Origin of the sequence: Pantoea sp. B9002 (assembly GCF_013385945.1) — a bacterium.
Classification (GTDB): domain Bacteria; phylum Pseudomonadota; class Gammaproteobacteria; order Enterobacterales; family Enterobacteriaceae; genus Pantoea.
In genome coordinates this window covers 115343-173013 of sequence record NZ_JACAPA010000010.1, presented here as the reverse complement: position 1 = coordinate 173013, position 57671 = coordinate 115343, and the positions used below count along the sequence as shown (strand labels likewise).

Annotated in this window: 55 protein-coding genes (2 of these 55 running past the window's edge); 23 read left to right on the top strand and 32 right to left on the bottom strand. The window is 56.7% G+C overall.

Annotated features, from left to right (window positions below; all coding sequences use genetic code 11):
• The 3 genes from HX773_RS07940 to HX773_RS07930 all read right to left on the bottom strand — a co-directional run.
• A protein-coding gene (locus tag HX773_RS07940) for an RpoE-regulated lipoprotein (protein WP_176971113.1) crosses the window boundary here: on the bottom strand, window positions 1–46 show its 5' portion. Its footprint begins 575 nt before the window's first position; 46 of the gene's 621 nt are visible here — the first part of the coding sequence; the start codon lies at window positions 44–46; the stop codon falls past the left edge of the window.
• 63 nt (window positions 47–109) lie between these two features.
• Complete coding sequence (locus HX773_RS07935) at window positions 110–571, bottom strand: DUF2919 domain-containing protein (RefSeq protein ID WP_176971112.1); 462 nt, start codon at window positions 569–571, stop codon at window positions 110–112.
• Entirely contained in the window at window positions 571–996 is a 426-nt protein-coding gene (locus HX773_RS07930) for a GNAT family acetyltransferase (RefSeq protein WP_061717913.1), read from the bottom strand. The genes HX773_RS07935 and HX773_RS07930 overlap by 1 nt, the downstream gene beginning before the upstream one ends.
• Window positions 997–1207: 211 nt before the next feature.
• Here HX773_RS07930 and amiA point away from each other — a divergent pair, with 211 nt between their 5' ends.
• Entirely contained in the window at window positions 1208–2065 is an 858-nt protein-coding gene (gene amiA / locus HX773_RS07925) for an N-acetylmuramoyl-L-alanine amidase AmiA (protein ID WP_008107837.1), read from the top strand.
• A 48-nt stretch (window positions 2066–2113) separates the two neighbouring features.
• The gene (gene hemF / locus HX773_RS07920) at window positions 2114–3034 is read left to right on the top strand and encodes an oxygen-dependent coproporphyrinogen oxidase (RefSeq protein WP_176971111.1); all 921 of its coding nucleotides are present in this window, start codon (window positions 2114–2116) and stop codon (window positions 3032–3034) included.
• Between the two features lie 105 nt (window positions 3035–3139).
• Here the strand turns inward: hemF and maeB are convergent, their stop codons facing one another.
• Window positions 3140–5419, bottom strand: a complete 2280-nt coding sequence (gene maeB / locus HX773_RS07915; protein WP_176971110.1) for an NADP-dependent oxaloacetate-decarboxylating malate dehydrogenase — start codon at window positions 5417–5419, stop codon at window positions 3140–3142.
• 341 nt (window positions 5420–5760) lie between these two features.
• Here maeB and tal point away from each other — a divergent pair, with 341 nt between their 5' ends.
• The 3 genes from tal (at window position 5761) to ampH (ending at window position 10106) form a co-directional block, all read left to right on the top strand.
• Window positions 5761–6711, top strand: a complete 951-nt coding sequence (tal, locus tag HX773_RS07910; RefSeq protein WP_176971109.1) for a transaldolase — start codon at window positions 5761–5763, stop codon at window positions 6709–6711.
• Window positions 6712–6780: 69 nt separating this feature from the next.
• Window positions 6781–8790 (top strand): transketolase, encoded by a 2010-nt coding sequence (gene tkt, locus HX773_RS07905; protein ID WP_176971108.1) that lies wholly within the window; start codon window positions 6781–6783, stop codon window positions 8788–8790.
• A 146-nt stretch (window positions 8791–8936) separates the two neighbouring features.
• Window positions 8937–10106, top strand: coding sequence for a D-alanyl-D-alanine-carboxypeptidase/endopeptidase AmpH (gene ampH / locus HX773_RS07900; protein WP_008107847.1), 1170 nt, complete (start codon window positions 8937–8939; stop codon window positions 10104–10106).
• Window positions 10107–10193: 87 nt separating this feature from the next.
• On the opposite strand, the gene HX773_RS07895 is transcribed toward ampH, so the two are convergent.
• Window positions 10194–11267, bottom strand: a complete 1074-nt coding sequence (locus tag HX773_RS07895) for a DUF1176 domain-containing protein (protein WP_176971107.1) — start codon at window positions 11265–11267, stop codon at window positions 10194–10196.
• 490 nt (window positions 11268–11757) lie between these two features.
• Between HX773_RS07895 and HX773_RS07890 the strand changes: the two genes are divergently transcribed.
• The 8 genes from HX773_RS07890 to HX773_RS07855 are packed head-to-tail and all read left to right on the top strand — an operon-like array spanning window position 11758 to window position 19684.
• Window positions 11758–12588 (top strand): DeoR/GlpR family DNA-binding transcription regulator, encoded by an 831-nt coding sequence (locus HX773_RS07890; RefSeq protein ID WP_176971106.1) that lies wholly within the window; start codon window positions 11758–11760, stop codon window positions 12586–12588.
• A 12-nt stretch (window positions 12589–12600) separates the two neighbouring features.
• A complete protein-coding gene (locus HX773_RS07885) occupies window positions 12601–13584 on the top strand; it encodes a substrate-binding domain-containing protein (RefSeq protein WP_176971105.1) in 984 nt (327 codons plus the stop codon).
• Window positions 13585–13586: 2 nt separating this feature from the next.
• Window positions 13587–15092: a sugar ABC transporter ATP-binding protein gene (locus HX773_RS07880; protein ID WP_176971200.1), complete on the top strand. Its 1506-nt coding sequence runs from the start codon at window positions 13587–13589 to the stop codon at window positions 15090–15092.
• On the top strand, window positions 15085–16074 hold the full coding sequence (locus tag HX773_RS07875) for an ABC transporter permease (protein WP_176971104.1): 990 nt from the start codon (window positions 15085–15087) through the stop codon (window positions 16072–16074). The genes HX773_RS07880 and HX773_RS07875 overlap by 8 nt, the downstream gene beginning before the upstream one ends.
• Window positions 16075–16090: 16 nt before the next feature.
• On the top strand, window positions 16091–17140 hold the full coding sequence (locus HX773_RS07870) for an ABC transporter permease (protein ID WP_176971103.1): 1050 nt from the start codon (window positions 16091–16093) through the stop codon (window positions 17138–17140).
• Entirely contained in the window at window positions 17140–17832 is a 693-nt protein-coding gene (gene alsE / locus HX773_RS07865) for a D-allulose 6-phosphate 3-epimerase (protein WP_061717928.1), read from the top strand. The genes HX773_RS07870 and alsE overlap by 1 nt, the downstream gene beginning before the upstream one ends.
• A complete protein-coding gene (alsK, locus tag HX773_RS07860) occupies window positions 17829–18722 on the top strand; it encodes an allose kinase (protein ID WP_176971102.1) in 894 nt (297 codons plus the stop codon). The genes alsE and alsK overlap by 4 nt, the downstream gene beginning before the upstream one ends.
• Window positions 18722–19684 carry a ribokinase gene (locus HX773_RS07855; protein ID WP_176971101.1) on the top strand — a complete coding sequence of 321 codons (963 nt, stop codon included), beginning with the start codon at window positions 18722–18724 and terminating at the stop codon, window positions 19682–19684. Before alsK ends, HX773_RS07855 begins: the two co-directional genes overlap by 1 nt.
• A 102-nt stretch (window positions 19685–19786) precedes the next feature.
• Here the strand turns inward: HX773_RS07855 and nudK are convergent, their stop codons facing one another.
• The 8 genes from nudK to HX773_RS07815 all read right to left on the bottom strand — a co-directional run bounded on the left by nudK (window position 19787) and on the right by HX773_RS07815 (window position 27036).
• Entirely contained in the window at window positions 19787–20365 is a 579-nt protein-coding gene (nudK, locus tag HX773_RS07850) for a GDP-mannose pyrophosphatase NudK (protein ID WP_176971100.1), read from the bottom strand.
• A 190-nt stretch (window positions 20366–20555) separates the two neighbouring features.
• Window positions 20556–21140, bottom strand: a complete 585-nt coding sequence (napC, locus tag HX773_RS07845) for a cytochrome c-type protein NapC (RefSeq protein ID WP_176971099.1) — start codon at window positions 21138–21140, stop codon at window positions 20556–20558.
• Window positions 21141–21147: 7 nt separating this feature from the next.
• Window positions 21148–21579 (bottom strand): nitrate reductase cytochrome c-type subunit, encoded by a 432-nt coding sequence (gene napB, locus HX773_RS07840; protein WP_007890846.1) that lies wholly within the window; start codon window positions 21577–21579, stop codon window positions 21148–21150.
• An 11-nt stretch (window positions 21580–21590) separates the two neighbouring features.
• Entirely contained in the window at window positions 21591–24077 is a 2487-nt protein-coding gene (gene napA / locus HX773_RS07835; RefSeq protein WP_176971098.1) for a nitrate reductase catalytic subunit NapA, read from the bottom strand.
• Window positions 24074–24352: a chaperone NapD gene (locus tag HX773_RS07830; protein WP_176971097.1), complete on the bottom strand. Its 279-nt coding sequence runs from the start codon at window positions 24350–24352 to the stop codon at window positions 24074–24076. The genes napA and HX773_RS07830 overlap by 4 nt, the downstream gene beginning before the upstream one ends.
• The gene (napF, locus tag HX773_RS07825; RefSeq protein ID WP_176971096.1) at window positions 24342–24812 is read right to left on the bottom strand and encodes a ferredoxin-type protein NapF; all 471 of its coding nucleotides are present in this window, start codon (window positions 24810–24812) and stop codon (window positions 24342–24344) included. The genes HX773_RS07830 and napF overlap by 11 nt, the downstream gene beginning before the upstream one ends.
• 163 nt (window positions 24813–24975) lie before the next feature.
• Window positions 24976–26466, bottom strand: coding sequence for an L-asparagine permease (ansP, locus tag HX773_RS07820; protein ID WP_176971095.1), 1491 nt, complete (start codon window positions 26464–26466; stop codon window positions 24976–24978).
• A 297-nt stretch (window positions 26467–26763) separates the two neighbouring features.
• On the bottom strand, window positions 26764–27036 hold the full coding sequence (locus tag HX773_RS07815) for a YdgH/BhsA/McbA-like domain containing protein (protein WP_008107875.1): 273 nt from the start codon (window positions 27034–27036) through the stop codon (window positions 26764–26766).
• A gap of 237 nt (window positions 27037–27273) precedes the next feature.
• Here HX773_RS07815 and narQ point away from each other — a divergent pair, with 237 nt between their 5' ends.
• The 3 genes from narQ to acrD all read left to right on the top strand — a co-directional run bounded on the left by narQ (window position 27274) and on the right by acrD (window position 33014).
• The gene (narQ, locus tag HX773_RS07810; RefSeq protein ID WP_176971094.1) at window positions 27274–28962 is read left to right on the top strand and encodes a nitrate/nitrite two-component system sensor histidine kinase NarQ; all 1689 of its coding nucleotides are present in this window, start codon (window positions 27274–27276) and stop codon (window positions 28960–28962) included.
• A gap of 109 nt (window positions 28963–29071) precedes the next feature.
• Window positions 29072–29704, top strand: a complete 633-nt coding sequence (locus HX773_RS07805) for a response regulator (RefSeq protein ID WP_176971093.1) — start codon at window positions 29072–29074, stop codon at window positions 29702–29704.
• Window positions 29705–29897: 193 nt separating this feature from the next.
• Complete coding sequence (gene acrD, locus HX773_RS07800; RefSeq protein WP_176971092.1) at window positions 29898–33014, top strand: multidrug efflux RND transporter permease AcrD; 3117 nt, start codon at window positions 29898–29900, stop codon at window positions 33012–33014.
• Window positions 33015–33223: 209 nt separating this feature from the next.
• Here the strand turns inward: acrD and ypfM are convergent, their stop codons facing one another.
• On the bottom strand, window positions 33224–33283 hold the full coding sequence (gene ypfM / locus HX773_RS26135; RefSeq protein ID WP_137386901.1) for a protein YpfM: 60 nt from the start codon (window positions 33281–33283) through the stop codon (window positions 33224–33226).
• 404 nt (window positions 33284–33687) lie between these two features.
• On the opposite strand from ypfM, the gene HX773_RS07790 reads away from it, so the two are divergent.
• Genes HX773_RS07790 through HX773_RS07780 form a run of 3 tightly spaced genes read left to right on the top strand, consistent with a single transcriptional unit; the run spans window position 33688 to window position 35395 of the window.
• The gene (locus HX773_RS07790) at window positions 33688–34056 is read left to right on the top strand and encodes an ArsC family reductase (protein WP_176971091.1); all 369 of its coding nucleotides are present in this window, start codon (window positions 33688–33690) and stop codon (window positions 34054–34056) included.
• 1 nt (window position 34057) lies between these two features.
• Entirely contained in the window at window positions 34058–35185 is a 1128-nt protein-coding gene (dapE, locus tag HX773_RS07785; RefSeq protein ID WP_064739513.1) for a succinyl-diaminopimelate desuccinylase, read from the top strand.
• A gap of 21 nt (window positions 35186–35206) precedes the next feature.
• Window positions 35207–35395, top strand: coding sequence for a YpfN family protein (locus tag HX773_RS07780; RefSeq protein ID WP_008108368.1), 189 nt, complete (start codon window positions 35207–35209; stop codon window positions 35393–35395).
• A 47-nt stretch (window positions 35396–35442) separates the two neighbouring features.
• Here HX773_RS07780 and ypfH read toward each other — a convergent pair whose 3' ends face one another.
• From ypfH to dapA, 6 genes are all read right to left on the bottom strand, one after another.
• A complete protein-coding gene (gene ypfH, locus HX773_RS07775) occupies window positions 35443–36138 on the bottom strand; it encodes an esterase (protein WP_176971090.1) in 696 nt (231 codons plus the stop codon).
• 73 nt (window positions 36139–36211) lie between these two features.
• Complete coding sequence (locus HX773_RS07770) at window positions 36212–38170, bottom strand: tRNA(Met) cytidine acetyltransferase TmcA (RefSeq protein ID WP_370463591.1); 1959 nt, start codon at window positions 38168–38170, stop codon at window positions 36212–36214.
• Window positions 38170–39042 (bottom strand): neutral zinc metallopeptidase, encoded by an 873-nt coding sequence (locus tag HX773_RS07765; protein WP_176971089.1) that lies wholly within the window; start codon window positions 39040–39042, stop codon window positions 38170–38172. Before HX773_RS07765 ends, HX773_RS07770 begins: the two co-directional genes overlap by 1 nt.
• A gap of 166 nt (window positions 39043–39208) precedes the next feature.
• Window positions 39209–39922 carry a phosphoribosylaminoimidazolesuccinocarboxamide synthase gene (gene purC, locus HX773_RS07760; RefSeq protein WP_176971088.1) on the bottom strand — a complete coding sequence of 238 codons (714 nt, stop codon included), beginning with the start codon at window positions 39920–39922 and terminating at the stop codon, window positions 39209–39211.
• A 168-nt stretch (window positions 39923–40090) separates the two neighbouring features.
• On the bottom strand, window positions 40091–41119 hold the full coding sequence (gene bamC / locus HX773_RS07755) for an outer membrane protein assembly factor BamC (protein ID WP_176971087.1): 1029 nt from the start codon (window positions 41117–41119) through the stop codon (window positions 40091–40093).
• Between the two features lie 14 nt (window positions 41120–41133).
• On the bottom strand, window positions 41134–42012 hold the full coding sequence (gene dapA, locus HX773_RS07750; RefSeq protein WP_101763525.1) for a 4-hydroxy-tetrahydrodipicolinate synthase: 879 nt from the start codon (window positions 42010–42012) through the stop codon (window positions 41134–41136).
• A 143-nt stretch (window positions 42013–42155) separates the two neighbouring features.
• Here dapA and HX773_RS07745 point away from each other — a divergent pair, with 143 nt between their 5' ends.
• Both HX773_RS07745 and bcp read left to right on the top strand, forming a co-directional pair.
• Complete coding sequence (locus HX773_RS07745; protein WP_218168177.1) at window positions 42156–42722, top strand: glycine cleavage system transcriptional repressor; 567 nt, start codon at window positions 42156–42158, stop codon at window positions 42720–42722.
• 141 nt (window positions 42723–42863) lie between these two features.
• Window positions 42864–43331 carry a thioredoxin-dependent thiol peroxidase gene (gene bcp / locus HX773_RS07740; RefSeq protein WP_176971085.1) on the top strand — a complete coding sequence of 156 codons (468 nt, stop codon included), beginning with the start codon at window positions 42864–42866 and terminating at the stop codon, window positions 43329–43331.
• Between the two features lie 34 nt (window positions 43332–43365).
• Here bcp and HX773_RS07735 read toward each other — a convergent pair whose 3' ends face one another.
• The 10 genes from HX773_RS07735 to HX773_RS07690 all read right to left on the bottom strand — a co-directional run bounded on the left by HX773_RS07735 (window position 43366) and on the right by HX773_RS07690 (window position 53334).
• Window positions 43366–44439: an AI-2E family transporter gene (locus HX773_RS07735; protein ID WP_176971084.1), complete on the bottom strand. Its 1074-nt coding sequence runs from the start codon at window positions 44437–44439 to the stop codon at window positions 43366–43368.
• 101 nt (window positions 44440–44540) lie between these two features.
• Window positions 44541–46133 (bottom strand): sensor domain-containing diguanylate cyclase, encoded by a 1593-nt coding sequence (locus HX773_RS07730; RefSeq protein WP_176971083.1) that lies wholly within the window; start codon window positions 46131–46133, stop codon window positions 44541–44543.
• Between the two features lie 165 nt (window positions 46134–46298).
• Entirely contained in the window at window positions 46299–47117 is an 819-nt protein-coding gene (locus tag HX773_RS07725) for a phosphodiesterase (RefSeq protein WP_218168185.1), read from the bottom strand.
• A gap of 165 nt (window positions 47118–47282) precedes the next feature.
• Window positions 47283–48266, bottom strand: a complete 984-nt coding sequence (locus HX773_RS07720) for an ABC transporter ATP-binding protein (protein ID WP_176971081.1) — start codon at window positions 48264–48266, stop codon at window positions 47283–47285.
• On the bottom strand, window positions 48263–49075 hold the full coding sequence (locus HX773_RS07715; RefSeq protein WP_101763519.1) for an ABC transporter permease: 813 nt from the start codon (window positions 49073–49075) through the stop codon (window positions 48263–48265). The genes HX773_RS07720 and HX773_RS07715 overlap by 4 nt, the downstream gene beginning before the upstream one ends.
• Window positions 49072–49935, bottom strand: a complete 864-nt coding sequence (locus tag HX773_RS07710) for an ABC transporter permease (RefSeq protein WP_176971080.1) — start codon at window positions 49933–49935, stop codon at window positions 49072–49074. Before HX773_RS07710 ends, HX773_RS07715 begins: the two co-directional genes overlap by 4 nt.
• The gene (locus HX773_RS07705; protein ID WP_176971079.1) at window positions 49935–50948 is read right to left on the bottom strand and encodes an ABC transporter substrate-binding protein; all 1014 of its coding nucleotides are present in this window, start codon (window positions 50946–50948) and stop codon (window positions 49935–49937) included. The genes HX773_RS07710 and HX773_RS07705 overlap by 1 nt, the downstream gene beginning before the upstream one ends.
• Window positions 50945–51970, bottom strand: coding sequence for a substrate-binding domain-containing protein (locus HX773_RS07700; protein WP_176971078.1), 1026 nt, complete (start codon window positions 51968–51970; stop codon window positions 50945–50947). Before HX773_RS07700 ends, HX773_RS07705 begins: the two co-directional genes overlap by 4 nt.
• Window positions 51971–52096: 126 nt before the next feature.
• Window positions 52097–52705: a DsrE family protein gene (locus tag HX773_RS07695; RefSeq protein ID WP_176971077.1), complete on the bottom strand. Its 609-nt coding sequence runs from the start codon at window positions 52703–52705 to the stop codon at window positions 52097–52099.
• Between the two features lie 23 nt (window positions 52706–52728).
• Window positions 52729–53334 carry a DsrE family protein gene (locus HX773_RS07690; RefSeq protein WP_176971076.1) on the bottom strand — a complete coding sequence of 202 codons (606 nt, stop codon included), beginning with the start codon at window positions 53332–53334 and terminating at the stop codon, window positions 52729–52731.
• Between the two features lie 640 nt (window positions 53335–53974).
• On the opposite strand from HX773_RS07690, the gene HX773_RS07685 reads away from it, so the two are divergent.
• A complete protein-coding gene (locus HX773_RS07685) occupies window positions 53975–55438 on the top strand; it encodes a M48 family metallopeptidase (protein ID WP_176971075.1) in 1464 nt (487 codons plus the stop codon).
• Between the two features lie 211 nt (window positions 55439–55649).
• Window positions 55650–55997 (top strand): arsenate reductase (glutaredoxin), encoded by a 348-nt coding sequence (gene arsC / locus HX773_RS07680; protein ID WP_176971074.1) that lies wholly within the window; start codon window positions 55650–55652, stop codon window positions 55995–55997.
• Here arsC and hda read toward each other — a convergent pair.
• The gene (hda, locus tag HX773_RS07675) at window positions 55994–56695 is read right to left on the bottom strand and encodes a DnaA inactivator Hda (RefSeq protein ID WP_036619769.1); all 702 of its coding nucleotides are present in this window, start codon (window positions 56693–56695) and stop codon (window positions 55994–55996) included. The genes arsC and hda overlap by 4 nt on opposite strands.
• A gap of 93 nt (window positions 56696–56788) precedes the next feature.
• Window positions 56789–57671 carry the 3' portion of a uracil permease gene (uraA, locus tag HX773_RS07670; RefSeq protein WP_110866483.1) on the bottom strand. 401 nt of this gene lie beyond the right edge of the window, so 883 of the gene's 1284 nt are visible here — the last part of the coding sequence; its start codon lies off the right edge, out of view; its stop codon occupies window positions 56789–56791.

The following is a 57671-nucleotide window of genomic DNA, read 5'->3' as shown; positions in this document are numbered from 1 at the left end:
CCAGAACCATGCTGCTAACCAGCAGTGCGTGACGAACAACTTTCATGAAAACTCCTTGATCTGCTAAGCCGATTGGCGTGCCTGTTGGAGTCGCAAACCGGCAAAAAGTTTATTCGACCTGCTGATGTTCCGGCAGAAAGCAGTCGCGCAGGCGAGGTTGCGTTTGCAGCCAGAACAACGCCAGCAGGTCAAACAGCGTCAGTAATAGCGGCAGCGGCGAGTCGGGAAAGGCGCCTTGCAGCAGGATGGAACCTTGCCACAGCAGGCTGATAAGTAGCGATGCGCTCAATACATGACGCCAGCTTTGCCACAGGCGCGGCCAGCGCTGGCGATAGCCGGTCAGCAACAGGCCGATAGCCGACGGAATGCCTAACGCCAGTCCCAGCCAGAAGCTTTGGCGATCGGGATAGAACAGCGCCAGCAAATCATTGCCCTGCTGACGCGATGCGCCCGCCATCACCAGCAGCAGCCAGGTGCGCGCCTGCAACAACAGGATCAGCCAGAAAAGAAACGGCAGCCGCAGCTGCCCTTTCGCATCGTACTCTTCGGGAAGGTATTTCAAAGCGACCATTAATACTCGCGATCTTCAATCAAACGCTTGCCCAGCAGCAGCGAATCCACCGGCTCGTATTCAAGCTTTTCATAGAACGCCACCACCTGATCGTTCTCTTCGCGCACCATCAAATTAATTTTTGGGCAACCGCGCGCAATCAGCTTCTTCTCAAGACGATTCATCAATGCATTGGCAAAGCCGCGGCCCTGATAATCAGGATGTACCGCCAGATAGTAGACGGAGCCGCGATGGCCATCGTAGCCGCCCATCACCGTACCCACCACTTCGCCACCGACTTCCGCGACCAGAAACAGTTCCGCGTCGTGGTTCATTTTGCGTTCAATGTCCAGCTCCGGATCGTTCCATGGGCGTAACAAATCGCAACGCTCCCAGAGCGTGATCACTTCTTCAAAATCTTCCTGGCGGAAAGAACGGATTTCCATCGACGTTACCCTGCGGTTAGGCACAATTCGCTGATTATCACGCATTCTTTGCCAGGCGCAACCCTCACGCGTGACAACGGGGCAAAAAAAGCGCGACATGGCTATTAGTCTGTTGCAATAGAAAGTAAACACTTGAAATAGTTACGAGGTCGCCGCCTGGCAATTGTTACGCTATAACACTGGGCAGGATTTACCTGCCATGGACCCGTAAATGAAGAAGATTTCACTGCTTAAGCGCCTTACCAATCGTCGCCAACTGATACTTTCCGGTTTAGCGCTGGCGGTGTTGTCACCGCGCGCGGTGCAGGCCAAAGAACAGAACAGCGATTTGCGCGTCAGTCCGCGTCATACGCCACCGAAACCCGCCAGCAACGGCAAACGCATCGTGATGATCGATCCCGGCCACGGCGGCATCGATTCCGGCGCAGTTGGCGAAGAGGGTTCGGAAGAGAAACACATCGTGCTGGCGATCGCTAACACCGTGAAGACGCTGCTGCAGTCGCATCCGCGCATCGAAGTGCGCCTGACGCGCGACAGCGACCACTTTATTCCGCTCTATCAGCGCGTCGAAATCGCCCACCAGCACGGCGCTAACCTGTTTATGTCGATTCACGCCGACGGCTACACCAGCCCGGACGCGAACGGCGCATCGGTATTTGCCCTTTCGAATCGTGGTGCCAGCAGCGCGATGGCGCGTTACCTGTCGCAGCGTGAAAACGATGCCGACAAAGTGGGCGGCGCTGAGGTGCAGGATAAAGATCATTACCTCAACCAGATTCTGTTCGATCTGGTGCAGACCGATACCATCCGCAACAGCCTGACGCTGGGTAAGCACGTCCTCGATCAGATTCGCCCGGTGCATCATCTGCACAGCCAGCACACCGAACAGGCCGCGTTTGCGGTGCTGAAATCGCCGTCGATTCCTTCGGTGCTGGTGGAAACCTCCTTCATTACCAATCCGCGTGAGGAGCAGCTGCTCGGCACGCAGGCGTTCCGCCAGAAAATTGCCAGCGCCATTGCCGACGGCATCGCCCGCTACTTCGATGAGGTCGATCGTCGCGAAGCATAGCCTTTATCCTGTGGTAGAATCGCGGCAAATTTCTGGAACGAGTGACTGATGAGCAATCCCGATATTTCCCGCGTCAAAGCCTTTTTGCTGGCGCTGCAAGATGATATTTGCGCCCAATTAGCGGCGGAAGATGGCAAGGCGAGCTTTGCCGAAGATGAGTGGCAACGTCCCGGCGGCGGCGGCGGACGCAGTCGCGTATTGCGTGATGGCGCGGTATTTGAACAGGCCGGCGTAAACTTCTCGCACGTGCACGGCGATCAAATGCCCGCATCCGCCACCGCGCATCGTCCCGAACTGGCTGGCCGCAGCTTTGAAGCGATGGGCGTGTCGCTGGTGGTACATCCATCCAATCCTTACGTGCCAACCAGCCACGCCAACGTGCGCTTCTTTATTGCGGAAAAACCGGGCGCCGATCCGGTGTGGTGGTTTGGCGGTGGTTTCGATCTCACGCCCTATTACGGCTTCGAAGAGGATGCGCTGCACTGGCATCAAACCGCACACGATCTGTGCCAGCCGTTTGGTGAGGATGTTTATCCGCGCTATAAAAAGTGGTGCGACGATTACTTCTACCTCAAGCATCGCGACGAGCAACGCGGCATCGGCGGCCTGTTTTATGACGACCTGAACACGCCCGATTTCGATTACTGCTTCGATTTCATGCAGGCGGTCGGCAACGGTTTCGCCAACGCCTATCTGCCGATTGTGGCCAGGCGCAAAGCGCTGCCGTGGGGCGATAGCGAGCGCCAGTTCCAGCTTTATCGTCGTGGTCGCTACGTCGAGTTCAATCTGGTGTGGGATCGCGGCACGCTGTTTGGCCTGCAAACCGGCGGCCGCACCGAATCCATTTTGATGTCGATGCCACCGCTGGTGCGCTGGGAATACGATTATCAGCCACAAGCCGATTCCCCCGAAGCCGCCTTGTACCGCGATTTCCTGCCAGTCAAAGATTGGTTGAAGCTAAATAATTAACAAACCGCACACTCCTGTAGCGGCGCGATTTATCGCGCAATGAATTGCGCCGCTACAATGTGTTCAGAATTTCATTGCGGCGCAACACATTCGCCAATCAAGTCGTTACAACGGCTCTGTCTGCGCCTCCACCACCGCTAACGCCACCATATTCACAATGCGCCGCACCGATGCGATGCGCGTCAACACATGCACCGGCTTGCTGATCCCCATCAACACCGGTCCCACCGTGACACCTTCGGAGCAGGAGACGCGCAGCAGGTTATAGCTGATACGCGCCGCTTCGACGTTCGGCATAATCAGCAAATTTGCGGTGCCTTTTAGCGGGCTATCCGGCATCAGTTCACGGCGAATGCTCTCAACCAGCGCCGCATCGCCGTGCATCTCACCGTCAATCTCCAGATCCGGTGCGCGTTGCTGAATCAGCGCCAGCACTTCGCGCATTTTGCGCGCGCCCGGCGCATTTGAGGTGCCAAAGCTGGAGTGTGACAGCAGCGCCACGCGCGGTTCAATGCCGAAACGTCGCACCGTTTCCGCCGCCAGCAGCGTGATATCCGCCAACTGTTGCGCACTGGGATCTTCATTGACGTATGTATCAGCAATAAAGGTATTGCCGCTCGGCAGCAGCAGCGCATTCATCGCGCCCGCCACCTTGACGTCCTCTCGCAGCCCAAACACTTTCTCCACCACATCATAATGTTCCTGATAATCGCCGATGGTGCCGCAGATCAGCGCGTCGGCTTCACCGCGATGCACCATGATCGCGCCAATCAACGTGGGATTGCCGATCACCGCGCGCTGGGCGGTTTCCGGCGTCACGCCGCGCCGTTTCATGATCTGGTAATACTCGTTCCAGTACGCTTTGAAGCGCGGATCGGACTCGTTATTGACGATCTCAAAATCTTTGCCGGCCTCGATCTTTAAACCCTGCTTTTGCAGACGCATGGCGATGACATTTGGACGGCCAATCAGAATCGGCTTCGCCAGCCCCAACGTCACCAACTCCTGCGTGGCGTGCAGCACGCGCACCTCTTCGCCTTCGGCCAGCACCACGCGTTTGGGATCTTTGCGCGCCTGCGAGAAGATCGGTTTCATAAACAGGTTGGTTTTGTAGACGAACTCGGTGAGCTGCTCACGATAAGCATCAAAATCCTCAATTGGTCGCGTGGCGACGCCCGATTCCATCGCCGCTTTCGCCACTGCGGGCGCGATCTGCACGATTAAACGCGGATCGAACGGTTTGGGGATCAGGTATTCCGGGCCGAAACTCAGATCCTGATCGTCATACGCCGACGCCACCACATCGCTCTGTTCTGCCTGCGCCAGCGCCGCAATCGCGTGGACCGCCGCCAGTTTCATCTCTTCATTGATCGCCGTGGCACCCACATCCAGCGCGCCGCGAAAGATAAACGGGAAGCACAGCACGTTGTTCACCTGATTGGGGAAATCAGAGCGCCCGGTGCAGATAATCGCGTCGGGCCGCACCTGTTTGGCCAGCGGCGGCATGATTTCTGGTTCGGGATTGGCCAGCGCCAGAATCAGTGGATCCTGCGCCATCTTCTGCACCATCTCCGGTGTCAGCGCTTTGGGGCCGGAACAGCCGAGGAAGATATCCGCGCCGCCAATCACCTCGTCCAGCGTGCGTGCGCCGCTGTCGGCCACCGCGTAGGCGGCTTTGGTCGGCGTCATATTCGGCTCGCGATCGCGATAGATCACGCCTTTCGAATCGCACACCACAATGTTGTGCTGCTGCATGCCGAGCGCCACCAGCAGATTCAGACAGGCAATCGCCGAAGCGCCCGCGCCAGAAACCACCAGCCGCACATCGCTGATGGCTTTTTTGACGATGGTTAAGCCGTTGAGCACCGCTGCGGTACAGATGATCGCCGTGCCGTGCTGATCGTCGTGGAACACCGGAATCTGCATGCGCTCACGCAGCTGTTGCTCAATATAGAAACACTCGGGCGCTTTGATATCTTCCAGGTTGATGCCACCAAAAGTGGGTTCCAGCGCGGCAATCACCTCAATCAACTTATCGGGATCGCGCTCATCGATTTCGATATCAAACACGTCAATGCCGGCGAACTTTTTAAACAGCACGCCCTTGCCTTCCATCACCGGCTTACTCGCCAGCGCGCCAATATTGCCCAATCCCAGCACCGCCGTGCCGTTAGAGATCACCGCCACCAGATTGCCGCGCGCGGTGTATTTGCGCGCCGCCAGCGGATCGGCGGCAATTTCCAGACAAGGCGCAGCGACGCCGGGCGAATAGGCCAACGCCAGATCGCGCTGCGTGGCTAAGGGTTTAGTGGGTGAAACCTGAATTTTTCCGGGCGTGGGGAATTGATGAAAATCGAGAGCGCTTTGCTTGAGTTGATCGTCCATTAGGCATCCTTTGGCATCGCTAAATAGGCGTTCAGTATAGGAATGTGCGGCATAAAAGAGGGTGAAGGCGCTCAAAGAATGCACAGTCGGAAAGGCACGGATTGCCACCGCTTCGCCTGCGGGATCGGCACAGCCTGCTATCCTTATTGATGGCAAAAAGCGTAGCTGAACCGTTTAGGCAAGTCCTCCTTTCACTATCGCACCTCTTAAACGCCACGATGCCACAATCAGAGAAAACGCATTTTCTTCGTGTAACGTCTGTAGCACTGTGTTGGACCAATACTTAACAGGAATGGGTGCAACACCTTTGCCCACATTATTGCTAATCAAGGAGTTAAGTGATGAACCAGCTAGATGCATTGAAACAATACACCACCGTGGTGGCGGACAGCGGCGATATCGAATCCATTCGCCATTACAATCCAGAAGACGCGACCACTAACCCATCATTGATTCTGAAAGCCGCCGGACTTGAGGGTTATAAACATCTGATTGATGACGCCATCGACTACGCGAAAAAACAGGGCGGTAGCAAAGAGACGCAAATCATCAACGCCAGCGACAAAGTGGCGATCAACCTCGGTATGGAAATTCTGAAAAGCATACCGGGCCGTGTTTCGACCGAAGTGGATGCGCGCCTCTCCTTCGATCGTGGCATGTGTGTCACCAAAGCCGAGAAGCTGGTACGTCTGTACGAAGAGTACGGCATCGACCGCTCACGCATTCTGATCAAACTGGCATCAACCTGGGAAGGTATCAAAGCCGCCGAGGAGCTGGAGAAAAACGGCATTCAGTGCAACCTGACGCTGCTGTTCTCCTTCGCTCAGGCGCGTGCCTGTGCCGAAGCCGGTGTGTTCCTGATTTCGCCGTTTGTTGGCCGTATTTACGACTGGTACAACACCCGCAAACCTATAGACCCGTATGTGGTTGATGAAGATCCGGGCGTGAAATCTGTGCGTCGTATCTACGATTACTACAAGAAGCACCGTTACAGCACCGTCATCATGGGCGCCAGCTTCCGTAAAGTGGAACAGATTCAGGCGCTGGCCGGCTGCGACCGTTTGACCATTTCCCCTAACCTGCTGGAAGAGCTGGCCAACAGCGATGCGCCGCTGGAGCGTAAGCTGGAGCCATCAACCGAAGGCTTCCATCAGCCAGCTTCACTGTCTGAAGCGGAATTCCGCTGGGAACACAATCAGGATCCGATGGCGGTAGAAAAACTGTCAGACGGCATCCGTCAGTTCGCCATCGACCAGCAGAAGCTGGAAGACGTGCTCTCTTCTCGTCTGTAATCCGCACTCACTCTTATGGCGGATGGGCATTGGCTCATCCGCTATCGCCAAATCACAAGGGAGAACCTTATGTCTTCACGCAGAGAGTTGGCTAACGCGATTCGTGCACTCAGCATGGATGCGGTACAAAAAGCAAATTCCGGGCACCCCGGCATGCCAATGGGCATGGCAGATATCGCCGAAGTGTTATGGCGCGATGTGCTGAAACACAATCCAAACAATCCGGCGTGGGCCGATCGTGACCGCTTTATTCTTTCCAACGGTCACGGCTCGATGCTGCTTTACAGCCTGCTGCATCTCACCGGCTACGACCTGCCGATGGAAGAGCTGAAAAACTTCCGTCAGCTGCACTCAAAAACGCCGGGACACCCTGAACTCGGCTACACGCCTGGCGTAGAAACCACCACCGGTCCGCTCGGCCAGGGCTTGGCCAACGCGGTGGGTTTAGCGATTGCCGAACGCACGCTGGCGGCGCAGTTTAACCGTCCCGGCCACGACATCGTCGATCACCACACCTACGTGTTTATGGGCGATGGCTGTTTGATGGAAGGCATCTCGCACGAAGTGAGCTCGCTGGCCGGCACGCTCGGTCTCGGCAAACTGATTGGCTTCTACGATCACAACGGCATCTCCATCGATGGTGAAACCGAAGGCTGGTTCACCGACGACACGCACAAACGCTTCGAAGCCTACAACTGGCACGTCGTGGGTAGCGCAGAAGGTATCGACGGCCACGATTCGGAAGCGATCGCTGCGGCGATTAAAGAGGCGCAAAGCGTCACCGATAAGCCGTCACTGATTATCTGCCGCACCACTATCGGCTTCGGCTCGCCGAACAAAGCCGGTAAAGAGGAGTCGCACGGTGCGGCGCTGGGCGAAGAGGAAGTGGCGCTGACGCGGCAGAAACTGGGCTGGCACTATCCGCCATTTGAGATCCCGAAAGAGATTTATCAGCAGTGGGATGCCAAAGAAGCGGGCGCGCATCGCGAGAAATCCTGGGATGATAAATTTACCGCTTATAAAGAGGCGCATCCCGAGTTGGCGCAGGAGTTTACCCGTCGTCTGAGCGGTGAAATGCCGGCTAACTGGAATAGCGAAGTGCAGAAGTTTGTCGAAGAGCTGCAGGCCAATCCACAGAAAATCGCCAGCCGTAAAGCCTCACAAAATACGCTGGAAGTGTTTGGCAAGCTGCTGCCGGAATTCCTCGGCGGCTCAGCGGATCTGGCACCGAGTAACCTCACCATCTGGTCGGGCTCAAAATCGATCAAAGAGGATAGCGCCGGTAACTACATTCACTACGGCGTACGTGAATTTGGTATGACAGCGATCGGCAACGGCATCGCGCATCACGGCGGCTTCGTGCCTTACACCGCCACCTTCCTGATGTTCGTCGAGTACGCGCGTAATGCGGTACGCATGGCAGCGCTGATGAAGGCGCGTCAGGTGCTGGTGTATACGCATGACTCCATCGGCCTTGGCGAAGATGGTCCGACGCACCAGCCGGTTGAGCAGATTGCCAGCCTGCGCGTCACGCCGAACATGAGCCTGTGGCGTCCGTGCGATCAGGTAGAAACCGCCGTGGCATGGCAAGCCGCCGTGGAGCGCCATCACGGGCCAACTGCGCTGATCCTGTCGCGTCAGAACCTGCTGCAGCCAGAGCGCAGCAAAGAGCAGGTAGCGAACATCGCGCGCGGTGGCTATGTGCTGCAGGACAGCAACGGCACGCCGGATGCGATCATCATCGCCACCGGTTCGGAAATTGAAATCGCGCTGGGCGCGGCGGATAAACTCACTGCCGCCGGTCACAAGATCCGCGTGGTTTCACTGCCGAGCACCGACGTGTTTGATAAGCAGGACGTCGCGTATCGCGAATCGGTGCTGCCATCCGGCGTGAAAGCGCGCGTGGCGGTTGAAGCCGGTATTGCTGATTACTGGTACAAGTATGTTGGTCTGGACGGCGCGATTGTCGGTATGACCACCTTTGGTGAGTCAGCTCCCGCCGGCAAACTGTTCCCGGAATTCGGTTTCACCGTCGAGAACATCGTTAGCCACACCGAAGCCTTACTCAAGCCGCACTAATCGATCTGGCCCTGCGTCTTTTTGGCGTAAGGGCCATTTTTTGATCACAGCCTGATACAGAAAAAAATCCGCCCTGCCCCCTTCACGCCTCGCTCAAACTGATTACTATAAGCTTTCCTCCGATTCTCATAGCGGACGCTTTCCCGTTGAAAAAACGTACTCCTTTTTTACTGGCCTTAATGGTTTCTGTGCTTCCATTAAAAAGCATGGCGCAGTCGTCGCCCGATCCGCTGTTGGCATCGCAAATTGTTGATCGCTACGCCGAGCACATTTTCTATGGCAGCGGCGCAACCGGCATGGCGCTGGTGGCGATTGATGGCAATCAGCGGGTTTTCGCCAGCTTTGGTGATACGCGCCCCGGCAACAACGTGCGTCCGCAGCCCGATTCGGTGATTCGTATTGCCTCCCTCAGCAAGCTGATGACCAGCGAAGTGATGGTGAAGATGGCCGAACGCGGTCAACTGCGTCTTGACGATCCGCTAAGCAAATACGCGCCGCCTGGCGCGCGCGTGCCGAGCTATAATGGCCAGCCGATTCGCCTGATTAACCTCTCCACGCATACCAGCGGCCTGCCGCGCGAACAGCCCGGCGGTAAACCGCATCGTCCGGTGTTTGTCTGGCCGACCAAGTCCGATCGCTGGCAGTGGCTGAGCGGTGCGGCATTAAAGGCCGCGCCAGGCACCAATGCCGCCTATTCCAACCTGGGCTTTGATCTGCTGAGCGATGCGCTCGCCAAAGCGGCGGGCATGCCGTATCCAGCACTGTTTCAGCAGTTGATAACGCGTCCGCTGGGCATGAAAGACACCACCTTTACGCCGTCACCGGATCAGTGTCAGCGTCTGATGATTGCCGAGAAAGGCGCCAGTCCGTGTAACAACACGCTGGCGGCCATCGGCAGCGGCGGCGTTTACTCAACGCCAGACGATATGGGCCGCTGGATGCAGCAGTTCCTCAACTCGGCGGTGAATCATCGCACGCCGCAAATTGATCGCCTGCAAACGCTGATCTATCGTCGCGACCAACTAACCAAAGTGGAAGGCATGGATGTGCCGGGCCGCGCCGATGCGCTGGGCATGGGTTGGGTCTATATGGGGCCGAAGGAAGGTCGTCCGGGAATTATTCAGAAAACCGGCGGCGGCGGCGGCTTCATTACCTATATGGCGATGGTGCCGCAGCACAACGTCGGCGTGTTTGTGGTGGTGACCCGCTCGCCGTTAACGCGTTTCACCCCGATGAGTGATGGCGTGAATAATATGCTGACCGAGCTGGTGGGCAATCAATCGGGTTCACCGATGACGGTGCAGGCGATTCGTTAACGGTGCCACAGGCTGTAGCGGCGCAATTCATTGCGCGATAAATCGCGCCGCTACGGAATGTGCAATGATGTAATGCTGCACGCGACATTAACGCGACTGCACCGGATTTTGCGGTTGGCTAACCCACAACGTTGGCCAATCCTCGCTGCTGTGCCACGCATCGCAGGTCTTCTCTTCCGCATACTCTGCCAGCACAAACTCGTTGCCGTCATACTGCCAGCGCGTTGCCACGCCGCAATCCCCCAAGCCACGTCCTTTACTGAAGGTGTAAAGCAATCCATTGCTGGCATCGAATTCCGCGTTCACCAGCTCCAGCTGATTATCGCTGCGCGAAGCTGGGGTAAACGGCAGCGTTAAGCTCAAACCACGCGACACATAAGGCGCGCCGCGCGTCACTTCAAATGCCAGATCGATAACGTTATAGGCGCCGGTTTCGCAGCTGATCAGCAGCAGTGCTTTGCTGTCAGTCAGCGGTGAAACGCTCACTTCACGCCGCAGCGGATCGAGCGAGCAGTTATCGGTATTCACCCGCCAGGTACCAAAATCAATTAAACCGCTGGTCTCTTCCTGCGTCAGCGGCGGCGGCGGCGGTAACGGCGAAGGTAACGCCGGCAACGCTGGCTGCGGCGGCACATCCCACTGCACGCGGTCGCCGCGCTTCACCCAGGCGCTGGCACCGTTGACGCGGCCCTGCACGTCATCCATTAACAGTAACGCCGCCTTCATGCCGCTCAGCGGAATGGTGGCGTTGGCTTTATAGGTCAGCTGCAGATTTTGCGCATCCAGCGTCTGCGCCAGAAACTCGTCGATGGCGATAGCATTGCTGGTCGCCAGATGATGCGGTTCCACCGTCCAGTGTTTGAGATCCGGCGTCAGACGGCGTTGATCGAGCAGCAGATTATCCTTGAGCGGGCCGCCCGACAGCTCACCGCTGTAGGCGCTGCCGTAATCGATACGCAGCAAGGGGCGATCGTTGACGCCAGCATGACGTGAGAGCGTCATCACTAAGCCGTTGTCACCGGGAAAACTGCGTGCCACGCAAAAAGCCGCATTGTTACAGGTCAGTTGCCAGTCAGAAAATGACTTTTGCAGTGGCTGAGCCTGTACGCACGCGACAAAAAGAAAGGGCAATAAAAGCAGTAACTTCATCCAATACGACATCAAAAAAATCGGTCCCCAAATTCCTGGAAAGAAAATAATAGCGCAACGGGAACGCTGTCAGCAGGCCTAAACTGTGAGCCGGCCCTAAAAGCGAGGTTAACCGCTGAAAAAGCAGTCACCTGGTGGCGAACGGGTACTGGATGGCGCAAGCGCTCATCATCCGTTTTGACCGATTACTGCTCAATCGGATTCGTCGGACTCTTGTTGACTAATCACAAAACGGTCAAATACACACAAACGGTCATAAGCGGTCATGTTAGGTTAAATCCATGTTGCGGGTATGCAACGCGCGTAGAACGCGGATTTTGCGCCATTAGGCTTATTTACGTGAAGCAGATCACTTAATTTTGATAACCAGACATCTCATTTACATCGAAGTCAGATCCAGATCACTCTAATCAGCTAAGGCGTTTTGGTGACTGTGGACTCGTGCGCAGCCCACACTTTCCCGCAGCGCTATCCAGTAATTTATAGCCATCGGAGGTTAGTTATGTTGCCGATTGAAAGACAGCAGCGAATTATTGACGAATTAAATTTAAATGGTCGGGTCATTGTCGCTGAATTAGTCACGTTATGTCAGGTTTCACAAGAAACCATTCGGCGTGATTTAACGCAGCTGGAGAAACGTGGTCTGTTACAACGCAGTCACGGTGGTGCGGTACCAGCAAAACGACAGGCCGCCAACATTCAGGGAAATACGCGAGGTATTAACGAGTATGATTTATCTTTCCGCCAGAGAGTCAATGAACATGTTGATGCAAAGATGGCTATTGCCAAACGCGCACTCGATTTCATTAGCCCCGGCGATTGTATATTACTCGATAGCAGCACCACTTGCTGGTATTTAGCGCGACAGCTGCCGGATATTGAATTAACGGTATTAACCAATTCCATCAGGATTGTGCAAACCCTTGCGGCGCGCGGCAGTATCCGCACCATCTGTCTGGGGGGAGAATATTCTGACCGTTATGAAGATTTCCACGGCGTCGTCGCCGAGCAACCGCTCAGGGAATTTCAGATCAATAAGATCTTTTTCTCCTGTAGCAGTTTAGGCAATGACGGTTATTTACGTGAAGGTAACGAAAACAACGCACATTTAAAACAGCAAATGTTATTAGCAGCGGAAAGAAAACATCTGCTGCTGGACGGAAGTAAATTTCTGCGGCCCTCATTCGCGCGTATTTGTCATTATCGCGATGTGGACTTCCTCATTACTGACCAATTAAAAGACAAAGAGCTGGAACAAGAATTAGCGTGGAACGGCGTCAATATTATTGATTGCTCACAGCGCAGCCATTCTATGCAGCTAATAAAAAATTAAATCGGAGTCTTTATGAAAAAACATCTTATCGCCTGTTCTCTGCTCGCCCTGTTTGCCGCCTCCGGCGCGCACGCTGCTGACAAATTACGCATGGGCATCGTGGTGAAAATTGGCGGTATTCCGTGGTTCAACGCCATGGAAGCGGGCATCAAGAGTGAAGCGGCGAAACGCGGCATTGACGCGTGGATGGTCGGCCCAACGGCGGCCGATCCGGCTCTGCAGGTGCGCGCTATCGAAGATTTGATTGCCCAGAAGGTCGACATCATTGGCGTGGTGCCGAATGACCCGAAAGTGCTGGAGCCGGTGCTGAAGCGCGCCCGTGATGCCGGCATTGAAGTGATCACCCACGAATCGCCGGATCAGAAAGGCGCTAACTGGGACTTCGAACTGGTGGATGCGCCGACGCACGGCATCAACCATATGAAAGCGCTAGCGAAATGCATGCATGAAGAGGGCAAATACGCCATGTACGTCGGCAGCCTGACCGTGCCGCTGCATCAGCAGTGGACCGACGCCGCGCTGAATTATCAGAAAGAACACTATCCGAAGATGCAGATGGTCACCGACAAGTTTGGCGTCGGCGAATCGCTGGATGACTCGATTCGTACGACTAACGAGCTGATGTCCAAGTACCCGGATTTGAAAGGGATTATGGCCTTTGGTTCACAAGGCCCGATTGGCGCCGGTCGCGCGGTGATGAACCGTAACAAGATTGATCAGGTCTGCGTAATTGGTGCCTTTAGTCCTGGCCAGGGCGCATCGCTGGTGCAGCGTGGCGCGATCAAAGGCGGCTACATCTGGAACCCGCAAACCGCAGGCGAAGTGTTCGTGCGTATCGCCGACATGATGCAGAAGAAAGAGCCAATCACCGACGGAATGACCATCGAGGGTTTGGGCAAAGTGAAAGTTGACGAGGCGACCCACACCATCCTCGGCAACAACACCGAAAGCCTGGACAAAGAGAACCTGCCAAAACTGGTGAAAATGGGGCTGTAATGATGAATGAGGTGATCCCACAGACGCTGATTGCGCTCGACAACCTGTCGAAAACATTTGGTGGCAACCGCGCACTGAGCGATATCTCGCTGACCTTACTGGCTGGCGAAGTGCACTGTCTCGCTGGCACCAACGGCTGTGGCAAAAGCACCTTAATCAAAGTCATTTCCGGGGTGCACGCCCCGGATAGCGGCAGCCGCATCACGCTGGGCGAAGGCCCGAGCTTTCCGCGTCTGACCACACGTCAGGCGCGTGACTTCGGCATCCAGGTGATTTATCAGGATCTGTCGCTGTTCCCCAATCTCAGCGTGGCGGAAAACATCGCCTTCGAGCACAACCTGAATAGCCTGCTCGGCTGGCACCGCAAAGCCAAACTGCGTGAATCGGCGCAGCGCATCATTGATGAGCTGAAGTTTGAACTCGACCTCGATGAGAAAGTGGCGTCGCTGTCGATTGCCGCCCGCCAGCAGGTGGCGATCTGCCGCGCGCTGGTGGCCGATGCGCGGCTGGTGATCATGGATGAGCCGACGGCGTCGCTGACGCGCACCGAAGTGAATCAGCTGCTGCGCACCGTGCGTTACCTGAAAGACAAAAACATCTGCGTGGTGTTTGTCAGCCATCGTCTGGATGAAGTGCTGGAGATCTCGGATCGCGTGACGGTGATCCGCGACGGCCGCAAAATGGGCTGCTGGCCCGCCAAAGAGATGACGCCGCACCATCTGACTGAACTGATGACCGGCCTGAAGCTCGACTATCAGCTGAAAACGCCGACGCGCAATGACGATCGCCTGATCCTCGAAGTCGAGAAACTGACGCGCGCAGGGCAGTATCACGACGTCAATTTCAAACTCTATCAGGGCGAAGTGCTGGGCCTGTGCGGCCTTTTAGGCTCGGGACGCACCGAACTGGCGCTGTCGCTGTTTGGCATGACCAAACCGGACAGCGGCAAAATCTGGCTCGACAGCAAGCCGGTGCGCTTCCGGGGTCATGAAGATGCCATCAAAGCCGGCATCGGTTATGTCTCAGAAGACCGCTTAACCCTCGGCCTGGTGCAGCAACAATCGGTGGCCGACAACATGGTGCTGCCGATCCTCGACAAGCTACAAAACCGTTTTCACATCATCGATGAATATCGCAAGAACAAGCTGATTTTGCAGTGGATTCAGCAGCTCGGCGTGCGCGTGGCCGATCCCAATCTGGCGATCTCCACACTCTCCGGTGGCAACCAGCAAAAAATCGTGCTGGCGAAATGGGTGCTGACCCAGCCGCGCATTCTGATTCTTGATTCGCCCACGGTTGGCGTGGATGTCGGCGCTAAAGCCAGCATCTATCAGCTGATTCACGCGCTGGCGAAAGAAGGTCTGTCGATCATTCTGATTTCCGACGAAGTGCCCGAGGTTTGGTACAACTGCGACCGCATCCTGCACTTTCGTGATGGCACCGTCCATGCCGAATATCAACCCGATACCGTTGAGCAACAACAGCTGGCGGAGGTGATCAATGCCTGATTTTTCTCGTTTACGCCCGCACTCCAGCCAGGGCTGGCTAGCCTGGGTTTTGCTGGCTTTTATCCTGTTCTTCTCCGCCGCCAGCGACCAGTTCCTGACGGTGCAAAACTTGCTGGATCTGGCAGAAAGCTACGCCGTGACCGGCATCTTCGCCCTCGGCCTGTTTGTGGTGCTGGTGACCGGCGGCATCGATATCTCCTTTGCTGCGGTGGCGTCGGTGGTGCAATACCTGATCGCCTCGCTGTTTGTGCAGTTCCAGTTTGATAACGCCCTGCTCAGCATCCTGCTGGCAGTGGTGTGCGGCACGCTGTTTGGCGTGATCAACGCCCTGCTGATTACCTCGCTGCGCGTCGTCTCGATCATCATCACCATCAGCATGCAGTCGCTGCTGTTTGGCCTGTTGATGTGGGTAACCGGCGGCAAAAGCCTCTATTCGCTGCCGGACTGGTGGATCACGCTGCGCAGCGTGCTGCCGTTCACCTGGCAAGGCAACAGCTTCCAGATTGGCTTGCCGCTGGTGACCATGCTGGTGATTGCCGGACTTACCGCGCTGCTGCTGAACAAAACCAATCTTGGTCGCCAGCTGTATGCGGTGGGCGGTGATGCGGAATCGGCGCGTCGTATCGGTATTCGCGTCGGTCTGATTCACATCTTCGCCTACGGCTGGCTGGGTGCCATGGCGGCGATTGGCGGGCTGGTGCAGGTTTATCGCATGGGCGAAGTGGTGCCGAATGCGCTGGTCGGCGGCGAGCTGGATGTGCTGGCGGCCACGGTGCTAGGCGGTGCCAGCCTGATGGGCGGCAAAGGCACGGTGAGCGGCACCTTAATGGGCGTGTTCCTCATCGCCATCCTCAAGAACGGCCTCAACCTGATTGGCGTCTCCAACTACTTCATGAACATCGTGGTGGGCGGCGTGATCATGGTGGCCATCGCTGTGACTCACTACAAAAAACGTAAAGAAACTGATGTCAGTTTCGTCTAACGGGAGCCGCATCAACATGAAATCACTCTCTGCTCTGCGTCCGGACGGCACCAATATCGGCCTGATGCTGTTAATTGCGCTGGCGCTGGCGATCTTCACCGTCATGTTGCCGGGCCGCTTTCTCACTGATTCAACCTTTATGAGCATGGCATTTCAACTGCCCGAGCTGGGCTTGCTGACGCTGGCGATGTTTATCGCCATTCTCAGCGGCGGACTGAATCTGGCGATCATCGCCACCGCCAACCTGACGGCGCTGTTTATCGCCTGGACGCTGATGCGCGCCCTGCCCGCTGATGCCGGCACCGGCATGCAACTGCTGTGGCTGTTTATTGCGATTATCGGCGCGATGCTGATTGCGGCGGTGATCGGCGTGATTACCGGCGTGATGGTGACGCGCATCGGTGCGCACCCGATTCTGGTGACGCTGGCGACCATGATGACGCTGAACGGTATCGGCATCTGGCTGACCAAAGGTGCGGCCGTCAGCGGCATGCCGTCGGTGGTGCAGGCGCTGGGTTCCAACACGCTGCTCGGCGTTCCGCTGCCGCTGTGGGTGTTCCTGTTTGCCGCCGCGCTGCTGGCGCTGTTCCTCGGCAAAACCCGCGCCGGTAAATGCATCTACATGGGCGGCAGCAACATCAACGCCACCTGGTTTAGCGGCATCAATACGCATCGCATGGTGATTCTGGTGTACGTCATCTCCAGCCTGCTGTGTGTGTTGGCCGGTTTGATCATGATGGCGCGCTTCAACTCGGCGCGTATGGGTTACGGCGATGCGTATCTGCTGCTGACGGTGCTGGCAATCATCCTTGGCGGCACCGATCCCAACGGCGGCTTTGGTCGCGTTACCGGCGTGGTGCTGGCGCTGATCGCGCTGCAAGTGCTCTCCACCGGCTTTAACCTGATGAACATCAGCCAGCACGTTAGCCTGGCAATGTGGGGCGCGGTGCTGATTGTGGTGCTGGCCTTCAAACAATTTAAAAGCCGATTTAACGAACATCGTGCCGTCAAGCTCAGCAAGCTGGCTGCGGCGCTTAACCCTTTGACCGAAAAAAAGGAAGTATGATGCGTATTCAAGTCTCCCCGTCGTTGATGTGTATGAATCTGATGGAGATCAAGCACCAGCTCGCCGTGCTGGACTCCCGCGCCGACTTCCTGCATATCGACATTATGGATGGTCACTACGTGAAAAATATCACGCTGTCACCGTTCTTTATTGAGCAGATTCGCCCGTTCACCAAAGTGGCGCTGGATGTGCATTTGATGGTCGAGCAGCCCACCGATTTCATTGAAGTGATTGCCAAAGCGGGTGCAGATTACATCTGCCCGCACGCCGAAACCATCAACCGTGATGCGTTCCGGGTGATCAATATGATCCGCAGCTTCGGCAAGAAAGTCGGCGTGGTGCTCAACCCCGCTACGCCGGTCTCCTTTATTCATCACTACATTCATCTGGTGGATAAGATCACCGTGATGACGGTGGATCCTGGCTACGCCGGACAACCGTTTATTCCGGAAATGGTGCAGAAGGTTCAGGAGCTGAAAGCGCTGAAGCAGGCCAACGGCTATCAATATCTGATTGAGATCGACGGTTCCTGTAATACCCGCACCTACAACACGCTGGTCGGCGCGGGCGCAGAAGTGCTGATTGTCGGCACCTCTGGCCTGTTCAATATTCACGATGATCTGGAAACCGCCTGGAATATGATGCGCGAAAGCATTGATGAGGCTCAGGGATTGGCGCAGGTATCCGCATGAAAAAATGCTGGCTCGGTATCGACATTGGCGGCACCGGCACACGTCTGCAGCTGATGGAAGAGGAGCGCGTTTGGTCGAGCTTCCGTAAAGTGCCGACGGCCAGCTGGGCACAGCAGCCTGATGCGTTAAACGCGTTGGGCCAGTTAATTAGCGAAACGCTGGAGCAGCAGCCGGTTAGCGGCGTGATGCTCGGATTACCCGGCATTCTCAGCCGCGACCGCCAGCAGGTGATTTCGCTGCCGTTTATTCAGGCGCTGGATCAGCAGCCGGTTGCCGCGCTGCTCACCGAACGTCTTGGCGTGCCGGTGGCGATGGATAAAGATGTTAACCATCTGATGCTGTGGGATTTACTGCAGCTGGAGCAGCTGCCCGACAGCGCGGTGGGTTTGTATCCCGGCACCGGCATGGGCAACAGCTTGTGGCTCAACGCCCAGTTTTATCATGGACAACACGGCGGCGCAGGAGAGCTTGGCCATGTGCCCGTTGCTGGTAACGATCTGCCCTGCCCGTGCGGCAATCGTGGCTGTGCGGAAACCTTGACGTCGGGCCATTGGCTGAGTCGCTGGGCGAGCGCGAATGTGCCGGAAACCAACATGTCGGCGCTGTTTACCCAGCATCGTGAGCATCCGGAACTGCAGGGTTTTGTACAGCGGCTGGCGCAGCTGATTGCCACCGAGATGAACATCCTCGATCCGGAATACCTGATTCTGGGCGGCGGCGTGCTGGCGATGGCGGACTTTCCGCTGGCGCAGTTGCGCAGCCAGATTCAGCAGCACCTTCGTCCACCCGCCACGCGTGACGGTTTGAAGATCGTGTTTAGTCAATCCACCGATCACACCGGTTGTCGCGGTGCCTGTTTAGCCGCCGAACGTCTGTTCAGGAGTGCATGATGAAAGGAAAAGTGTGTGTGTTTGGCTCGTTCAACCTCGACGTGGTCGCGGTGATGAACCGCTTTCCGATGCCGGGTGAATCGCTCACCGCCCATACCAGCATGATGGGACCGGGCGGCAAAGGCGCCAATCAGGCGACTGCCGCGCTGCGTGCCGGGGCGCGCGTGCACTACATCGGTAAGATTGGTAATGATGACTTCGGCATGTTTGCGCGTCGTCATCTGGAAAAGACCGGTTTCGATGCCATCACCTTGTTTACCTGCAAGGAGAAACCGACCGGCAATGCGCTGATTTACGTCGCCGGTGACGATGCCGAGAACATGATATCGGTCTATCCTGGCGCGAACACCACCGTAACGGCCGCCGAGGTGACACGCTGCCAACCCACCGTTGCGGCAGCCGATATTCTGCTGGTGCAGCTGGAGAATAATCTCAGCGCCATTCAGCGCATGATCGATAACGCGCGCGCTGGCGGCACCTTTGTGATTATGAATCCTGCGCCGTGGCAGAAGGTCACCGATGCGCTGCTGGCAAAAGTGGACCTGCTGACGCCTAACAGTACCGAAGCGATGCAGCTGACCGGCGTGAAGGTCACCGACTTCGTCAGCGCGCAGCAAGCGGCAGAGAAGCTACACCGCAAAGGCGCGCGTCAGGTGATTATTACGCTGGGCGTTTGCGGTGCGTTGCTGTCAGTAGCTGACCAGCCACCGCTGCGTATTCCGCTGTTCCCGGCTCAGCCGCTGGATACCACCGGCGCGGGCGATGCGTTTAACGGCGCACTGGCGGCACGGCTGGCTTCAGGCGATGAATTGCCGCAGGCGGCGCTGTTTGCTTCGGCTTACGCTTCGCTGTGTGTGGAACGCTCCGGTGCGGCACATTCGATGCCCTCTTACGCCGAAGCGCTGGCGCGTTTGCGGGCGTATCCGGAGTGCGTGCCGGAAGCGTTGGGTGAGTTGGTTTGAGCTAAAAGCCCACACCATACCGTAGCGGCGCAATTTATTGCGCATTTTCACATCGATGAAAAGGTCAAAAGAGCGCAATAAATTGCGCCGCTACGGTCAAAACTACGGCTTTAACCAACCGGCGATCTGCGCATGCTGCAGCAGCATAATGGCTTTACCGTCACGAATGCGGCCATCTTTCACCATCGCCAGTGCTTCCGGGAAACTCAGTTCCAGCACGGTAATCTCTTCATCCTCAACGCCACCGCCCTTGTTGGCGCGCTGTGCATCGCTGTATTCCGCGGCGAAGAAGTGGATCAGTTCAGTCACGCCGCCCGGCGACATGTAAGCTTCAAAAACTTTATCCACTTTGCCCACCTGATAGCCGGTCTCTTCTATCGCTTCCTTGCGGATGCAATCTTCCGGCGAGTCGTCATCCAGCAGCCCGGCGCAGGTCTCAATCAGCTCGCCGCTTTCGTTGCCATTCACATAAGTGGCAATGCGGAACTGACGCACCAGCAAAACGCTATTTTTTTCAGTGTTGTACAGCAGGATGGTGGCACCGTTACCGCGATCGTAAACTTCGCGCTTGTGACGCACGACTTCGCCATTGTTGCGGGTGAGTTCGTAGGTGAAGTTGCGCAGCACAAACCAGTTTTCTGACAGCAACTTGTCTTTGATGATGTTGATCTTTAACGACATAACCGCTCCACTGCTAAATTGAGGGAGCCTGAGATGATAGGCGGAAGCGGCGGGGAAAACTATCTGAATTGTGAGGATGGAGGAGGTATAAAAAACAGGTCGCCATAAATGGCGACCCTACGGGGGAAACAAGCTGGTATGTAGGGTTGCCATTCATGGCAACCAGGTCAATCACCGCACCATGACGGGTTCAAAAACCGTTCGGCTGGTCTTTCATATCTGGCAGATGGTGCGCGATACCTTTGTGGCAATCGATACAGGTTTTCCCTTCCTCAACTGCTTTGCTGTGCATCCTGGCCGCCACGGTTTTCTGCGCGGTGAAATCCATATAATCGAAGTTGTGACAGTTACGACACTCCTGCGAATTGTTGTTTTTCATCCTGCGCCACTCGTTTTGCGCCAGCTCGATACGGTGATCCTCAAACTTTTGCGGCGTATCGATGATGCCGAAAATCTTGGCATACACTTCTTTGCTCGCCTGGATCTTACGCAGCATTTTCGGACCCCACTCGTGCGGCACGTGACAATCCGGACAGGTGGCGCGCACGCCGCTGCGGTTGTTGTAGTGCACCGTCTGCATATATTCCTGATAGACGTTATTGCGCATCTCATGGCAGCCGATACAGAACTGCTCGCGGTTGGTCATCTCCATCGCGGTGTTGAAGCCGCCCCAGAAAATGATGCCGCCAGCAAAGCCCAGAATCAGCAGCGTACCGAGCGCCAGACGACTCGGACGTCGCCACCAGCGCCAGATGCGCAGAAGTTTCTCTTTCATCATTTCCTCACTTACCGAAGCCGTCAGCCGGTTTGAAGGTGTTTTCTACCACCGGTTTGGCATCGGTTTGCGGTACGTGACACTGCAGGCAGAAGTAGCGACGCGGCGACACGGTGCTGCTCACCAGACCATCGCGATCGGTGAAGTGCGTTGGGCTGACGCGCGGCGCGCCGGTGGTGAGATAGCTCTGCGTGCCGTGACACTGCAGGCAACGGTTAACGTTTTTCGTCACCTGATAGCCATCGACGCTGTGCGGGATCACCGGCGGCTGATTGACGTAGTTCAACGGCTTGCGGCTCTGCTCTTTGGGCTGATGAATGGTGCCCTGCTGCGTGGCCGTCACTTCCGGTGACTGATTGAGATCGACGCCGTTATTGGCGTAAACCGTGCCGCCCAGCATCAGGGCGGCCAAAGTAACAAGTGTGATTAAGGGTTTCATTGCATCCTGCCTTAAATTTTAACCAGCTTGACGGCGCATTTTTTGTAATCGGTCTGCTTCGACAGCGGATCGGTGGCGTCCAGCGTGACGTTGTTGGCCAGCACGCCGGCATCAAAGAACGGCATAAATACCAGACCTTTTGGCGGCTGATTGCGACCGCGCGTTTCCACGGTGGCAAGGGTTTCACCACGACGCGACACCACGCGGACTTTTTCGCCGCGACGGAAATTGCGCTCTTTGGCATCCAGCGGATGTATATAGAGTAGCGCCTGCGGCACTGCGCGGTGCAGCTCCGGCACGCGACGCGTCATGGTGCCGGTGTGCCAGTGTTCCAGCACGCGGCCGGTACAGAACCACAGGTCGAACTCTTCATCCGGCGATTCGGCTGGCGCTTCGTATGGCAGCGCAAAAATGGTGGCTTTACCATCCGGCTTGCCGTAGAAACGCACGCCTTCACCGGCTTTAACGTAGCTGTCGTAACCTTCGCGATAGCGCCAGCGCGTCTCTTTGCCATCCACCACCGGCCAGCGCAGACCGCGCGCCTGATGGTAAACATCGAACGGCGCGAGATCGTGGCCGTGACCGCGACCAAAGCTGGCGTACTCCTCAAACAAGCCTTTCTGGATATAGAAGCCAAACTCGCGCGCTTCATCATTCAACTGGTCATCTGCCACTTCACTCAGCGGGAACTGGTTGACCTGGCCGTTGGCGTACAGCACATCAAACAACGTTTTGTCGCGCAGCTCCGGATTCTGCGCCAGCAGCGCTTCCGGCCACACTTCCGCTACCTTGAAACGTTTGGAGAAATTCACCAACTGCCACAGATCGGATTTCGCGTCGCCCGGCGCTTTCACCTGCTGATGCCAGAACTGGGTGCGACGCTCGGCGTTGCCATACGCGCCCTCTTTCTCCACCCACATCGCGGTGGGCAGAATCAGGTCAGCCGACAAGGCGCTGACGGTTGGATAGGGATCGGAAACCACGATGAAGTTGCGCTCATCGCGCCAGCCCGGCATACGCTCCTGCGTCAGGTTCGGACCAGCCTGCATGTTGTTGTTACACATCACCCAATAGGCGTTGAGCTTGCCATCTTTCAGCGCGCGATCCTGCGCCACGGCGTGCAAACCAATTTTGGCCGGCACCGTGCCCTGCGGCAGCTTCCACAGCTTCTCGGCGGTAGCGCGGTGTTTGTCATTATTGACCACCATGTCCGCCGGTAAACGGTGTGAGAAGGTGCCGACTTCACGCGCCGTGCCGCATGCTGACGGCTGGCCGGTGAGCGAGAATGGACCGGTGCCCGGACGTGAAATTTTGCCGGTCAATAAATGCAGGTTGTAGCACAGGTTATTGGCCCACACGCCGCGCGTGTGCTGGTTGAAGCCCATGGTCCAGTACGACACCACGTTGACTTTCGGATCGGCATACAGCTCGGCGAGGGCGATCAGTTGATCTTTCTCCACGCCGCTCATTTCGCTGGCTTTTTCCACCGTGTACTCGGAGACAAACTTCGCAAACTCATCGAAGCTCATCGGCGTGGATTCGCCGCTGTCCGGGTTCTTCGCCGAAGCCTGACGCGGATCGGTGGGGCGCAAGCCGTAACCGATGTCAGTCACGCCTTTGCGCAGCGTCACGTGATTCTGCAGGAAGGTTTTATCGACCTTGTTGTTCTGAATAATGTAGTTGGCGATGAAGTTGAGGATCACCAAATCGCTCTGCGGTGTGAACACTATCGCGTTATCTGCCAGCTCAAAGCTGCGATGACGATAGGTGGAAAGCACCGCCACTTTGACGTTCTCACTGCTCAGACGACGTGCGGTGATACGTGACCAGAGAATCGGGTGCATCTCCGCCATGTTCGAACCCCACAGCACAAAGGCATCGGCCTGCTCGATGTCGTCGTAGCAGCCCATCGGTTCATCCATGCCGAAGGTACGCATAAAGCCGACCACCGCTGAAGCCATGCAGTGGCGCGCGTTCGGGTCAAGGTTGTTGGTGCGGAAACCGGCTTTCATCAGCTTGGAGGCCGCATAACCTTCCCACACCGTCCATTGACCGGAACCGAACATGCCGAGCGAATCCGGGCCGTTGGCTTTCAGCGCCGCTTTGAACTTCTCTTCCATGATGTCGAAAGCTTGATCCCAACTGACCGGCGTGAACTCACCCTCTTTGGCATATTTACCGTCGGTCATGCGCAGCAGCGGCTGGGTCAGACGATCTTTCCCGTACATGATCTTCGGCAGGAAATAGCCTTTGATACAGTTCAGACCGCGGTTCACTTCTGCCTGCGGATCGCCCTGCGACGCCACTACGCGGCCATCCTGGGTGCCGACCAACACGCCACAACCGGTGCCGCAGAATCGGCACGGCGCTTTTTCCCAGCGAATTGGCGCAGCCAGTGAGGTTGCGGCTTTGGTGACGGTGGGAATGGTGAGTCCTGCAGCCGTTGCAGCAGCAGCCGCCGCATTGGCCTTCATAAAATCACGACGACTTATACTCATGATGCTTCCTTACAAGGTTCTTCAATTTCGTCTTGCTGGTGATACACCAGCGATACCGCCAACACGCCAGCGATGTTGCGGCTCTCTTCAATATTGCGCAGCAGCGCGGCGCTATCTGCCGCACCCAGCGTCACCGCCAGCGTGCCGCGCGCGGCGTCTTCCGCGGCGATGTCGCAATCGGCAAAGGCCAGCAGCGCACTTTTCACGGCGGGAATCGACGCCGGTCGCGCCTGAATCACCAGGCCGCAGACGTGCCAACTGTTTTCATGGTTCATGATGTAATCCTGTGGCTGAGACCGGGCAAGGCGCGATGCAGGCGCCGCAACCGGTGCAATGCTGCGGAAGGGTTTCAGGCTGTGCGATGCCGTTCGGCATCAGGTGGAAACGGATGGCTTGCTGTTCACAACTCTCCTGACAGCTGCGGCAATTCACGCCAAGGAAGGTGATGCAGCGGTTGTCGATGCGAATGCGCTGCGGAAACGGCTCGGTTTCACGCGCGTGGAACAGCGGCTGCGGGCAAGCGTCTGCGCAGGCGGCGCAAAACGTACATTCGCCCTGCAGAAAATCGAGGTGCGGCACTTCACCGGCAGCCAGGCGGATGATGTGGGTTTCGCAGGCCGAGACGCATTTGCCGCAGCCATCACAACCCTTATCTCCCCGCCACCACGGCAAAGCGATGCCGTCAGCAGACGCTACGCGCTGCCCGGTAAAGAGTTCACGTCGCGACAGCGCCATCGGTTCACCTTAAACGGGGGAAAGAGAGATGGTGCGTAAAATAACCTGACGCTAATGAGGGCTATATCACCCCAAAGGGGTAAATCCCGACGTGGGATCAAGTGAAGGGGAATTGAAATAGAAACGGGGGCCAAAAGGCCCCCGCAGATGAGAATCGCTGTGATTAGCGCGGTGAATCTTCCGCCAGCGTATCGTGATTCTCAGCATGATGTTCATGCTCTTTCTGCGCTTCAGCATGCACGCGTTTGCGCACACCAAACCAGCCCAGCACCAGAATCACGGCAATTAACGGAATTGATGCGATGGTGTAGGTGCCGTTTGGATAGTCAAACGCCATCAACACGAGCACGCTCGCCAGGAATAGCAGCGTCAACCATGAAGTAAACGGCGCCCACGGCAGTTTGAAGCTAACATCGTCTGCCTTGCCTTCTTTAATCGCTTTGCGCAGACGCATCTGGCACACCACGATAAAGGCCCACGACGAAATGATGCCGAGCGAAGCAAAGTTCAGAACGATTTCAAATACCTGTGAAGGCACGTAGTAGTTGAGTACCACACCAAAAATATATACACCGATGGTCACTAAAATACCGGCATACGGCACCTGCTGTTTGCTCATCTTCGACATGAACTGTGGTGCAGAACCGCCCATCGACATCGAACGCAGGATACGCCCGGTAGAATAAAGCCCCGAGTTGAGGCTCGACAGTGCAGCGCTCAGCACCACGATGTTCATCACGCTACCGATATAAGGCACGCCAAGTTTAGAGAAGAAGGTCACAAACGGACTTTGTCCCGCCTGATAGGCATTCCACGGCAGCAGCAGCACCAGCAACACCACCGAACCGACGTAGAACAGGCCGATACGCCAGATCACGCTGTTGATGGCTTTTGGCAGCATGGTTTTGGGATCTTTACATTCGCCTGCGGCGGTGCCCACCAGCTCAATCGAGGCGAAGGCGAACACCACGCCCTGCACCAACACCAGCGCTGGCAGCAAACCGTGCGGGAAGAAGCCGCCGTTATCGGTGATCAAGTGGAATCCTGTGGTGTTGCCGTCGAGCGGCTTACCGCTTCCCAGGAATATCGTTCCCACAATTAAGAACGCCACAATCGCCAACACTTTCACCAGTGCGAACCAGAACTCCATTTCGGCGAACCACTTCACGCCGATCATGTTCATGGTGCCGACAATCGCCAGCGCGCCCAGCGCAAACACCCACTGCGGCACATCGCCAAACGCGCCCCAATAGTGCATGTAGAGCGCGACAGCGGTGATATCGACGATACCGGTCATCGCCCAGTTTACGAAGTACATCCAGCCCGCAACGTAAGACGCTTTTTCCCCAAGGAATTCACGTGCATAAGAAACAAAGCTGCCGCTGGAAGGACGGTGTAATACCAGTTCGCCCAACGCACGGAGGATAAAGAAGGAGAAGATACCGCACACCAGATAAACCAGCGCCAGTGCAGGACCGGCCATTTGCAGGCGCGCGCCAGCACCGAGGAACAGACCGGTACCGATAGCACCGCCGATGGCGATCATTTGTACCTGACGATTACCCATTGCTTTGTGGTAACCGCTGTCGTGCGAGTTGAGCCAGCGTCTTTTCGCAGCGCGTTGTTCGGCTGCGGTTTTTTTAGTTGATTTCATAGCTATCCTGTTTGTCCTGACCATCAATCACCGCCGAACCAAACGATTGCGTACGGCGGTGCGAAATGGGGTAAAAACCCGGTGTCACAGCGGCGGAACGATGTCGCGTGGCGGGGTGGGAATTTACGGCGATGAATCCTACCCGTTCTGCAAGAACGAAGCAAAAAATACCGCCAGGCTGCACAAGATGAATTGTAATAATCCGTCGCGGTGCACAAAAAAACCGGTCAGAGGGCTGACCGGTAAAGGGATGGCTACAGGGATAACTACTACTACAGGGATAACTACTGGAGGGAATTAACGGTAAATCTCTGCGGTGCCGCTCCACAGGCTGGAATCACCTGGGGTTTGTACACCAATAACACGATAGCCGCTGGCACCTTCCTCTTGCGCTTTTTGCGATAGATGACGCGTTGCATCATCCAGCGTACCGCGCACGCCGCTGATGGAAACGGTGCCCGCGCTTTGCAGGTTTTGCGCTTGGGTGGCGCTTACGGGTTGGGCCGCCAGCGTCGAGAAACTTGCGGTGGCAAGCAGTGCAGCAGTAAGAACGGCATAACGTCTCTTCATGTGATGCTCCTGTTGTCTTCCGTTAAGGTTTACAGGACTCATTATCACGCAGGGAATGAAAACCAGGTTGAGCAAGCGGTAAAGCCGTTTAATATTTCGCCAGCTAAGCGCGGGTTATTTAGGGAAAGGTAAAGAGAAAGGGTTTTATCTGTTAAAAGTAACCTGATGTGACGAGATCGAACTCGCCGTCACCGCACGGCTGCCCTATAATCCCCCGCTCTTACAAGGGTTATTACTGTGATTGTGAAACGTCCCGTTACTCGAACCATTGCGCGCGCACTTAGCGTGATTGTACTGCTGTCGCTCTTGACCACCGGGCTGGCGCTGATGACGCTCTCCAGCAGCCTGCGCGATGCCGAAGCGGTAAATGTCGCCGGATCGCTGCGTATGCAGATTTACCGCCTGGCGTGGGACAGCACCCGCGATCCGCAGCAGCTGGAACATCACATTCAACTCTACCGGCAAACGCTGGAATCCCCGGCGCTGCAGCATTTGCAGCGCGCGTGGGTGCCGGTTGAAGTGAGTAGCCGCTATCGCTATCTGCGTGACAGCTGGCCGATGCTGCAGGAGACGTTGCAGCCCGAGCGAGCGCAAATCTACCAGCAGCGTGTCGCGGGCTACGTCAGCGAGATCGACCGTTTCGTGCTGGCATTGCAGCATTATGCTGAACTGAAGATGCATCTGGTGGCCGCCAGCAGCCTGTTCGGTTTTCTGGCAATTGTGGCGCTGGCGCTGTGGACGATTCGCTTTATCCGCCGCAACGTGGTGCGGCCGCTCAACGCGCTGGTGACCGCCAGCCAATATGTTGAGCAGGCGAATTTCGCTTTTCCGCCGCTGCCGGTGCAACAGCCGAATGAACTGGGCGTACTGGCGCAGGCCTTCACCACCATGGCGGAACGACTGCATTCACACTATCGCCTGCTGGAGTGCGCGGTACGCGATAAAACCGAAGATCTCACCCAGGCCAATCGCACGCTTTCCCTGCTGTATGAAAGTTCACAAATTCTCACCAGCAGCCCACCCAATCCCGAACTGTTTCAGGGATTGCTGCGTCTGGTTCAGCGGCGTGAAGCGCTAACGGTGCTGAAAATTGTCAGCGAGGGAATTGAGTTTCAGGCCGGTGTGGCGGCGGATGAGGTGAGCTGGCAGCGTTTACCCTTGATGCAGGAAGAGCAGCGGCTGGGCGAGCTGTGCTGGCAAACCCATCGCGCACCGCCCGCCGACGAACTGATGCAGAGCCTGGCGAACATGCTGGCGCGCGCGCTGTGGATTTGGCAGACGCAAAAGCAGTATCAGCAGATGCTATTAATAGAAGAGCGCGCCACCATTGCGCGGGAATTGCACGATTCGCTGGCGCAGTCGCTCTCTTTCCTGCGCATCCAGCTGGCGCTGCTGCGGCGTAATGTCGATGAGTCACAACCGCAGGCGCTGGCGATTATCGCTGATTTTGATCGCGCGCTGGCCGAAGCCTATCAGCAACTGCGCGAACTGCTGACCACCTTCCGTCTGACCATCGAACAGGCCGATTTGGTGCAGGCGATGCAGGCGATGATTGCACCGCTGCAGGAGCAATCGCAGGCGGCGATTGACTTCGATTATCAGCCCGGATTACAGACGCTGGATGCGCAGCAGCAAGTGCATGTGTTGCAGATTGCACGCGAAGCGCTGCTCAACGCAATTCGCCATGCGCAGGCGCAGAATATTCAGATTCACTATCAGCGTGTCGCTGATGAGGACCACTTACTGACCATCGAAGACGATGGCTGCGGCATCAGCAGCCTCGAAGAGCCGCCGGGACATTATGGTCTCACCATCATGGCGGAGCGCGCCGCGCGGTTATCCGGCACGCTGATGATAACTCCGCAGGCGCAAGGCACACGCGTCACGCTGCGTTTTCCGCCGCCCCCGGCGCATCGGTTGAGCTGACAGATTATAGAGCGCACCTTCTGTAGCGGCGCGATTCATCGCGCAATAAATTGCGCCGCTACGGCAGGTGCGTTATTGAAATAAAGTTGCATTTAATACTGGAGACATTATGGCTAACCCTTCCCTGACTATTATGATCGTTGACGATCATCCGCTGATGCGCCGTGGTATTCGCCAGCTGCTGGCGCTGGAACCGCGGCTGGACGTGGTGGCGGAAGCCAATAACGGCACCGAAGCGTTGGCCGAAGCGCGCCGGTTGTCGCCGGATGTCATCCTGCTGGATCTCAACATGAAAGGGATGTCCGGTCTGGATACGCTAAAAGCGCTGCGTAACGAAGGCATCGCCGCACGGATTCTGGTGCTGACGGTTTCCGATGCGCGCAGTGATATTTACGCAATGGTGGATGCCGGTGCCGACGGCTATCTGCTCAAGGACAGCGAACCTGAACTGCTGCTGGCGCAGGTGATGCGCGGCGCGAAGGGTGAAAACGTGTTTAGCGAGGCGGTGGCCGATTATCTGGCGACGCGTCAGCCGACGTCAAATCCGTTCAAACAGCTCACCGAACGCGAGCTGGATGTGCTGCAGGAAGTGGCGCGCGGATTATCGAATAAGGAGATCGCCGCCACCTTGCATATCTCCGAAGAGACGGTAAAAGTGCACATTCGCAACCTGCTGCGTAAGCTGGATGTCCGTTCGCGCGTTGCCGCTACGGTACTGTGGCTGGAGAGCCGACATCTGTAGTCGCGCACAAAAAAACGTCACTATATTCACACTTTCTCCATAATTTACTCACGATTCTCTAATTTGCTCAGCGTAAAGTGGTAATAGCAGGAGTTTTGAAGAGCGCCTTGCCCTCCGCCAGCGTGACGCCTTTCGCGCATCACGCTCATCATAATAAAAGTAAAAAAATACGCAGTTGAGGAGTGTCGGTTCCATGTCGAATTTTTTTATCGACCGCCCCATTTTTGCCTGGGTTCTGTCTATTCTGCTCTGCCTGTGCGGCACGCTGGCGATCATCTCGCTACCGGTTGAACAATATCCCGACCTCGCGCCGCCTAACGTGCGTATCACCGCCAACTATCCCGGCGCATCCGCGGAAACGCTGGAAAACACCGTCACGCAAGTTATCGAACAGAACATGACCGGCATCGATAATTTGATGTACATGTCCTCCAACAGCAGCAATACCGGCCAGGCACAAATCACCCTCACCTTTACCGCTGGCACCAATCCCGATGAAGCGCGCCAGCAGGTGCAAAACCAATTGCAAAGTGCGCTACGTAAACTGCCCGCGGCGGTACAGTCACAAGGCGTGACGGTTAATAAAACCGGTGATAGCAATATCCTGATGATTGCCTTCGTCTCTACCGACGGAAGTATGGACAAACAGGATATTTCAGATTATGTCGCCAGTAACATTCAGGATCCGCTCAGCCGTGTTGATGGCGTCGGCCAGGTGGATGCTTACGGCTCGCAATACGCGATGCGTATCTGGCTCGATCCCAACAAGCTGATTGCCTACGCGCTAACCACCGAAGACGTGGTGAGCGCGATTGAATCGCAAAACGCGCAGGTGGCGGTGGGTCAGGTGGGCGGATTACCGTCGGTGGACAAACAAGCGCTCAACGCCACGGTGAATGCGCAGTCGATGCTGCAAACCCCCGAACAGTTCAAAGCGGTGACGCTGAAAACCAACAGCGACGGCTCGGTGGTGACGCTCGGCGATGTGGCAGATGTGGCGATGGGCGCGGAAAAGTATGACTTCCTCAGCCGCTACAATGGTCAGGCGGCATCGGGGCTCGGCATTAAGCTGGCTTCCGGTGCCAATGAGATGAACACCGACAAACTGGTGCGCGAGCGTATTGAGGAGTTATCGCATTACTTCCCGCACGGGCTGGAAGCCAAAGTCGCTTACGAAACCACGCCGTTCGTGAAGGCCTCAATTAAAGATGTGGTGAAAACCCTGCTGGAAGCGATCCTGCTGGTATTCCTTGTGATGTATCTGTTCCTGCAAAACTTCCGTGCCACGCTGATCCCGACTATTGCCGTGCCGGTGGTGCTGCTTGGCACCTTTGCGGTGCTCTACGCCTTTGGTTACAGCATCAACACCTTAACGATGTTCGCCATGGTGCTCGCCATCGGCTTGCTGGTGGATGATGCCATCGTGGTGGTGGAAAACGTCGAGCGCATCATGAGCGAGGAAGGTCTGTCGCCGCGCGCCGCCACGCGCAAATCGATGGGCCAGATTCAGGGCGCGCTGGTCGGCATTGCGCTGGTGCTGTCGGCGGTGTTTGTGCCGATGGCGTTCTTCGGCGGCACCGTCGGCGCCATCTATCGCCAGTTCTCGATCACTATCGTTTCGGCGATGGTGCTTTCGGTATTGGTGGCGATGATTCTGACGCCCGCGCTCTGTTCCACGCTGCTGAAACCGCTGGGGCAAGGACATCATCACGGTCGTCGTGGCTTCTTCGGCTGGTTTAACCGCACCTTCAACGCCAGCGCGGAACGTTACGAGCGCGGCGTCGCCAAAATTCTGCGCAAAGGCGGCCGCTGGCTGCTGCTCTATCTCGCGATTATCGGCCTTATGGCATTCCTGTTTATTCGCCTGCCCACCTCGTTCCTGCCGCTGGAAGATCGCGGCGTATTTCTGACGCAGGTGCAATTGCCCGCCGGTTCAACGCTGCAACAAACCTCGAACGTGGTGGCGAAGGTCGAGAATTACTACATGACGCAGGAGAAAGACAATGTGGTCTCGGTGTTCTCCACCATCGGTGCCGGGCCCGGCGGTAACGGCCAGAACGTCGCGCGTCTGTTCGTTCGTTTGAAAGATTGGGAAGAGCGTCCGGGCAGCGATCGCACCTCTTTCGCCATCATCGAACGTGCGACCAAAGCCTTCCACAAGATCAACGAAGCGCGCGTTATCGCCAGCAGTCCGCCAGCGATTACCGGCATGGGCAGTTCGTCGGGCTTCGATATGGAGCTGCAGGATCACGGCGGCATCGGCCACACGCAGTTAATGGCAATGCGCGATAAGTTGCTTGAGCTGGCTGACAGCAATCCGGCGCTGTCGCGCGTGCGTCACAACGGCCTCGACGACAGCCCGCAGTTGCAGATTGATGTCGACCAGCGCAAAGCGCAGGCGCTTGGCGTGTCGCTGGATACCATCAATGACACCTTAACCACCGCGTGGGGCTCGACCTACGTCAATGACTTCCTCGATCGTGGCCGCGTGAAGAAAGTCTACGTGCAGGCGGCGGCAGAGTTCCGCATGCTGCCGGAAGATGTGAATAAGTGGTATGTGCGTAACAACAGCGGCAGCATGGTGCCCTTCTCCGCCTTCGCCACCAGCCACTGGCAAACCGGCTCGCCGCGTCTGGAGCGCTACAACGGTTACTCTGCGCTGGAGATTGTCGGTGAAGCGGCGAACGGCGTCAGCAGCGGTACCGCGATGGACGTGATGGAAAAACTGGTTGGGCAGCTGCCGCTCGGCGTCGGCTTCCAGTGGACCGGCGCCTCCTATCAAGAGCGCTTGTCCGGTTCGCAGGCACCGGCGCTGTATGCGATTTCGCTGCTGGTGGTGTTCCTGTGTCTGGCGGCGTTGTATGAGAGCTGGTCGATTCCGTTCTCGGTGATGCTGGTAGTGCCACTCGGCGTGGTCGGTGCGCTGGTGGCAACCTGGATGCGCGGGCTGGAAAACGATGTCTATTTCCAGGTGGGATTGCTTACGGTGATCGGTTTGTCGGCGAAGAATGCCATTTTGATTGTGGAGTTCGCCAATGAGATCAACAGCAAAGGCCGTGAACTGATGGAGTCGACGCTTGAAGCCTCGCGTCAGCGCCTGCGCCCGATTCTGATGACTTCGCTGGCATTTATCTTCGGCGTGCTGCCGATGGCGATCAGCAGCGGCGCCGGTTCCGGCAGCCAGCACGCGGTGGGTACCGGCGTGATGGGCGGGATGATTTCCGCTACCGTGCTGGCGATTTTCTTTGTGCCGCTGTTTTTTGTGGTGGTGCGCCGCCGCTTCCCGCTGAAAGAGAAGCCGCACGATTAAGCATGTCATAGCGCAATGAATTGCGCCGCTACGGTATGTGCGGACATCAGGTTCCGCGCATATCAAGTGCACACACTTGTAGCGGCGCGATTCATCGCGCGCTGTTAAATTAATAAAAAAAGCCGCCATGAACATCAATGGCGGCTTTATTGTTGTGTGTGGTAAGAATTACAGCAAGTTGGGAAGTGCCCTGCTTTTCTCTTCACGCGTTACTTACGTAACATCGCTTCGATGAATTCTTTCCAGTTTCCCATTTCGGTGTCGACCATAAAATCCTCTCTTATTGTAGCGGCAATTCTACGCCGTTTTTTTCTGGTGGTGAATACGTTTCCACCTGTTATCACTATCGGCAAAAGCGGTGAAAAGCTTCAATCTGTTGAAAATGCGTACTGACGCACATTTCAGCAACTCTATAATGCGTCAGGAAAAATGCCTGACTTAAATCGGGTAGCAGAAATCCGCGCTTAAGATAATCCTTAGTGGCTTAATGATGTCGCAGGCAATTATTAAGTGCGTAAGTGAAAGCGCTTCCCGGCCCTAAGTAATAAAATTTATAACGACAAAAGGGTCATGAAAAATAGCTGAATAAGGCCGGCTTTCGCCGTCAGCGCTCACAGCCCTTAGAGCGCTGTGGTAAACTCGCGCTTTATTTTTTACTAAACGGGAATAAGCGATGACAGCGCAGTGGGTGATGTACGGAATTAAAAATTGCGACACGATCAAAAAAGCACGCAACGCTTTAGAAATTTCCGGCATCGACTATCGTTTTCACGACTATCGCGTGGATGGCATTGATGACGCGCTGCTGCAATCGTTTATCGATCAGCTCGGTCATGAGGCGCTGCTCAATACGCGCGGTACCACGTGGCGCAAGCTGCCGGAAGCCGAACGCGACGCGGTAAACGATGCCGCCAGCGCCAAAGCGGTGATGCTGGCGCAGCCTGCCATCATCAAGCGTCCGGTGTTAGCCGCGCCGAATGGCGATCTGCTGGTCGGCTTCAAAGATTCCCTTTATTCCGCCTTTATCCAGGAGAAGTCATAACATGTTCTGTCCGGTTATTGAGCTGGCTCAGCAGCTTATCCGTCGCCCTTCTCTCAGCCCGGATGATGCCGGTTGTCAGGCGCTGCTGATTGCGCGTCTGGAAGCCATCGGCTTTACGGTTGAGCCGATGCACATCGGCGATACGCTGAACTTTTGGGCAACGCGCGGCCAGGGCGAAACGCTGGCGTTTGCCGGTCATACCGATGTGGTACCGCCGGGCGACGCCAACCGCTGGATCAGCCCGCCGTTTGAGCCAAGCATCCGCGACGGCATGCTGTTTGGCCGCGGGGCCGCCGATATGAAAGGTTCGCTGGCGGCGATGGTGGTGGCAGCGGAACGCTTTGTTGCCGCTAACCCGCAGCATAAAGGTCGCCTGGCGTTTCTGATTACCTCCGATGAAGAAGCCAGCGCGGTTAACGGTACGGTGAAAGTGGTTGAGCGTTTGATGGCGCGCAACGAACGCATGGATTATTGCCTGGTCGGCGAACCGTCGAGCACCGAGATCGTGGGTGATGTGGTGAAGAATGGCCGTCGCGGCTCAATGACCGCTAATCTCACCCTTCACGGCGTGCAGGGCCACGTAGCCTATCCGCATCTGGCGGATAATCCGGTGCATCGCGCCATGCCTGCGCTGAATGAGCTGGTAGAAACAGTATGGGATGAAGGCAACGAATTCTTCCCGCCGACCAGCATGCAGATCGCCAACGTGCAGGCCGGAACCGGCAGCAACAACGTGATTCCTGGCGAATTCTTTGTGCAGTTCAACTTCCGTTTCAGCACGCAGTTGACCGATCAGATGATTAAAGATCGCGTGGCGGAACTGCTCGATCGCCATCAGCTGCGCTATACGCTGGAGTGGAATGTTTCCGGTCAACCGTTCCTGACATCACGCGGTAAGCTGGTGGATGCCGTGGTGAACGCTGTGGCGCACTATAATGAGATTAAGCCGCAGTTGCTGACTACCGGCGGCACCTCCGATGGGCGCTTTATTGCGCGCATGGGTGCGCAGGTGGTGGAACTGGGCCCGGTGAACGCCACCATTCATAAGATCAATGAGTGCGTGAAAGCGTCAGATTTGCAGATGCTGAGCCGTATGTATCAGCGCATCATGGAACAGCTGATCGCCTAAGCGCGCAGAAGGAGAAAGGGGATGGAATTCTTTAAAGAGTACTGGTGGATCCTGGTGATCCTGCTGATGGTTGGTATTTTGATGAACGTTTACAAAGACCTAAAACGTATCGACCATAAAAAATTCATGGACAACAAACCGACGTTACCGCCGCATCGTGATTTCAACGATAAATGGGATGACGAGGACGACTGGCCGAAGAAAAAATAATCGTCATATCACTAACGGCGCGATAACTCGCGCCGTTACGCATCCTGCTACATCATCATAACCACATCATCATCGCCCGGCTTGGAACCGCTTAGCGCCTCATCGAAGTAACGACGCGGCACGGTATAACGCAGATGATTCAGCGCCAGCTCCATGCTGCGATCGTTAATCGCGTGTGGTAAATCTTCCACCACATCCAGCGTGACATCGCCGCCCAACGACAACAGACGTTGCTTCGCCTCTTCGGCGCGCTGCAGCGGGATCTGTTCATCGTAATCGCCATGAATCAGATGAATGGTGTTGCGCGTGCTGGCCCGCAACGGCAGCGTGGCATAGCGGCCGCTGAACACAATCGCGCGTCCCGCCAAATCCGGCTGCGCTTTCATGCCTTCCAGCACCATGATGCCGCCCTGGGAAAAGCCCACCAGCGCCGTGGCTTCGGCACGCACGCCGCTCTCCTGCTGCCAGTGACGCACCGATCCCACGAACTCTGGCATGATCGCATCCACGCCCTGCTGTTCCGAACGATCGTGCGGCGGAATATCGGCAAACCACTGACGTCCTTGCGGCACGCTGCCCGCGTAAGGTGCACCAACCGACACCACCAGCGCTTGCGGGAACGCCTTGGCGAACCAGCTGCCAATCTGTGCCATCGAATCCGGGTTGTCGTTGATGCCGTGATACAGCAGAAACAGCTGTGCTGCACTGCTGGGTTGCTGAACAATTACATATCGTAGTGCCATAAGATCCTCCTCAAATCACTATACGCCGCTGCTGGCACAGAGATATCGGGAAAATTTGAACGAGATAATGGATTTATTGCAATGAACGCAGCCGCTGCGCCGCATCAGGATTGAGGTGAATCAGTGCTGCGGCAGCTTCCGATCGTAGCTGTTTTATCAAGGCCTTACGCCCGCTGAGACCGGCATGTTGCGCGGCGTGGGTTAGCGTCTGTTTTTGCAGCAGGATGGCATTCAACAACGGTGAAGGAGACTGGCGCACCAGCCGCTGAAGCGCCGCATAGCTGGCTTCGAACGGGCGCTGCGCCCAGGCAAAACCGGCCAGCAGCGCCCAGTCATCGTCGTTCAGCTGTTGATTGGCATCGCTTGCCAGCGTTAACGGCAGTTCGATAATCGCTTGCAGCCACGGCCAATCACGCGCCAGGCGCTGCGCGGCCTGCTGTTGTAGCGCTTCGCCTGCCGCAGAGATTGCCAGCATCGCCATCGCCGCATAACAGCCGCTGCTGGCTTCGCGCTGCGAGCCAATCCGCACCAGCGTAAAACCGCAGGCGCGCCAGAAGCGCCACAAAGATTCGGTGTAGCCAAAACTCACGGAGAGATAATCACAGTTCTGCGCCTGTTGGCGTGCCATGACCACCAGCGCTTTGCCGATCCCGCGCTGGCGCTGTGACGCCTGCACCGCAATCCGGCTAATGCGCAGTGAGCGCAGCGTCGCCGCCTGCACGAAACCGGCATGGGCCGCCAGCGATTGCGCCACCAGATTGCCGCGCGGCCGGCGATGACCGGCCCACACTGCGTCGGCCAATGGCTGATCCAGGCCGCCCTCTTCCACCAGCCACAGCGCGCCAGTTACCTGTTCGGCTTCACCCGCCAACCAAAAACGCATGCCGGGCGCATCCAGCATGCGCCGCAAATCCAGAGGCGAAGTGCGATAGTGCGCGCTGGCAAGCAGACGATAGCCCGCTTCCAGCGCCGTTACGTTGTTTTCCGGCGTTGCTGGATAAATCGCGATCTCACCGCTTGCGCGGCTCTCCTGCGCATCTTCAAACAGCAACGCCTGGCTGAGCCACTGCTCCAGCGGATCGTTCGGCGACCAGCGCAACGGCTCATCGAGCTGGAAGTAGCGCACATCCGGCAAGGTGGCGCAGAAGCGCAGCATAAAGCCGCGTCCGGTGCCTTCGTAACCTTGCACGGTGGTGATAAGTAGCACGCGCGGGAAACGTTGCACCAGCTGTTGCAGGATAGGCGCGGGAATGGCGGCAGCTTCATCGACAATCAGCCACTGCGCCGGAGGTGGCGGTTGCTGCGCGAGAATGGCATCGGGCGCCATGAAACTGAAATGCTCACCGGCAAACGCTGCCAGCACCGCCGTGGAGACTTTGGCTGGCGCCGTGACTAAACCGTGTTGATTGCGCTGCGCCAGCATGCCGGCCAACGCCGATTTGCCGCGACCGCGCGCGGCGGTGATCACCGCCACGCCCTGCGGCATCGCTTCAAGCTGTTCAAGGATTTGCGCCTGCTGCTGCGGCGCCTGACAGCGCCAGTCGGGCAGATGCGTTTCCACGGGATAACGCACCGCTTGATGCTGGCGTTGCAACATCACCTGCGCGTCTTGCCGTATCAGTGCTTGCAGGTGGTGGATAAAATGCGGCGTGGCGATCGGCTCGGCGACATCCGCCCAGCGCAGGCTGTCGGCATCGGTTTGATTGGGCCAGCTTTCCCAATCAGGCGTTAACAGCAATAACCAGCTACCCGCGTGTAAGGTTCCAGCCAACGCTGCAAAAGCTTCGGCGTGAAAACCGCGGCGGGCATCAAATATCGCATGCTGGAATTCACGGCCCAGCAAGGTGCGTAAGGCAGCGGGCGCGACGGCCTGCGGGAAATCGGCGCTATCGCTCACCGTTAGCCAGTCGCCGGGCAGCGCGGTATGCCAACCTGTGGCCTGCTGCTGTGCCCACTCCGCATCACCCGCTATAACGCTAAGGCGGCGAATGCCTGCACGCTGCATCGCCGCCGTCGGTTCAATCAAGGAGATCACTTGCTAGCGAAGGTGTTGCACTGCCCGGGATCGCCGCTATCAAAACCGCGTTTCAGCCAGGTGTAACGCTGCTGAGAGGTGCCATGCGTGAAGCTGTCTGGCACTACGCGGCCCTGACCTTTCTGTTGCAGGCGATCGTCGCCAATTGCTTCAGCGGCGTTGAGCGCTTCCTGCAGATCGCCCACTTCCAGAATGTTTTGCTGATCCATGTAATGGCCCCAAACGCCGGCGAAGCAATCCGCCTGCAGCTCCATTTTCACCGACAGCTGATTCGCCTGCGCCTGGCTGGCGCCCTGCTGCATCTGACGCACTTTCGGCTCAATGCCCAGCAGCTTTTGTACGTGATGGCCCACTTCATGCGCAATCACATAGCCTTGCGCAAAGTCGCCACCGGCACCGAGTTTGGTTTTCATGTCATCGTAGAATGACAAATCGATATACACGGTTTGATCGGCAGGACAGTAAAACGGCCCCATCGCCGATTGGCCGGTCCCGCAGTTGGTGCGCGTCGCCCCGCGATACATCACCAGCTTCGGCGGCACGTACTGTTTGTTCATCTGCTGGAACAGTTTGCTCCAGGTATCTTCGGTGGTCGCCAGAATCACCGAGGTGAATTTGGCATCTTCGTTGCTCTGCGCGGTGTTTACCTGACGCTGCTGCGACGTTGGCGCGACATTACCGCCGCCGCCTTCCAATAGCGCGGTGAGGTCGTAGCCGTAATAGCCGGCAACGGCGACCACCACCAGCAAGATAAGGCCGCCTTTGCCGCGTGGAATGCGGATTTGCCGTCCACCACCGCCGCCAAGGCCAGGTGAATCATTGCGTCGATCTTCTACATTGTCGCTTTCACGACGCCCTTGCCAGCGCATGGTCTAACTCCTTTAAACATGTTTGGCATGATTTTAGTTGGCGGCAGCGGGAAGCACCAGTGTTGTAGTGACAGAACACCGTTGCGCCGTGATTTATGACGACCTGAATTGCGGGCATAAAAAAAGGTCGTCATAAATGACGACCCTACGGGAGAGGTGGACGAACTTAGTCCAGCTTGACACCTAAACGGTGTGCAACCTCTTCGTACGCTTCAACCAGGCCGCCGAGGCTCTGACGGAAACGGTCTTTGTCCATTTTATCCATGGTGTTTTTGTCCCACAGACGCGCGCCATCTGGCGAGAACTCATCGCCCAGCACCACTTCGCCGTTGAACAGACCAAACTCCAGCTTGAAGTCGACCAGGATCAAACCTGCGTCATCAAACAGTTTGCTCAGCACGTCATTGGCTTTGAAGGTCAGCTCTTGCATACGTGCCAGATTCGCTTTGCTTACCCAGCCGAAAGTTTCGCAATAGGATTCGTTGACCATCGGGTCGTGTTTGGCGTCATCTTTCAGGAAGAGATCAAACAGCGGTGGATTGAGCACAATGCCCTCTTCCACGCCCAGACGTTTTACCAGCGATCCTGCCGCACGGTTGCGTACTACGCACTCCACCGGCACCATCTCCAGCTTTTTCACCAGCGCTTCGTTATCCGACAGCAGCGCTTCCATCTGGGTCGGAATGCCCGCTTCCTGCAATTTGGTCATGATGAAATGGTTAAACTTGTTGTTTACCATACCTTTGCGATCAAACTGCTCGATTCGTGCACCGTCTCCTGCTGACGTATCGTTGCGGAATTCAAGTACCAGCAGATCCGGATTATCGGTGCTGTATACGGTTTTCGCTTTACCGCGATACAACTCAGCTCGCTTTTGCATCTTGTTAACTCCAAACATGAAAGAACCCGTGTTCAGCGGTGTTTCACCGCGCGCCGATTGCGTGACGCAATCGTTTACTTCGCCGGGCACTATTATACACAAAATGCTTAAAGGGTTTGTGTATATGCCAAATCAAAAAAGGCCGGAAATCTCCGGCCCTTTGGCAATTTATTTCAGCGCGCCTTGAATCACCTGCACCAGCGCGTCGTTCTGCGCCTGGGTTAGCACGTGACCTTTCGGATCGATGAACTGCAGACTGCTGCGGTTATCCAGATCGCCAACCTGCAATTTGTAATCGCCATTTGGCAGTTCTGGATCTTTGGCACCAATCTGATCCCACACGCCGCTGCCCGGCTGTTTGTAGGTGACTTTCAGGCTGCCCTGCGAACGGTTGTCGTCAGTGATTTCCATGCCCACGCGTTTCAGCGCCGCTGGCAAACGCTGCCAGGTGACGTTAAACGGTGCACGCAGAATCAACAGCGGTAAACCGGTGTCATCCGCACCGCTCTGCACATCAATTTGGCCGGTCGCGCGGCTGGCGGCGGCATCCTGGCTGGCAGAATCCACTTTATCCAGGCCGGTGCTGATGTCGTTCAACATCTGGCCGGTATAGCGTTGAATCTGTGCCGGAGAAGTAACGGCCTGACCCGACTGCTGCAGTTCCAGCAGCCGAACGGTCAGCACTTGCTGATAGCTCTGATTCTGCACGCTGATCTGATAGCGACCGCGATACTGGTTATCTTCGTCAGCACGGTTCCACTGCACCCAATCGGTGGTCAGCTGTTGCGCAGCGTCATCACGCTGGGCAATCGGGAACTTGTAAGACTGAATCACACCCACAACCTGCGACCAGATAGAACCGCGGCTGCTTTCCACGGCCAGCACGCCCGTGTTACCGGTGAACTGTGCACGCGTGCCATTCAGCAGCGCCAGCGGCTGGGCTGGAGGACGAATATCCAGCTCTTTGCCCACCGCGCCTTTCGCCACGCTATGCGGAACATCGTAATCACCATTCTGCAACGGCAAAATCATGCCCGCTGGGGCTTTTAAATCATGCAGCTCAGGCGCCTGCAGGTAAGATTCATCCCCGCTGACCTGGCGCTTATAACGCTGATCGTTGGAACACGCTGTTAGCAGCATCAGGGTGGAAAGGCCCACTACCGTTGCCAGCGTCGAGCGCTTAACTGAATAACTCATTGATTCTCCCTAAATTATCGCAGACCCGCTTTTATCAGCGCTTGCGCCGTTTTCGTCTGACCGGCTTCGGTCAGTGGCGTCATTGGCAAGCGCAGCGTGTCATCCGCGATTAATCCTAGCTGTTTTGCTGCCCATTTCACCGGGATTGGATTGGGTTCACAGAAAAGCGTCTGGTGCAGGTGCATCAGACGCTGATTCAGGCGACGCGCTTCGGCGAATTTGCCCTGTTGCGCCAAGGCACAGAGTTCAACCATTTCACGCGCTGCAATGTTAGCCGTGACCGAAATTACGCCTTTGCCGCCCAGTTGCATGGAGTCCAGCGCCGTAGCGTCATCGCCGCTGACGATGATGAACTCATCATTAACCAGCTCTTGGATCTGTGAGACACGCGATAAGTTCCCGGTGGCCTCTTTGATTCCGATAATATTTTTAATTTCGGCCAGACGCGCGACGGTTTCCGGCAGCATGTCGCAACCGGTACGCGAAGGAACGTTATACAGCATCTGCGGCAGATCGGTACTTTCCGCAATGGCTTTAAAGTGCTGGAACAGACCTTCCTGCGTCGGACGGTTGTAATAAGGCGTGACCGTTAAACAGCCCACCACACCGCTGCCGGTAAAGCGTTTGGTCAGAGAGATGCCTTCAGCAGTGGCATTTGCGCCGGTGCCGGCGATAACCGGAATACGGCCATCCGCCAGTTCCAGGGTTTGCATAACCACATCACCGTGCTCGTCGTGGCTGAGCGTGGCAGATTCGCCGGTGGTGCCAACAGAAACAATCGCCGCGGTGCCGCTGGCAACATGATAATCAATCAGTTTTTTCAAACTTTCGCGGCAGACATTACCTTTTTCATTCATTGGCGTAATGAGCGCAACAATACTTCCGGTGAACATGGGCTATCCCCTCGACAAACAAGTGCCTCATGTTACGTTTTACATTGAAAGAAAAGCAAGCGAGCCACGCCATTCCCGCGCTTGTCAGCAGTTTTTTTTATGTTTACCTTATAGTTATTAGCGAACGTACAGGAAATGCCATTTTGTCGCAGTCACAGCCTCACCATCTGGTGATCACCGCACTGGGCGTTGATCGTCCGGGTATCGTCAATACCATCACCCGCCACGTCAGCAGCTGCGGCTGTAATATCGAAGACAGCCGTTTAGCGATGCTGGGCGATGAGTTCACTTTTATCATGCTGCTGTCCGGTAGCTGGAACGCGATAACCCTGATTGAATCGACGCTGCCGATGAAAGGTGCCGAGCTGGAGTTGCTGATTGTGATGAAGCGCACCAATGCGCGCGCCACGCCACCGATGCCCGCCACGGTGTGGGTGCAGATTGAAGTGCCGGATTCACCGCACATCATTGAGCGCTTCACCGATCTGTTCGATAAACATCAGATGAACATTGCCGAACTGGTGTCGAGAATTAAACCGGCGCAGGATGGCGTGGCACCGACGCTCTATATTCAAATAACGGCACACAGCCCGGCCAATCAGTTCAGTGCGCCAATCGAGCAGGCTTTCAATCAGTTGTGCGAAGAACTGCATGCACAAGGCTCAATTCGTCTTTATAGTGTCACCGACGATGCTGACAGCACCGTTTAATCAGGCTCCGGGTTATTTCGCCACACACTCTGCCGCTGCGGCAAACCGTGTTGTGAAATAACCCTGACGGTAAACACCACCTGGCACTTTTGCTCTTGATGGTGTATTACCCACAGCATGTAAAAAAAATGGAGAGTTGTGATGAATCCACTGAAAGCCGGTGATACCGCACCGAAATTTAGTTTGCCCGATCAGGACGGCGAACAAGTAAATTTGGCCGACTTCCAGGGACAGCGCGTTCTGGTCTATTTCTATCCGAAAGCCATGACGCCGGGTTGCACCGTGCAGGCTTGCGGTCTGCGCGACAACATGGATGAGTTGAAAACTGAGGGCGTTGTTGTGCTGGGTATCAGCACCGACAAAGCGGAGAAGCTGTCACGCTTTGCCGATAAAGAGCTGCTGAACTTCACGCTGTTATCGGATGAAGATCATCAGGTGTGCGAGCAGTTTGGCGTCTGGGGTGAGAAAACCTTTATGGGCAAAACCTACGACGGCATTCACCGCATCAGCTTCCTGATTGATGCCAACGGCAACGTTGAGAAAGTGTTCGACGATTTCAAAACCTCCAATCACCACGACATCGTGCTGGATTATCTGAAGTCAGCCTGATGTAAACGGGTGCGCTAGTCGCACCCGCTTTCTTTTACTCTGCGCGCGGCTCCTCGAGCGCCGGTGTTTCCGGCCACGCACGCACCACCGCTTTCACCAGCGTCGCCAGCGGAATCGCAAAGAACACGCCCCAGAATCCCCACATCCCACCGAAAATCACCACCGACAGAATGATCACCAACGGATGCAGATTAACCGCTTCAGAGAATAGAATCGGCACCAGCACGTTGCCATCCAGCGCCTGAATCACCAGATAAATAGCGATCATGGTCCAGAAATCGCTGCCCAATCCCCACTGGAACAGACCAACGCCGATCACCGGAATGGTCACCACCATCGCGCCGATATAGGGAATCAACACGGATATGCCGACCAGCACCGCCAGCAGCAGCGAATAGTTGAGGCCGAGCAGCAGGAACGCCAGCCAGGTGACAAAGCCCACCGCCACCATCTCCAGCACTTTGCCGCGAATATAGTTGGTGATCTGCTGATTCATCTCTTGCCACACCACGCCGGCCAAACCGCGATTGCGCGGCAGCACGCGGCGTACCGCATTCAGCATCTGCTCTTTATCTTTTAGCAGGAAGAACACCATCAGCGGCACCAGCACCAGATAGATCATCAGCGTCATCAAACCGACCAGCGACGCCAGCGAATACTTCACCAGCGATTCGCCGAGGCCGGTGAGACGGCTGCGCAGGTTCTCGACGATGATATCGATGATGCCGGCATCAACCAGCGCCGGATAACGCTTCGGCAAGCCAGCGGCAAACACGTAGAGCTTATTCAGCATGTTGGGCAGGTCGCGCGTCAGGTTGATGCCCTGCTGCCACGCCACCGGCGCAACAATCAGCACCATCACCAGCAAGATGCCCGCAAACACCACCAGCACCGCGCTGGTTGCCCAGGTTCGGCTACAGCCCACGCGCTGCAAGCGCACCGTTGGCCACTCCAGCAGATAAGCCAGCACTAACGCCACCAGCAGCGGAGCCAGCAAACCGCTGAGGAAGAACAGAATGCAAAACGCCGCCAGCAGAATCACCAGCAGCCCGATGGCCTGTGGATCGCTGAAGCGGCGTTTGTACCATTGATAAAGCAGAACGAGCATTAAAACATCCTTGAAACAAGACAGGAAATCGTACGTTCTGTAGCGGCGCAATTTATTGCGCAATGAATTGCGCCGCTACGGAACGTGCATGATATGGAGGGTTAATGCGTAATGCTACTGACCAACGCATCCTGACCGGAGATCATCACGCAGTTGCGTCCAGCATTTTTCGCCTGATAGAGCGCGGCATCGGCCTGCTTGAGGCTCTGCTCCTGCGAACCACTTTCCGGCTGCCAGTCGGCAATGCCCACCGACAGCGTGACATTGCCAACCTGATCAATCCAGTTTTCCGCAATGCTGATACGCACGCGCTCGGCCAGAATGCGCGCATCCTCAACCGACGTCGCAGGCAGCAGCATCAGGAACTCTTCCCCGCCGTTACGGCACACCACATCGGTTTGACGTGCGCTGCTGCGTAAGGTTCGCGCCACATGTTTAATCACTTCATCACCGACGTCATGACCAAAGGTATCGTTGACCCGTTTGAAGTGATCGATATCCAGCGCCAGCACCGAGAACGGTTGGCGCATGGTGGCGAAGTAGTCGAGCACCGCGCTCAGGCCACGGCGGTTAAGCAGATTGGTCATGGGATCGCTCTGCACTTCCGATTTCAGGCGACCAATCTTGTCCTGCACTAAACCAATGCCGGTAAGCAGCGCGCGTTTGACCTGCGCCGCTTCGAAATACCAGGCGCGAATGCCGCCAATCTCGCTCGACACGCCCTGGGAATCCATCTGGCTGGCTTTGCGCGCCAGTTGCCACAGCGGCAGCGCAATCAGACGCGCCAGAATTACCGCCACCAGCAACGTCAGCAGCGCAAATGGCACCGAGTTTTTCAACACTTTCAGCAGCAAGCCGGTGAGCGGCGCCAGCGTGACATCGGTGGGTTTCAGCGCCACCACCATCCAGCCGGTGGTGGGCACGATGGCGTAACCGGCCAGCTTAGGCACGCCCTCTTCCGTCAGTTGCACTTCGCCGTTGCTTTTCTCTTCACGCTGGCGATCGCTGACGATGCCCGGCACGCTTTTGCCAATCAGCTGAGTATTCTGGTGATACAGCACCTGATTATTGCGATCCAGCACGTAAACATGGGTGCCATCGCGATAGAACTGCTCGCCGAGCAGCGCGTTGAGGATGCTTTTCTTCTTCAGATAGATGGTGCCGCCGACGTAGCCAAGGTAACGTCCGTCTTTGCTCCAGATCGGCCAGGAGACAAACACAATCAGGTTATTAGCGGCGGAGATGCTGGGTTTGCTGACCATCGGCTGACGCTGCGCCAGCGCTTCACGCGAAGATTGGCTGGTGAGCTGCATGCCTTTCAGCATCAGCGATTCGGGTGAAATGGCTTTCACGATGCCGTTGCTGTCCACCACCGCCACCGAGTTGAAGCTGTTAGTTTGCTCACGCAGGCGGTTCACTTCCTGCTGCGCCAGGTCGGCATCATCAAAATCATTGCCCAACTGCATCGCGCTGTAGTGCAGCTGCGACTGAGCCAGCTGAAAGAAGACCTCAGTCGTCGCCGCCAGTTTGGTGGCGTAAGCGCGATTGGCTTCCAAGGTGCTTTCGATCAGGACCATGCGTTGCACGCGCCAGGTGGCGTAAAGCGTGTTGGCAAGGGTGATGACGATGCTGGTGATCGCCAACAGCGCGATCAGCGTTCGCAGGTCAGTTTTTGGCCGCAGGCGCGTTAGCATAGCGCACCGGCCTTAGTGAGTAGATTCATCGATATGTGTGCCTGACAGTCTTGTTATAGTTGGATGCACTTGCCCTGGTGAGCTAACCGGCGATTGTACACCTCCAACGCAAATTGAGCACGAAGCATCCTGTCAGCCACACACAATTCTTTCTCTGCGCTGGCGCTAATCGATCAAACCGTTGGCATCGTAAAACGGCCACGGACCGGGATAATCGCCGATGGCACACAAATGGGTGCTCATGCCCTGCTGCGCCTGCCAGCGATGCAGCAGGAAACCGGGCGGCTCCAGCACAAAATTTGCCGGTGCCTTATCCGCGAGATCAAACGCCACCTGATGCGATACGCCCGGCGCCACGCACGCCAGCGTACCGGCAAAACGCGCCTGCACCGAACGATGCAGATGGCCGCTCAGCACGCGTTCCACCTGCGGATGGCGCTGAATAATCGCCGCCAGCGCCGCCGGATTGCGCAGCGGTTGGTTATCCATATGTTCTATGCCACAGAGAAACGGTGGATGGTGCAGCATCACCAGCGTCGGCAACTGCGGCTGGCGCTGCAACTGCTCATCAAGCCAGTGCAGCTGCGCTTCATCCACATAGCCCCACGGCTGCTGTGGCACGCTGGAATCGAGCGCCAGCAGCTGCACGCCTTTCACCTGCATCTGCCAGTTGAGGGTTTCACCGCGCTGCAGATAGTGATGATCCGGGAACGCCGCACGCAGCGCCTGGCGATCGTCGTGGTTGCCCGGCATCAGCAGAAATGGCAGCTGCAGCTGACGCAGCGCCTGCTTTAACGTTTGATACTCTTCCGCGGTGCCGAAATCGACCAGATCGCCGGTAATCACCACCATGTCGGGGCGCGGCGCAAGGCGGTTTAGCGTCTCAATCACCCGCAGTAGCGCGGCTTGGGTGTCGACTTTTTTATAGGATAAACGGCCGTTGGCCTTGATGTGTAAATCGCTGATTTGCGCGATGAGCGTCATTACTTCAGACACAATAAAGTTTCTCCGGCTGCAAAAATTGCAGCGTAATATTTGTTAGCCACCGCTATCACAACGCTTACGGTTCGTAGCGGCGCAATTTATTGCGCGATGAATCGCGCCGCTACGAACCCTGCGGCAATCAATTTCAGCGCCGACACAATGGCATTATGAAAACTGCAGCGCGGCGTCCTGCGCCAGCGTCCAGCTCACTGCTTGTCCGGCATGCCAGGCTTCACGCGCGTGGCGATCCACCTGAATTGGCGTCGCCAGCCCGATGTCGATCATCAGCCGCTGCGACGCGCCCAAAAAGGTGCTGGCGACGATAAAACCCTGGCGCGGATAGCGCCCATCGCTGGCCAGCAGCACATCTTCCGGGCGGCAGAAACGTTGCGGATTGCCGCGCGTATCGACATCCACGCAGTTAATCGCGCCAACAAAATCGGCGACAAATTTTGACGCCGGATGCTGATAGATATTCTGCGGCGTATCGATCTGCACCAAACGTCCCTGCTCCATCACCGCAATACGGTCGCCGAGCGCCATCGCTTCCTGCTGATCGTGCGTCACGTAAACGGCGGTGATCGCCAGTTTCTTCAGCAGCGCGCCGATCTCCAGACGCAGACGATCGCGCAGGCGCGCATCCAATGCCGCCAGCGGCTCATCAAACAGCAGTACTTTGGGCCGCGCGGCTAACGCGCGCGCCAGCGCCACACGCTGCTTCTGGCCGCCGGAGAGTTTGTCGATGCTGCGCTGCGCCAGCGCGGTGAGATCCACCAGCGCCAGCATCTCCTGCACGCGCGCTTCCCGTTCGGCACGCGCCACGCCCTGCACTTTCAGGCCGTACGCCACGTTCCCGGCCACATTGAGATTCGGGAACAGCGCGTAGTTCTGGAACACCATGCCGACGTTGCGTTTTTCAATCGGTAAAGCGGTAACGTTGCGATCGTCAAACCACACTTCGCCGCCGACATCGCAGCTCTCCAGCCCGCTGATAATGCGCAGCGTGGTGGTTTTGCCGCAGCCGGACGGCCCCAGCAGCACCAACGTTTCGCCGGCATGCACGGTGAGATCAAGCGGTTGCAGCGCCTGATGATGATTAAAATGACGTGCGCAGCCGCGCAGCGTCACGGTAACGGCCGCAGGATTCATGCTGCCTCCTTGTGTTGGCGCGAGACCGCGCGGTTAAGCCAGTGATTCACGGCATTGAGCATCAGCAGCAGCGGCAGAATCATCAGAATGAAAATCAGCGTGTAGGCGGAACCCACTTCCAGCCGCATTGAGGCGTAGCTGTCGGCAAGGCCAACCGGCAAGGTTTTGGTCAGCGGCGTATGCAGCATCCAGGTGATGTTGAATTCGCCCACCGACAGCGTGATCACCATAAAAGCGCCGGCGAGAATGCCGTTACGGCAGTTCGGCACCACCACGGTAAAGAAGCGCTGCCACAAGCTGGCACCGAGGCTGGCCGACGCCTCTTCCAGGCGCGGCATATCCACCGCCTGCATCACCGCCAGCACCGGCCGCATCATAAACGGCAAGGTAAACAGCACGTGACCAATCAGGATAAACAGCCAGCTGTCACGCAGGCCGGAAAACTGGCCGTAGAGCAGAATGATGCCGAGCGCGGTCGCCAGGCCGGGCAGCGCCACCGGCAGCATCAAGCACTCTTCAATACGCGCCGCCCAGCGGCCCGGCGCTTTCAGCAATCCCCACGCGGCGGGTACGCCAATCACCAAGGTGACCAGCAGGCAGAACAGCGCGATCAGCAGCGACAGCCAGAAAGTATCGGCGTACATCTGCCACACTTGCTCCACCCACTTCAGCGTGAAGCCGCTGCGCAGGCCGATGAAGTAGTTATTGGTGACGCCCGCCAGCATCGACAGCACCACCGGCACGATCATAAACAGCGCGGTGATGGCGGTGATCAGCAGTTGCAGGCTAAACAGTCCACGACGTTTCATGATTGTGCCTCCTTAACCTGCGCCAGACGGCGCGCCAGCATCAGCGCCAGCCAGGCGAATCCGCCCATCAACACTGACAGCGCGGCGGCGGTGGCAAAGTTGGCGTAGTTGGTGAACTCGCCGTAAATGGTCAGCGGCAGCACCGCCAAATCGGTGCCGAGCGTAAAGGCGGTGCCAAAAGCGCCCATGCTGGTGGCGAAGCACAGTGCGCCGGTGGAGAGCAGCGCCGGTTGCAGGCCGGGCACAATCACATCCCAGGTGATGCGCCACTGGCTGGCACCGAGCGAACGCGCCGCCTCTTCCAGCGAGCGATCGAGTTTTTCACTGGCCGCCACCAGCGTGACGATGGCGCGCGGCAGCGAGAAATAGAGGTAACCGATAAACAGACCCGCCAGCGAATAGGCCAGCGTCCAGCGCTCATGCACCAAACTCATGCTGATTTGTGCCAGCAATCCCTGACGTCCGGCCAACATCACCACCAGAAAACCCACCACCACGCCGGGAAATGCCAGCGGGAAGGTCAGCAAGGCCAGCAAGGTGCCGCGCCCGGCAAAGCGCTGACGCGCCAGAAAGCAGCCGACGATAGCGGCAATCAGTAACGTCACCAGCGTCACCGCCAGCGACAGCAGCACGGTGTTCAGCAAGCTCAGCAGATAGTGCGGTTGCGTGATCACCGTCCAGTAACCGCTATGCTGGGTGCTGCGATCGTCCTGCATGCCGATTTGCAGCAGGCGGGCAAACGGCAGCAGCCAGAAAGCGCAGAAGAACAGCAGCACGGGCAGCGTCAGCCACAGCCAGCGGCTGCCCGGTTGCGTAAGTATCTGGCGGCGCGAGGCCGCCAGAGTGTCAGCCATCGACATTAACGAATCTCGCTCAGGTATTTCGCCGAGAAGGCTTTCTGCGCATCGGCCATCTGCTGATAGTTCACGGTTTGCGCACGCGCATAATCGCTGTCTGGCAGGAAGAATTTCTTAGCGTCTGCTGACATCGCCGAGGTGCGCACCGGGCGCAGGAAGGCATTCGCCCAAATCGCCTGACCTTTATCCGACAACACGTAGTCGATCACTTTCTTGCCGTTGTCTGCGTGCGGCGCGTTCTTCACCAGGCTGATGACATACGGCACCGTCACCGTGCCCTCTTTCGGTATCACAAAGGCGACATTGGCGTGATCTTTATACTTGGCGCGATAGGCGTTGAAGTCGTAGTCGAGCAGGATCGGAATCTCACCGGAGATCAGGCGCGCGTAAGCAGTCTGCTTGGGTACGATTGGCTGGTTAGCCTGTAATTTTTTGAACCACGTCAGCGCGGGCGTGAAATCCTGCATGTTGCCGCCCTTCGCCTGGTTGACCGCCACGGCCGCCACGTAACCGACAAAGGCGCTAGCCGGATCGAGATAGCCAATCATGCCTTTGTATTCAGGCTTCAGCAGGTCGTCCCAGGATTGCGGCACCGGCGCACCACCCAGCGCATCGACGTTAACCATAAAGCCCATGGTGCCGGAGTGCAGCGCCACCCATTTGCCGTCGGGATCTTTCATTCCGGCTGGGATCTCGTCCCAATGCGCGGGCTTATAGGCGCTGATGACACCGGCGCTGTCCGCCTGGATGCCAAAACTGACGCCGTAATAAACCACATCTGCCACCGGATTGCCCTGCTCCGCCACCAGCTGCGCCAGCGCCTGGCCGGAGTTTTTGTTGTCCTGCGGCACCTGAATGCCGGTGTCTTTGGCAATGGCGTTAAGCTGGGTTCCCCAATCCGCCCACTCGGGAGGACAGTTGTAGCAGATCGCCGTATCGGCGGCCTGCACCAGCGAACTGAACAGCGAGCCGGCGGTCAGTGCGAGCGCCCCGGCAATCATTGTGACTTTTTTCATGATGGTTCCCTGATATTGGCAATGGAAGAAAAAGTGGTTGCTGGCGCGGCGATACTGGCGCCGAGCCTTAATCGATGTGGCAGCACGCGCGTGCCGCGGCTGGCTTGTTGTAACAGCATGTCGATCGCCCCGGCGCCGAGCATGTCGGCTGGCTGGCTCACGCTCGCCAGCGACGGCGCGATGTGCTCGCCGATATCGATGCCATCAAAACCCATCACCGACAGCTGTTGCGGAATGCGCACACCGGCGCGCGCCGCAGCACCAATCAGGCTGATGGCGAGCAGATCGTTGGTGCAGATCACCGCGCTCAGCGGCGTGTCGCCACTCAGCTGCGGCTGCAGCAGCGCGAAATCAGATTGGGTATGGCTGGGCATTTCGAGTACCGGCAGCGCGCGCAATCCGGCCTGCTGCATGGCATCGCAATAGCCCTGATAGCGCAGACGGGCGCGATCCGATTGCAGCATCGGACCGGCCACCATGCCGATGTGGCGATGGCCGAGCTGCAGCAGATGCTCGGTGGCTTGCTGCATCGCCTGGCGGTTATCGACGCAAATCGCGGGCCAGTGCGTGGCCTGCGGCACGTTATGCGTCAGGACAAACGGCATGCTGGCTTGATGCAGCGTATGCAGGATGGCGCTGTTATCGGCGTCGGCGACGGTGAGCACCAAACCGGCAACGCGCTGGTTGAGCATGTGCTCCACAATCGCCGCTTCCCGCTCGGGCTGATAATCGCTGGTTGCCACCAGCAGACCGTAACCGGCGGCACGCGCCTGACGCTCCATCGCTTGCAGTTGGCGGGCGAAAATCGGATTCAGCAGCGACGGCAGCAGCACGCCGAAGGTGGTTGAACTTTGGGTACGCAGTTGACGGGCAATGTGATTGGGGCGAAAGCCGAGCTGCTCAGAGGCGCTTAACACCTTTTCCAGCGTGTCAGCACGCAGCAGGTGCGGATCAGAGAATGCGCGTGCGGCGGTAGCGCGAGAAACGCCAGCCAGTTTGGCCACGCTGATTAAATCGGACATGTTCGCCTCGTAAAGTGCCAATGAGATCGATCTCATTGGCGCTTAAAGTAGCGGCGAACTGTGACAGCAACATCGCGGATAAATGACAGCGAGATGACAGCAGCGCGAACTGCTGTCAGGCAGGAATCAGAGCATCAGGAAGGCGTAACCTTCGTTCTGCAGCGACGCCACAGTGGTGCCGCTCGACAACGTGTGGGTGACGCGCGTATCGATCCAGTTGCGCTCCAGCTGATGGAAAGCCACCGACTGATCGCAAATGGTCACCTTCACGCCGGCTTTTTTCAGCTCATCAATCAGCTTGAGATTCGGGTTATCGGTGCCGTAGGTTTTGCGGAACTGATCGTTATTCAACGCCGCAGGAACCGCATCGCTGTTAATCGACACCACAAATTTCAGCTGATCGAGCGGTACGCCCGCCGCGTAATAGAGGTTGGTGACGCGCGCCACGCGCTCCAGCCCGAGGTTGGCCTGATGAATATCCCCTTCATTACGGTTGATCTGGAAGACGATTTTATTGCTCAATCCTGGCGTGGTGGCCGGATTGTAGTCCGGCACATTCACAAAGTGGATTTTGCCGTAACCGTCGATAGCCGGCGTGCTCCAGAAATCAGCCGGTTCACTTTTCTTATCAGCAAATTTGTCGCTGACCTTGTCGACCAAATCGGGGAGCTGTAATACATTGCCGCCGACAAAACCTGCCAGAGCCGCAATAACGATATAGGATGCTGGACGCATTTCACTTCTCCTGTGCCTGAGATTTACATCTGTAAAAGTGCATAACCCTGATTTTCCAGCGTCGACACGGTGGTCGGGCTGGAGAGTGCATGAATCACCGATTGGTCAATCCACTCTCTCGGGAAGTGATGGAACGCCACCGACTGATCGCATACGGAAACCTTTACACCCAACTTATTCAGTGCGCCGATCAGCGCCAGATTGGGGTTGTCCGCTTTGTAGAACTGCTGGAAATGCGCGTTATCCAACATTGCAGGCGTCGCATCACCGGTGACCGACACCACAAAATGCAGGTCGTCAGCCGGCACGCCCGAAGCGATATAGAGATTGACCACGCGCGCCACGCGTTCCAGTCCAAGATTTGGGCGCGTCATCTCCCCTTCGCTGCGGGTAATTTGAAACACCACTTTGTTGCTTAAACCGACCACCGGTTTGAAAGCCGCATCCGGCTCGTAATGGATTTTGCCGTAGCCGTCGACGGCGGGCGTGCTCCAGAAGCCGTCGGGATCGGTGGGTGCAGAGGAAAAATGGCTGACAACACGCTGATACAGGTCATCACCTTTACTCACGGTGGCGCCAACAAAGCCACCGACAATCGCGATAAGGGCGTATGAAACTACAGAACGCATAAAAACTCTCCGGCTTACACTGCGCGTCAATTCACAGTCCGTTTGAATAAAGTGCCTTATCTATACCACAGCGTGAGCAAGGCAAAAGTCCTGTAGTGACGGGCTGTCCGGCGTTTTCATTGCGTGAAAAATAATTAGCAGGGTTAATTGAAAAAGGACTTCGATTGTCGCTTTAGCAAGAGTTGAGAAATGAGTGGCCGTGAAATTGTGCGCCTAATGCAGAGAGTATAAGTTTACGTGCGTTTAAAATCTGTCCGATGATAACTGTGCAACATGCCCTGCACATCGTCTGCACGATTAAAAACACTGATGGATAAAGCGGGCCAAAACTGCTGATTTGCTGCCGCTTTTCAGAGTAAACCTGGAAAAGTTCATGCCAAATTCAATAATTTTGAGCAACTTTACGTAACTTTAACTTTTGCGGGTGAAGAAGCCTGTTTATCTCGCGGCGTGCTATTCAATTTTTTGCTGCAATTTCGTCGTGCTGTAACCATTTTTTCATTTAAAGCCCATGAATCTTCATCGTTTGCTTGTCGCTGCAGTCTGGTTAAGATAGAGCGCGTTACGCAAATGGAAAATAGTGCAGAACATTTGAACCACTTACCTGTCCAATTTCGGGTGACTTTTACAGGATCAAGGCATGTTTAACCGGTTGAAAAAATCAGTGCTGGCGGCCCTTATTCCTACGCTGCTGCTGACGCCTGCGCTGAGTGCGCGCGCTGACGTCAGTGATACGCTGCCCGACATGGGCACCACAGCAGGTTCAACGCTTTCGATTAATCAGGAACTGCAGATGGGCGACTTCTACGTGCGCCAGCTGCGCGCCAGTGCGCCACTGATTAACGATCCGCTGTTGAATCAATACATTAATGAACTCGGTCAGCGACTGGTGGCGCATGCCAACTCGGTCCGCACGCCGTTCCACTTCTTTTTGATCCAGAACGACGAACTCAACGCCTTCGCCTTCTTTGGCGGCAACGTGGTGCTGCATTCGTCGCTGTTCCGCTACACCGATAACGAAAGCCAGCTGGCATCGGTGATGGCGCACGAAATCTCGCACGTCACGCAGCGCCATCTGGCGCGCGCCATGGAAGAGCAGCGACGCACTGCGCCGTTGACCTGGGTGGGCGCATTGGGGTCGATTTTGCTGGCGATGGCCAGTCCGCAAGCGGGCATGGCGGCACTGACCGGTACGCTGGCGGGCGCGCAGCAAGGCATTATCAGCTTTACCCAGGGCAACGAGCAGGAAGCTGACCGCATCGGTATTCAGGTGCTGCAACGTGCCGGATTTGATCCACAAGCGATGCCGACTTTCCTGCAGAAGCTGGCGGATCAGAGCCGCTTCTCCTCCAAGCCGCCGGAAATTTTGCTGACGCACCCGTTGCCCGACAGCCGCCTTGCCGATGCGCGTAACCGCGCTAATCAGATGCGTCCGGTGGTGGTGCAGTCGTCGCAGGATTTCTACATGGCGAAAGTGCGCTCGCTCGGCATGTACTCTACCGGTCGCAATCAGCTGACCGATGATCTGTTGAATGAATACGCCAAAGGCAACGTGCGCGAGCAGCAGGCGGCGCAGTACGGTAAAGCGGTGCAGTTCCTGCAGGCTAAAAGCTTTGATAGCGCCAAACGGGTGATCGCCCCGCTGCTGGCCAAACAGCCGGATAACGTCTGGTTCCTCGATATCATGACCGATATCGACATCGGCCTGAATCAGCCGCAGCAGGCGATCACCATGCTGAGCAGCGCCAAAGGCAGCAACACCAATCCGGTGCTGCAGCTGAACCTGGCTAACGCCTATGTCGAAGCGAAACAGCCTGCCAACGCCAGCCGCATCCTCAATCGCTACACCTTTGCCCATCCGGACGATGTTAACGCCTTTGATCTGCTGGCGCAGGCATCTGCGGCGCAGGGTTTGCGCGATGAAGAACTTTCGGCGCGCGCGGAAGGTTTGGCGTTGAATGGGCAGCTTGATCAGGCGATCTCTACCTTAAGCAGCGCCAGCGCGCAGGTACCGCTCGGCAGCCTGAAGCAGGCGCGCTATGACGCACGTATCGACCAGTTCCGTGAACTGCAGAAGCGTTTTAAGGTTTATCAGAAAGGCTAGATTTGTAGGGTCGCCATTTATGGCGTAATGCTCGTCAGTTAAGACATGAAAATCCTTAATTACCGAGAGCACATATTGTAGCGGCGCAATTCATTGCGCGATAAATCGCGCCGCTACGGAAGGTGCGGTGATTTGATACGGCGCTTAACTGATCGGCATTACGCCATTCATGGCGACCGCCGGTTTCAACATTCAAAGGAATGCCCAAACTATGGTCAGCATTTATCACAACCCGCGCTGCAGCAAAAGCCGCGAAACGCTGGCGCTGTTGCAGGAGAACGGTATCGAGCCCGAAGTGGTGCTCTATCTTGAAACGCCGCCCGACGTGCCAACGCTAAAACGCTTGCTGCAACTGCTCGGCATGCACTGCGCGCGCGAACTGATGCGTCGCAAAGAGGATCTGTATAAAGAGTTGGCTTTGGCAAACAGCGAGTTAAGCGAGGATCATCTGCTGCAGGCGATGGTGGATCATCCGAAACTGATCGAACGCCCGATTGTGATCAATGGCGAACAGGCGCGTATGGGTCGTCCGCCAGAAGCAGTGCTGGAGATTATTTAAAGCTCCAGCGCTTCTTTAACAAAAGGAATGGTGAGTTTGCGCTGCGCGCTGATAGAGGCGCGATCAAGACGATCCAGCGTATCAAACAGCGTGCGCATCTCACGGTCGAGGCGTTTCAGCAGGAAGCGCCCGACATCTTCCGGCAACTCAAAACCACGCAATCCTGCACGCAACTGCATCGCCTGTAATTTGTCGTCATCAGAGAGCGGCTGCAAACGATAAATCTGTCCCCAGTCGAGGCGTGAAGCCAGATCCGGTAAGCCGAGATTCAGCTGACGCGGCGGTCGATCGCCGGTAATCAGCAAACGCGTTTTACCGATTTCCAGAATGCGGTTGTAGAGATCAAAGATCGCCATTTCCCACTCCGGATCGCCCGCGATGCACTCGATATTATCGATGCACACCAGCGCCAGATTCTCCATGCCTTCCAGTACTTCCGGCACAAACCAGGTGCGCTTATCCAGCGGCACATAGCCCACCGCTTCGCCGCGCGCCGAGAGTTCCGCACAGGCTGCATGCAGCAGATGGCTGCGGCCACCGCCTTCGCGCGACCAGAAATAGAGATAGCTACCGTGTTGCTGAGAGAGTGCGCCTTGCAGCGCCGCCAGCAGAGACGCGTTTTCCCCCGGCCAGAAACTGGCGAAGGTTTCATCATCGGGTAAATAGAGTGGCAATGAGAGCTGTGCCGGCGTGTTCAGAAGTACCTCAACGGATGAGCGGGCAGAAAACCGCGCAAGTTTATCACGATCTTTGCCGGAGATGAACCGGGCTTCCCTGCCCGGCTTGCAGCCTTAACTTTCGCGTTTCTCTTCAGCGTCCAGCACCACTTCTTCCGGGCGCAATACGCTGATTAAACGGAAGATCAGCGCCAGGCCGACGCCTACAATGGTCGCCAGCGCCATGCCTTTCAACTCGGCCGCGCCGATATGCACTTTGGCACCGCTCACGCCGATGATCAGGATCACCGAGGTCAGGATCAGGTTCTGCGCCTTGTTGTAATCCACTTTAGATTCGATCAGCACACGAATACCGGAGGCGCCAATCACGCCGTACAACAGCAGCGATACGCCGCCCATCACCGGCACGGGAACCGCCTGAATCGCCGCCGCCAGCTTGCCAACGCACGAGAGCAGAATGGCAAAAATCGCCGCGCCGCCAATTACCCAGGTGCTGTAAACGCGGGTGATCGCCATTACGCCGATGTTCTCGCCGTAAGTGGTGTTCGGCGTGGAGCCGAAGAAACCGGAGATCATGGTGGATAAACCGTTGGCGAACATTGAGCGGTGCAGGCCCGGATCGCGGATCAGATCTTTCTTCACGATATTCGCGGTGACCACTAAGTGGCCCACGTGCTCGGCAATCACCACCAGCGCGGCTGGCAGAATGGTCAGCATCGCCACCCACTCAAAACGCGGCGTGTAGAAGGTTGGCAGCGCAAACCACGGCGCATTTTCCACCGCGGTCCAGTCCACAATGCCCATCGCGTAAGAGAGCGCATAGCCAACCAACACGCCGACTAAAATCGGGATGATGGCGAGGAAACCACGGAACAGCACCGAACCAAACACCGTGACCGCCAGCGTCACCATCGAGATGATCACGGTTTTGCTGTCTGGCGATGTGCCGTCAGCAGGCAGCAAACCGGCCATATTCGCCGCCACGCCCGCCAGTTCC

Coding starts and splice junctions, on each gene's coding strand:
- HX773_RS07935 (WP_176971112.1), bottom strand. CDS start 571: ATGGTCGCTTTGAAATACCTTCCCGAAGAGTACGATGCGAAAGGGCAG.
- HX773_RS07930 (WP_061717913.1), bottom strand. CDS start 996: ATGGAAATCCGTTCTTTCCGCCAGGAAGATTTTGAAGAAGTGATCACG.
- amiA (WP_008107837.1), top strand. CDS start 1,208: ATGAAGAAGATTTCACTGCTTAAGCGCCTTACCAATCGTCGCCAACTG.
- hemF (WP_176971111.1), top strand. CDS start 2,114: ATGAGCAATCCCGATATTTCCCGCGTCAAAGCCTTTTTGCTGGCGCTG.
- maeB (WP_176971110.1), bottom strand. CDS start 5,419: ATGGACGATCAACTCAAGCAAAGCGCTCTCGATTTTCATCAATTCCCC.
- tal (WP_176971109.1), top strand. CDS start 5,761: ATGAACCAGCTAGATGCATTGAAACAATACACCACCGTGGTGGCGGAC.
- tkt (WP_176971108.1), top strand. CDS start 6,781: ATGTCTTCACGCAGAGAGTTGGCTAACGCGATTCGTGCACTCAGCATG.
- HX773_RS07895 (WP_176971107.1), bottom strand. CDS start 11,267: ATGTCGTATTGGATGAAGTTACTGCTTTTATTGCCCTTTCTTTTTGTC.
- HX773_RS07890 (WP_176971106.1), top strand. CDS start 11,758: ATGTTGCCGATTGAAAGACAGCAGCGAATTATTGACGAATTAAATTTA.
- HX773_RS07885 (WP_176971105.1), top strand. CDS start 12,601: ATGAAAAAACATCTTATCGCCTGTTCTCTGCTCGCCCTGTTTGCCGCC.
- HX773_RS07880 (WP_176971200.1), top strand. CDS start 13,587: ATGAATGAGGTGATCCCACAGACGCTGATTGCGCTCGACAACCTGTCG.
- HX773_RS07875 (WP_176971104.1), top strand. CDS start 15,085: ATGCCTGATTTTTCTCGTTTACGCCCGCACTCCAGCCAGGGCTGGCTA.
- HX773_RS07870 (WP_176971103.1), top strand. CDS start 16,091: ATGAAATCACTCTCTGCTCTGCGTCCGGACGGCACCAATATCGGCCTG.
- alsE (WP_061717928.1), top strand. CDS start 17,140: ATGCGTATTCAAGTCTCCCCGTCGTTGATGTGTATGAATCTGATGGAG.
- alsK (WP_176971102.1), top strand. CDS start 17,829: ATGAAAAAATGCTGGCTCGGTATCGACATTGGCGGCACCGGCACACGT.
- HX773_RS07855 (WP_176971101.1), top strand. CDS start 18,722: ATGAAAGGAAAAGTGTGTGTGTTTGGCTCGTTCAACCTCGACGTGGTC.
- nudK (WP_176971100.1), bottom strand. CDS start 20,365: ATGTCGTTAAAGATCAACATCATCAAAGACAAGTTGCTGTCAGAAAAC.
- napC (WP_176971099.1), bottom strand. CDS start 21,140: ATGAAAGAGAAACTTCTGCGCATCTGGCGCTGGTGGCGACGTCCGAGT.
- napB (WP_007890846.1), bottom strand. CDS start 21,579: ATGAAACCCTTAATCACACTTGTTACTTTGGCCGCCCTGATGCTGGGC.
- napA (WP_176971098.1), bottom strand. CDS start 24,077: ATGAGTATAAGTCGTCGTGATTTTATGAAGGCCAATGCGGCGGCTGCT.
- HX773_RS07830 (WP_176971097.1), bottom strand. CDS start 24,352: ATGAACCATGAAAACAGTTGGCACGTCTGCGGCCTGGTGATTCAGGCG.
- napF (WP_176971096.1), bottom strand. CDS start 24,812: ATGGCGCTGTCGCGACGTGAACTCTTTACCGGGCAGCGCGTAGCGTCT.
- ansP (WP_176971095.1), bottom strand. CDS start 26,466: ATGAAATCAACTAAAAAAACCGCAGCCGAACAACGCGCTGCGAAAAGA.
- HX773_RS07815 (WP_008107875.1), bottom strand. CDS start 27,036: ATGAAGAGACGTTATGCCGTTCTTACTGCTGCACTGCTTGCCACCGCA.
- HX773_RS07805 (WP_176971093.1), top strand. CDS start 29,072: ATGGCTAACCCTTCCCTGACTATTATGATCGTTGACGATCATCCGCTG.
- acrD (WP_176971092.1), top strand. CDS start 29,898: ATGTCGAATTTTTTTATCGACCGCCCCATTTTTGCCTGGGTTCTGTCT.
- HX773_RS07790 (WP_176971091.1), top strand. CDS start 33,688: ATGACAGCGCAGTGGGTGATGTACGGAATTAAAAATTGCGACACGATC.
- dapE (WP_064739513.1), top strand. CDS start 34,058: ATGTTCTGTCCGGTTATTGAGCTGGCTCAGCAGCTTATCCGTCGCCCT.
- HX773_RS07780 (WP_008108368.1), top strand. CDS start 35,207: ATGGAATTCTTTAAAGAGTACTGGTGGATCCTGGTGATCCTGCTGATG.
- ypfH (WP_176971090.1), bottom strand. CDS start 36,138: ATGGCACTACGATATGTAATTGTTCAGCAACCCAGCAGTGCAGCACAG.
- HX773_RS07765 (WP_176971089.1), bottom strand. CDS start 39,042: ATGCGCTGGCAAGGGCGTCGTGAAAGCGACAATGTAGAAGATCGACGC.
- purC (WP_176971088.1), bottom strand. CDS start 39,922: ATGCAAAAGCGAGCTGAGTTGTATCGCGGTAAAGCGAAAACCGTATAC.
- bamC (WP_176971087.1), bottom strand. CDS start 41,119: ATGAGTTATTCAGTTAAGCGCTCGACGCTGGCAACGGTAGTGGGCCTT.
- dapA (WP_101763525.1), bottom strand. CDS start 42,012: ATGTTCACCGGAAGTATTGTTGCGCTCATTACGCCAATGAATGAAAAA.
- bcp (WP_176971085.1), top strand. CDS start 42,864: ATGAATCCACTGAAAGCCGGTGATACCGCACCGAAATTTAGTTTGCCC.
- HX773_RS07735 (WP_176971084.1), bottom strand. CDS start 44,439: ATGCTCGTTCTGCTTTATCAATGGTACAAACGCCGCTTCAGCGATCCA.
- HX773_RS07730 (WP_176971083.1), bottom strand. CDS start 46,133: ATGCTAACGCGCCTGCGGCCAAAAACTGACCTGCGAACGCTGATCGCG.
- HX773_RS07725 (WP_218168185.1), bottom strand. CDS start 47,117: ATGACGCTCATCGCGCAAATCAGCGATTTACACATCAAGGCCAACGGC.
- HX773_RS07720 (WP_176971081.1), bottom strand. CDS start 48,266: ATGAATCCTGCGGCCGTTACCGTGACGCTGCGCGGCTGCGCACGTCAT.
- HX773_RS07715 (WP_101763519.1), bottom strand. CDS start 49,075: ATGAAACGTCGTGGACTGTTTAGCCTGCAACTGCTGATCACCGCCATC.
- HX773_RS07710 (WP_176971080.1), bottom strand. CDS start 49,935: ATGTCGATGGCTGACACTCTGGCGGCCTCGCGCCGCCAGATACTTACG.
- HX773_RS07705 (WP_176971079.1), bottom strand. CDS start 50,948: ATGAAAAAAGTCACAATGATTGCCGGGGCGCTCGCACTGACCGCCGGC.
- HX773_RS07700 (WP_176971078.1), bottom strand. CDS start 51,970: ATGTCCGATTTAATCAGCGTGGCCAAACTGGCTGGCGTTTCTCGCGCT.
- HX773_RS07695 (WP_176971077.1), bottom strand. CDS start 52,705: ATGCGTCCAGCATCCTATATCGTTATTGCGGCTCTGGCAGGTTTTGTC.
- HX773_RS07690 (WP_176971076.1), bottom strand. CDS start 53,334: ATGCGTTCTGTAGTTTCATACGCCCTTATCGCGATTGTCGGTGGCTTT.
- HX773_RS07685 (WP_176971075.1), top strand. CDS start 53,975: ATGTTTAACCGGTTGAAAAAATCAGTGCTGGCGGCCCTTATTCCTACG.
- arsC (WP_176971074.1), top strand. CDS start 55,650: ATGGTCAGCATTTATCACAACCCGCGCTGCAGCAAAAGCCGCGAAACG.